Source organism: Aeromonas sp. R10-2 (assembly GCF_040908445.1).
GTDB lineage: Bacteria > Pseudomonadota > Gammaproteobacteria > Enterobacterales > Aeromonadaceae > Aeromonas > Aeromonas veronii.
In genome coordinates this window covers 1-56,984 of the sequence record NZ_JBFODS010000063.1, presented here as the reverse complement: position 1 = coordinate 56,984, position 56,984 = coordinate 1, and the positions used below count along the sequence as shown (strand labels likewise).

Below are 56,984 nucleotides of genomic sequence, written 5' to 3'. Positions count from 1 at the left end.
GTTGCCCCGGCTTGTCTGCCGCAGGCGGGATCACACTACGGAAAAGAGAGTCATACGGGTGTGATTTGAATCATAAATGTGCAGTTATTGTGCAAAGTAATTTAAACAGAGAAGAAGTGGGGCGCTGGCAGCAAAAGAGGAGGGGAGGAAACACCAATAAAGCAGAGAGGGGGAATCGGGGCGAGCGTCAGGCTCAGGCACCATACGATGCAAAGCAATCAGGCCCGCAAGGGGCCTGATTGATCACAAGGGGAGGGTGGTTGCCGATCAGCGGGCGCGTACCACCAGACCCTTGAGGTAGAAGCCTTCCGGATAGGCGGTACCGATGGGGTGATCGGAGGCCTGGGAGAGCAGCTCCAGGATCTGGGCATCGCGACCGGCATCGAGCGCCGCATCGGCGACGATCTTCTGGAACAGGCTCTGCTCCATCAGGCCGGAGCAGGAGTAGGTCAAGAGCACGCCACCCGGCGCCAGCAGCTGGAACGCCAGCATATTGATGTCCTTGTAGCCACGGCAGGCGCCAAGCAGCTGGGCCTTGCTCTCGGCGAACTTGGGCGGATCCAGCACGATGACATCGAACTTCTCGCCCTTCTCACGATATTCCCGCAGCAGCTTGAACACGTCGTGACGGACAAACTGGGTGTTGCTGGTATCCAGCCCGTTCAGCTCGGCATTCTGGCGGGCAATATCCAGCGCATTCTGGGAGAGATCGACGTTGACCACTTCCTTGGCGCCGCCCTTGAGGGCATAAACGCCAAAACCGCCGGTGTAGCAGAAGCAGTTGAGCACCCGCTTGCCTTCGGTGTACTTGGCGGCAGCCTGACGGTTGTCACGCTGATCCAGATAGAAACCGGTTTTGTGGCCGTTACGAATATCCACCAGGATCTTGACGCCACCGTTCTCTTCGATGACCACCGGCTCGCTCGGGGTCTCGCCATAGATGACGCCGGTGCGCTCTTTCAGTCCTTCCTTCTTGCGCACTGCCACATCTGAGCGCTCATAGATGCTGCACTCTGGGTAGAGGGTACGCAGTGCTTGCGTGATCAGCTCACGCTGGAACTCGGCACCGGCAGAGAGGATCTGGCACACCAGAAAATCGGCATAACGGTCGATGGTCAGACCCGGCATGCCGTCGGATTCGGCGGCGCACAGGCGATAGCCGGTGAGACCCTGACGCTTGATCAGCGGATCGCGAGACTCTTGCGCATATTTGAGGCGACGGATAAAGAAGTCGAGATCGACGGTTTCATCCTTGTCGAAGGTCCAGACCCGGGCACGGATTTGGGAGCTGCCTGACCAGGCGCCACGGGCGAGCCACTTGCCATCGTTGGCATAGATCTCGACGGTATCGCCGTCAATGGGGTTGCCCTGAACCCGCTCAATCCCCTTGGAGAAGATCCAGGGGTGGCGACGCAGCAGGGATTTTTCGCGGCCTTTGACGAGATAGATGGAAGCGCTCATGGATGTTTGCCGATGGTAGAAAGAAAAGGGGCCACATTCTATGTGGCCCGCAGGTAAAACTCAAACAACCCTGTGTAATGGATGGGGTTGCCCTGATCTGACACCTAATACGGTCAGAGCTTAATCCCCTTGAGTGCCTGGGTCAGTTCGCTGGCGGTGGCTTTAAGTCCCTGCGTACCGGCTACCGAGGCGCTGGCAGACTCTTCCACCTGGGCCGCTTCATGGCGTACCTGATCCAGATTGTGGGTGATCTCGGCGGCGACCGAGCTCTGCTCTTCGCTGGAGGTGGCGATCTGGGTACTCATCTCCAGTACCGCATCGCTGTGGTTGCTCAGCTTCTCGATATCGAGCCCCACCTCGCTGATGAGCTGCTGGCTGCTGGCGGCACGCCCCACGGTTTTCTCCATGATCTCGTTCAGCGCGCCAGTACCGGTCTGCAGCTCTTCGATCATCTGCTGGATCTCCACCGTCGCCTGCTGGGTACGGCTGGCGAGGGTACGCACCTCATCCGCTACCACCGCAAAGCCGCGACCCTGCTCACCGGCCCGGGCCGCTTCGATAGCGGCGTTGAGGGCCAGCAGGTTGGTCTGCTGGGAGATGGCGTTGATGACGTTGACCACCTCGTTGATCCGGTTGGCGTTGTGGGTGAGCCGCTCGACCGCGCCGGAGGCGTTGCCAATCTCGTCTGCCAGGGTGCGGATCGCTTCGATGGTGCGGGCTACCCGGTTGGCGCCATTGGCCGCCTCTTCGCTCGACTGGCGGGTTTGTTGCAGGGTGTCGTTGGCATTACGCGCCACTTCGCGGATCGCTGCCGACATCTGCTCCATGGCAGTGGCCAGTGAATCCATGTGCTGGCGCTGGGAACGCGCCATGGTCTCGCCTTCGCGGGCATGGTCACGAAACTCGTCGGCGGCCATGGTCAGCGCTTCGGCAGACTCCTCCACCAGTTTGACGATCTGGTGCTGGCGGTCGGTAAAGCGGTCGATGCTGCCCGCCAGGGTGGAGAACTCGTCCCGCACCGGGAAGAAGTTGAGGCGGAAGGTGAGATCCCCGTCCGCCACGGTTTGCAGCGCCTTGTTGGTGGAGTAGAGCGCACCGGAGACAAAGGTCATCATGTAGTGGATCACCAGCGCCATCAGGGCGGCCAGCGCGCCGATGAGGAGCAGGGTCGAGCCCTGACCCTCCCACATGGAGAGGTTGCCGGTATCGAGATCACCGGTGACGTAGCCCGCCTGACCCGCTGGCGCGGTAAAGAGGTAGTGATCTCCTTGCTGCTGCAACCCGCTGCTGCCTTGCCGGGTCAGACGCAGATCGGCAGGCAACACCAGAGTGGGCTGCTGGCTGACCAACTGTGCCGTGGTCTCGACCCGTTGCTGCAACTGCGCTACCCGCAGGGAGATCTCCTGCTGATGGCTGGCCGCCAGCATATACCAGCTGAGAAAGGCGATGATGAAGAGAGGTAACCAGAACGCGATATGGAATTTTTCACTGATGGTGAGGTGAATGAGATAGCGGTCAACCCACCGGAATTTAACTTCTTTCATAATGGAGCTGCATCCTGCAGAGATAGAGTGTCGGGCACATTATCGTCTCGGGAATTTTTTTCTTAAGCGGAAGGTGTGAGAAATGGGAGAGCAATCGTTTGTCATTCGGGTGTGGGGGCAGGTGCAGGGGGTGGGATTTCGCTATTTCACCCGTGAGCGGGCGCTGCAACTGGGTTTGCGGGGCCATGCCTACAACCTGGAGGATGGCTCGGTGGAGATCCTCATCAGCGGCCCCGCGCAGGGGGTGCAGATGATGCTGGGTTGGCTGGAGCATGGCCCGCGCACCGCCAGGGTGACCCGGATGGAGTATGAAGAGGCGCTGCCGCCCACCGGCCAGGGCTTTCACACCAACTGAAGGGGCGGGGACGAGATGGACGCTGACAAGGAAAGTCTGTTGCTGACTCAGGCAACAAGCTGGGTCGCCCGTTATCAGGAGGCGGCGCGAGCGGTGCGCGAAGAGGCCAGCGAACCGGCCGTGCATGGCTACCGTATCGCGGCGCGCCGCTTGCTGGCACTGCTCGCCCTGTGGCGACCACTCGCCTATCATCCCGAGCTGGAGCGGCGTCTGCTGCGCTCGGTCGGGCGGCTTTCGGCGCTGCGGGATGCTCAGGTCTACGCCGAGCGTTTTGGCAAGCCGCCTGCCAGCACGGGCAATACCCACAAATCGGCCTGTCGCGTGCCCCTGTTGTCGAGGCGACTGGCCCGCTGGCTTGCAGCAGTGGCGCAGGTGCCGGATGCGCGGGCATTGGCATCGCTCTATCAGCAGCATCTGGCCCTGCGCCTTGATGAGGCGCAGGGCGCTCTCGATGAACCTATTCCCTGCGTTGGAAAATCTGCCAGCTCCCGTCAGCAACAGTTGCGCCGCTGGCATCGGCTGCGCCTCGAGATCAAGCAGGCCCGTTATGGCGTGGAACTGTTGCTGGATCTGGGGAGTGGAGATCCCGGCTGGTTGAGCACCCTGACTCACTGGCAGGAGCGACTCGGCCAGTTGCAGGATTGGCGTCAATGGCGGCGGAGGTTGCGAGCAGAGCAGGGGAACACCTGCAAGCAGATGAAACTGCGACAGCAGTTGAAGGGGAAGATCACCACCCGATTGCGTCAACTGGACTGCCAGCAGGCGGAGCTGGTGGCGCTCAAACTGGCGATGCAGGCAGGCCACAACATGGATGACATGGCAAGTCGGGTGGTCAGGTATTCAGAACAAAATGTATCGCCCGCCAAGTCAAGCGGTGGATAGCCCCGAGACCGCAATCTGCGGACGTCATCCGCGACCAGCATCTACAAAAACTATCCAGGCCAAACAGGTGAGACAAAAAAGAGAGGCCGTTTGGCCTCTCTTCTCTATCTGGCTGTGGTCGCAGTCAGCGATACGCTTACTTGACGCGCATACCCGGCTGGGCGCCTTCCTGCGGCTCCAGGATCCAGAGATCCTTGCCGCCCGGGCCTGCGGCCAGCACCATGCCTTCGGACATGCCGAAACGCATCTTGCGTGGCGCCAGGTTGGCCACCATCACTGTCAGCTTGCCTTCCAGATCTTCCGGGTTATAGGCGGACTTGATACCGGCAAACACCTGACGGGTTTCGCCGCCGATATCCAGTTGCAGCTTGAGCAGCTTCTCGGCTTCCGGTACCGCTTCGGCCTTCTTGATCAGCGCGACGCGCAGGTCAATCTTGGCAAAATCGTCATAGGTGATGGTTTCGCTGATGGGGTCATCAGCCAGCGGGCCGGTCACTTTCGGTGCCTGCTCTTTGGCCAGGTCTTCCTTGGATGCCTCGATCATGGCTTCAATCTTCGCCGGCTCGATGCGGGAGAAGAGGGCCTTGAACGGCGCAACGGTGTGATTGACCAGCGGCATTTCGATGCCATCCCAGCTGAGGGTTTCAGCCAGGAAGGCTTCGGCACGCTCGGCCAGCAGCGGCATGACAGGCTTCAAGTAGGCCATCAGCACGCGGAACAGGTTGATGCCGACGGAGCAAACAGCTTGCAGCTCGGCATCAGCGCCTTCCTGCTTGGCGATGACCCAGGGCGCCTTGTCGTCCACATAGCGGTTGGCCTTGTCGGCCAGCGCCATGATTTCGCGGATGGCACGGCTGAACTCGCGGCTCTCATAGGCTTCCGCAATAGCGGTACGGGCGTTGGCGAATTCGGCGTAGAGTTCGGGTTCGGCGCAGGTTGCCGCTAGCTTGCCGCCAAAACGCTTGGCGATAAAGCCGGCGTTGCGGGAGGCGAGGTTGACCAGCTTGTTGACCACGTCAGCGTTGACGCGCTGCACGAAATCATCGAGGTTCAAGTCCAGATCATCGATGCGGCTGTTGAGCTTGGCGGCGTAGTAGTAACGCAGGCACTCCGGATCCAGGTGGTTCAGGTAGGTGGATGCCTTGATAAAGGTGCCCTTGGACTTGGACATCTTGGCGCCGTTGACGGTCACATAACCGTGCACGTTGACCTTGGTCGGCTTGCGGAAGTTGGCACCTTCCAGCATGGACGGCCAGAACAGGCAGTGGAAGTAGGCAATATCTTTACCGATGAAGTGGTAGAGCTCGGCGTCGGAGTCCGCTTTCCAGTAGCTGTCAAAGTCGATATCGCCACGCTTGTTGCACAGGTTCTTGAAGGAAGCCATGTAGCCGATGGGGGCATCCAGCCAGACGTAGAAGTACTTGCCCGGGGCGCCGGGAATTTCGAAACCGAAGTAGGGGGCGTCACGGGTGATGTCCCACTGCTGCAGGCCGCTCTCGAACCATTCCTGCATCTTGTTGGCCATCTCTTCCTGAATGGCGCCAGAGCCGCGTACCCACTCAGAGAGCCATTTTTCAAACTGCGGCAGGTCGAAGAAGAAGTGCTCGGAGTCCTTCATGACCGGAGTGGCGCCGGAGACGGCAGATTTCGGATCGATAAGCTCGGTCGGGCTGTAGGTGGCGCCGCAGCTGTCACAGTTGTCGCCATACTGCTCCGGGGACTTGCACTTGGGGCAGGTACCCTTGACGAAACGATCCGGCAGGAACATCGATTTTTCCGGATCGAACAGCTGGGAGATAGTGCGGCTCTTGATAAAACCACCATTTTTCAGGCGGCCATAGATCAACTCCGCCAGCTCGCGGTTTTCGTCGCTGTGGGTGGAGTGATAGTTGTCAAAGCTGATGTTGAACCCGGCGAAATCAGCCTGGTGCTCCTTGGAGACCGCAGCAATCATCTCTTCCGGGGTGATCCCCATCTGCTGTGCCTTGAGCATGATCGGGGTGCCGTGGGCATCATCGGCACAGATGAAGTGCACCTGATGACCGCGCATTCGCTGATAACGAACCCAGATATCGGCCTGGATATGTTCCAGCATGTGGCCAAGGTGAATGGAGCCATTGGCATAGGGGAGGGCGCAGGTTACCAGCATTTTACGAGGATCAGTTGCCATATTACGTTCTTGATGTGCTTGTTGGGATGATAGAGTGCCGTGCATGTTACCCGAATTGGGGGTAGCCTGCCTAGGGTTGTGGCTGTGCCAACCTTGGCAGCACCTGCTGTTACGATGGCAGGCAAGCCACTGATTTGTGTGCGGTAACCGTTCACCTCAAGATAATGACAAGATAATGAGGAGTTAATGGTGATTGATTCAGTAAAACAGATCCTCGCCGAATTTAAGCCAGCAGGCTGGCACAAGGATCTGGTGGATGCCGGATTCGTTCGCGAGATCATCAATCAGGGTCAGGGGCTTACTATCCGGCTGGTATTGCCGTTTGCCGGTCTCTCGCTGCTCGATCAGCTCAAAGAGAACTACGATGCCAGGCTGCGCAGCGCCACCGGCGCCGCCCGTATCGACTGGGCACTGGAGATTGACGTCGCCAGCATGCCGCGGGCGCAGGGCCTCAATGCCGTGCAGGGCATTCGCAACATCATCGTGGTCGCCTCCGGCAAGGGGGGGGTGGGCAAATCTACCACTGCGGTCAACCTGGCGCTGGCGCTGCAAAAAGAGGGTGCGCGGGTCGCTATTCTCGATGCCGATATCTATGGCCCTTCCATTCCCACCATGATGGGCACCCTCAAGGAGCGCCCGGTCAGCCATGACGGCAAGCTGATGGAGCCGGTGATGGCCTGCGGCCTCAAGAGCAACAGCATCGGCTATCTGGTCTCCGAGCAGGATGCCACCATCTGGCGCGGCCCGATGGCGAGCAAGGCGCTGGCGCAGATCCTCCATGAGACCCGCTGGGGCGAGGTGGATTATCTGGTGGTCGACATGCCGCCGGGCACTGGCGATATCCAGCTCACCATGGCCCAGCAGGTACCCACCTCGGCGGCGGTGATCGTCACCACCCCGCAAGATGTGGCGCTGGCCGATGCCCGCAAGGGGATCGCCATGTTCAACAAGGTCAATGTGCCAGTGCTCGGCATCATCGAGAACATGAGCTACCACGTCTGCAGCGCCTGTGGTCATCATGAGCCGCTGTTCGGTACCGGTGGCGGCCAGAAGATGGCAGAACAGTATCAAGTGGCGCTGCTTGGCCAGTTGCCGCTACACATCGACATCCGCCAACACATGGATGATGGCTGCCCGACGGTGTTCGGCGCACCGGAAGGGAGCCTGGCTCAGTCCTATTTGAAGCTGGCGCGCAGGGTAGGTGCTGAACTCTTTTTCAGCGCAAAACCGATTGCGACCCCCCTCTATGCCATGGCGCTGGATGAATAATCGGCGGTCGGTCACTTGAAAGGGAATTGAGGGTGGGCATGACCCACCCTTTTTTATATAATGGATCGGTTTAAACCATCCCCACTGCTCTTCTCTTTTAGGTATTTGTCATGTCTGATACTCAACATTCGTGTGTGATCATCGGTATTGCGGGCGCATCTGCGTCTGGCAAAAGTCTTATAGCCCAGACCATTTATGAAGAGCTGGTGGCCGAACTGGGCGCAGGTCAGATTGGTGTGATCACCGAAGATTGCTACTACCGTGATCAGACCCACCTGACCATGGAAGAGCGGGTCAAGACCAACTATGACCACCCCAACGCGCTGGATCACGACCTGCTGGTACAGCACCTGAGCCAGCTGGTCAAAGGTGACGCGGTTGCCATTCCCCAGTACTCCTACACCGAACACACCCGGATGAGCGAAGTGACCCCGTTTGCCCCGCGCCGGGTGATCATTCTGGAAGGGATCCTGCTGCTGACCGACAGCCGTCTGCGGGATCTGATGGACGCCTCCATCTTCATGGATACCCCGCTCGACATCTGCCTGCTGCGCCGTCTGGTGCGTGATGTGCAGGAGCGTGGCCGTACCATGGACTCCGTGCTCAAGCAGTATCAGAAGACAGTGCGTCCGATGTTCCTGCAGTTTATCGAGCCGTCCAAACAGTATGCCGATGTGATCGTGCCCCGTGGTGGCAAGAACCGCATCGCCATCGACATGCTCAAGGCGCGTATTCGCCACATGTTGATTGGTTAAGATGAAACAAGCCGGGTGATGCCCGGCTTTTTTAAAAGCACAATTTGTCAGGAGAGTCGCCCAATGCGTCTGTGTGATACCGATATTGAACGCCATCTGGATGAAGGCAAGATCGTCATTGAGCCACGGCCCGGGGTAGAGCGGATCAGTGGTGTCAGTGTCGATGTGCTGCTGGGTAACGAGTTTCGGGTGTTTCGCGATCATACCGCGCCCTATATCGACCTGAGCGGCCCGAGCAGCGAGATGGCCGATGCCATCGATCGGGTGATGAGTGACGAGATCCACATCCCCGATGGCGAAGCCTTCTACCTGCACCCGGGTCAGCTGGCGCTGGCGGTGACCTACGAATCCGTCACCCTGCCTGCCGATATCGTCGGCTGGCTGGATGGCCGCTCTTCACTGGCGCGCCTGGGTTTGATGGTGCACGTGACCGCGCACCGCATCGATCCGGGTTGGTCCGGTCGCATCGTGCTGGAGTTCTACAATGGCGGCAAACTGCCGCTGGCGTTGCGTCCGAAGATGAAGATCGGCGCCTTGAACTTCGAGATGCTCTCGGGCGTCGCGGCCCGTCCCTACAACAAGCGGGAAAATGCCAAGTACAAGAGCCAGCAGGGCGCCGTTGCCAGCCGCATCAATCAGGACTGATAACTGGCAACACGGCAATGATTCGAGGGAGCACAAGGTGCTCCCTTTTTGCATCTGGAATCAAACGGATATGGAGTTGATGGTGCTGGTCGGATGAGATTGGTGGGGCTGGGACGTTTTATCACCACTTCCGCCCGTTTTTCTGTCATAAAAACGTCATAAAAATGAAATTATTGGCTTAATTGTCAGCTATTTTTGCCCTTTCCCGCAATCATTGATGGCTTTAATTAATCGATGGCAAGCCGCATGAAGGCTGGCTCTAGGATATTTTTTTCCAAAAAGCTCTTTTTTTTTATGGCTGAAATATTTCAATGGTGGCTATGGTGTTGGCCGCCATCTGGCATAATCCGCCGCAACTCATAAACAGGCTTTTTTTTATGTTTGAAATGTTTAGTGGTTTGGGTTTGTGGTGGTCAATCGGTTTGGTATTGGCCGTTTTTTTTGTGCTTGCCTATGAATTTATCAACGGCTTTCACGATACCGCCAACGCGGTAGCAACGGTTATCTATACCAAGGCGATGCCAGCTCACCTGGCGGTCGTTGCATCGGGGATCTTCAACTTTTTTGGCGTCATGTTTGGTGGACTGGGTGTGGCCTATGCCATTGTCCATCTGCTGCCCATCGACTTGCTGCTTGGGATGGACTCCACCCAAGGGTTGATCATGGTCTTCTCCTTGCTGTTTTCCGCCATCGTGTGGAACCTGGGCACCTGGTTCTTCGGGATCCCGGCCTCCAGTTCACATACCTTGATCGGTTCCATTCTGGGGGTAGGCGGCGCCTATGCCTGGATCACCCATAAACCGGTGACAGAAGGGATCAACGTGGGCAAAGCGATCGACATCATGCTTTCCCTCATCATCTCTCCCACCATAGGTTTCATCATCGCGGCGCTGCTGCTGCTGGCGATGAAGCGCATCTGGACCAGCAACAAGATCCACAAAACGCCGGAAGAGCGTCAGCTGGTCGATGGCAAGAAGCACCCGCCGTTCTGGGCGCGTCTGACCCTGGTGGCCTCGGCCATGGGCGTTAGCTTCGTGCACGGCTCCAACGATGGCCAGAAGGGCATCGGTCTGGTGATGCTGGTGCTGATCTGTATGGCGCCAGCCTATTTCGCACTGGACATGAACAGCCGCGCCTATGATCTGGACCGGACCCAGGATGCCAACCAGCGCATCATGGAGATCTACCAGCGCAACCAGTCCGCCCTCTCGGACGTCATCAACTTCTCTGCACCGGCAACGGCTCAGGAAGAGCTGATGACCCACTGCTCCGCCGATGGCGTGCTGCAGGCGATGGCCACTCTGGATGCCCGTCTGGGTGCCGTGCGTACTTATGATCAGATGAGCCTGACCGACCGCCGCGAAGTGCGTCGTCTGCTGCTCTGTATCGATGACACCGCCCGCAAGGCTGCCAAGCTGCCGCTGCCAGCCAAGGAGCTGACTGATCTGGCCAAATGGCGCAAGGATCTGACCGCGACCGCTGAATACGCACCGACCTGGGTGATCGTCTCCATCGCGCTGGCGCTGGGTTGTGGCACCATGGTGGGCTGGCGTCGTATCGTTCATACCGTGGGCGAGAAGATCGGCACCACCGGCATGACCTACAGCCAGGGCATTGCGGCCCAGATCACGGCTGCTACCTCCATCGGGGTCGCCAGTCTGACCGGTATGCCGGTGTCCACCACCCACATCCTCTCTTCTGCGGTGGCGGGGACCATGATTGCAAACAAATCCGGCCTGCAGAGCCAGACCATCAAGACCATCCTGATGGCCTGGGTGCTGACCCTGCCGCTGACCATGTTGCTCTCCGGTGGCCTGTTTATCGTCAGCCACCATCTGTTTGGCGGATAACATCGTTACTTTTCTAAGGGCCTGCGGGCCCTTTTTTCATATCTACGATTGGATCACCTCTGGTTTTCTAAACACTCTTTTGCTGAAAAATAAACAGCTTTTCAATCTCTATCGGCGGCTGTAGTGGTCAACTAAATCCGGACACTTGGTTAGGCCAAACCTCGGCTTTTGCTGGCGGTATCCCGTTACTGGGAGCCACACTGACTTCAGGCTTCTGAACAATCGCTCCATCGAGGGGTTATCCCAACAGTTACCACGGCGGCTCATGCTCTGGGTCATGCGATAGTGACACAGTCGTTGCCGAAATGTCCGGCTACAATATTGTCTGCCCTGGTCAGAGTGAAACAGCACGCCTGACGGATAACCTCGTTGATAGGCAATCTCTAGTGCTTTGATGGCCAACTCTGCATCAGGCTTGTCATACATCGCCCAGCCCACGACCCGGCGGGTATGCAGGTCAAGCACCGCGGCCAGGTAATGCCAACGACCACTGGCCAAGACGTAAGTGATATCGCCACACCACACATGGTTAGGTTGTGGAACATCAAATTCGCGGGCCAGCAGATTGGGAATATCCGGCCGTTCAGACTGTGCACACCTTATAACGGTGTGCACTCGGCTGCCTGCCGAGCCACGGCTCCCTTTAAACAAACGACGCAACTCGCTGCGTTGCTGTATCCTCTCACGGTTAATCATCCGCTTGCGAGCCAGTTAATCGTAAGAACAGGAAGTGGGAACATCGAAAGCGCAGCAGAGCAGGGTGATAGGGGCTTGCTCTCTTAATTGGTTTGGTGGCGACTGTACCACCGAAAATGGTGCCCGGGATGATTATACCAAACAGCATTAACCACCAAGTCTGCCTCATGAATGGCTTCATTGAATTTAATCCTTAAAAAGGTTATCCGAACAATTTAATCATATGCCAACAAACAAGAGTCTGAACTAACAATATCAATTGGCATGATGGTGAACATAAGCGCTTTGAATAGGCACTCTCGGGGATATTCAAAGCGCAACCACGAGTGGGAGCTGGGAACAGCAAAAAACAAATAACAGAGGGAGGGCGTGAGTCTCGCCGAGGGGCTCGTTGGAGTTATAAGAGGATAGGGAAGAGAGAAATAAAAAAGCCACACCGGTTGGTGTGGCTTTTGTTTAGGAGGTCAACCAGGGTTGCTTAGGGGCGACCGGCCGGGCAGGTGGCCACGTTGACGGCGGCAGTGCTACCACCATGACGACCTGATGTGCTCACCTCGTTGCGTACCAGCGGCGGGTAGTTAACCGGCTCACGGGCAGGCAGGGCAGGAGCTTCGGCAGGGGTTGCCATCGGGGCGGATGCTTTGCGGGCACGAGCCAGCAGGCCAGCACCGTGAGCTACCTGTTTGGTCACGACCGGAGTCTCTTCCACCACAACCGCAGCGACAGGTGCCGGGGCAGCAACTGGCATTTCGACTGCAGCCGGTACAGCTTCCACGACAGGATTGCTGACAGCAGGGGTTTCTTCAACAACCGGAGCAGTTTCAACGACTTCAGCAGCCGCCACGTCGATAGCCGGAGCGGCGACAACTGCAACTTCCGGCTCTGCAGGCACCACGACCTCAGCGACAGCGTCAACAACCGGGCTCGCGATCACATCGGCTTGAGTTGCTTCGACCTGGGCAGCAGCCTGCTCGGCAGCTTCTTCAGCAACGGCTTCGACAACCACATGCTCGGTCAGTGCCGCAGAGGCTTGCAGGGCAGCGGCTACGGCTTCAGCGCTCGGGATGGTGACAACAGGCACTACCGGCTCTTCAACCTGCGCTTTGGCGATATCGGCCTGGGCGGCGGTAGTCAGAGTAGGCTCGGCTTGTTGCTCTTCATCACGCTGGCTACGTGCTTCTTCATTAATACGCTTGCGACGTTGGCCTTCGATGCGCTGGCTGCGCGGAGTACGGCGTGAACGGCGCTGGCCTTCACTCTGCTCTTCCTGCTCGTTACCCACGCTAGCATCGATCACTTCAGCTTGCGTTGGTACTTCGTCCACCGGCAGGGCAGGGGTGTCAGCAGCGGCGACATCGACGCGGATCTGCTTGCGCAGTTGGCGACGTTCGCGGCGCTCGGCCACTTTCTGCTCTTTTTCCTGACGTGGCTGGGCGGAAGTTGCATCGACGGTATCTACCGCTTCAACAACGACTTCGGCGCGCGGCTCACGGGGCGCACGAGGTTCACGGGCCGGACGTGGTGCACGTTCCTGGCGCGGTTCGCGAGGCTCGCGCTCCTGACGGGGTTCACGTTCCATGCGCTGTTCGCTGCGCACTTCGCCACGAGCTTCACGCTCCTGACGAGGCTCGCGCTCTTTGCGGGGACGGCGATTGCGGTTTTCACCGGCTTCGCGGTTGCCACCTTCACGCTTCTCGCCAGCTTCCGCATTGTTGCGGTTGCCACGATTGTCATCACGACGAGGACGCTGACCACGGCCACGGCCTTCTTCGCGCTGGTGACGTTGACCTTCATCCTTGCGTGCTTCACGAGCTGCTGGTTTCTCGGCGGGCGCTTTCACGTCGGCAGGGGCTGCATCGCTGCTGAACAGGCCGGTAATGCCTTTGATCAGCTTGCTGAAGAAGCCGACTTCGGCAGGGGCCGCAGCAACGGGAGTCGCCGGCTGTTGCGGTGCAACAGGGGCCGGTTGTGCCGGCTGGGCAAAGCCTTGCAGCAGCGGTTGTTCACGCTCGATCACCTGAGCTTGTTTCGGCTGGTAGACCGGCTTGGCAATCTCGGTTTTCAGCTCATAGCTGGCCGCTTCCGGGATCTCGTTCTGACGAATGCGAGTCACTTCGTAGTGCGGGGTTTCCAGATGCTGGTTCGGAATGATGTAAACACGCACATCATTGCGCTGTTCCAGACTGGCGATGGCGGCACGCTTCTCGTTAAGAAGATAGGCGGCAACATCCACCGGCACCTGGCCGTGAACCTGCTCGGTGTTGTCCTTCATGGCCTCTTCTTCGATGAGACGCAAGATGGACAGTGCGAGGGATTCGTTATCACGGATCACGCCCTGACCCTGGCAACGGGGGCAGATATGGCTACTGGACTCGTTGAGGGAGGGGCGCAGACGCTGGCGAGACATCTCCAGCAGACCGAAGCGGGAGATCCGGCCCAGCTGGATGCGGGCACGATCCTGATGCACCGCTTCACGCAGACGGTTTTCCACTTCGCGCTGATGGCGAACCGGCGTCATGTCGATGAAGTCGATTACGATCAGGCCACCCAGGTCGCGCAGACGCAATTGACGGGCAATTTCGTCGGCGGCTTCCAGGTTGGTTTGCAGCGCAGTCTCTTCGATATCGCCGCCCTTGGTGGCGCGGGAGGAGTTGATATCGATGGAGGTCAGTGCTTCGGTCGGATCGATAACGATGCTGCCGCCGGAGGGGAGGCGCACTTCACGCTGGAAGGCTGATTCAATCTGGCTCTCAATCTGGAAGTGGTTGAACAGGGCAACTTCACCCTTGTACAGCTTCACACGGTTGAGGAAATCGGGACGTACCAGCTCGATATGGGCCTTGGCGCGTTCGAAAATCACCGGATTGTCGATCAGGATCTCGCCCACATCGCGACGCAGATAGTCACGAATGGCACGCACGATGACGTTGCTTTCCTGGTGGATCAGCACCGGCGCAGCGCGCTCCTGAGAGGCCTTGTGGATGGAGTCCCAGTGGTTGAGCAGAACGTTCAGATCCCACTCCAGCTCTTCTGGCGACTTGCCCACACCTGCGGTACGTACGATCAGGCCCATGCCTTCCGGCACGGTCAATCCGCTCAGAGCTTCTTTCAGTTCGGTCCGCTCATCACCCTCGATGCGGCGGGAGATTCCACCTGCACGGGGGTTGTTGGGCATCAGTACCAGGTAGCTACCTGCCAGGCTGATAAAGGTGGTGAGGGCTGCACCCTTGGTGCCACGCTCTTCCTTGTCGATCTGGACGATAACTTCCTGACCTTCGCGGACCACTTCTTTGATGTTGGGACGACCCTGATAGGAGTAACCGGAGGGGAAGTAATTGCGGGCGATCTCCTTCAACGGCAGGAAACCGTGGCGCTCGGCGCCGTAGTCAACAAAAGCAGCTTCAAGGCTGGGTTCTACGCGGGTGATCTTACCCTTGTAAATGTTCGCTTTCTTCTGCTCGTGTCCCGGACTTTCAATATCCAAATCGTAGAGCTGTTGTCCGTCAACCAGCGCTACGCGCAACTCCTCTTCTTGAGTTGCGTTGATAAGCATTCTTTTCATTGAGTTCTCATTATTGTGTCATTTTGATTTCCTCCATCTGGGTCCTGCCAGCGCCGGCCTCGGGTCTTCAGCATACTGGGGCAACCTCCCGGTTGGGGTATGCATGAGGCGCAAACTAAGGGCGTTCTGGTCATCACTTCTCGAGAAGGAATGAATAAGGATGCCGAAATGGAGACAAATAAACGGTGATGTTTGTGTTCTCCATGCGTTGTACCTCGCACCCGGGAACCGTCATGTTCTTGTATACACGGTGTTTCGGGATTGGGTGGCATACTTTTTGGCCACTTAGTACAAGGCTTGAACACAATGACAAAACCTTGTTTATTATCCCATTTAAACCTCTTTTATAGCAAGGCGCCATTTTTCAACAAACCATGCAGCCAAGGGGCGCTGGCAGTGTTAAAATCCGCGCCATGACACAGATACAACAACAAGTGCAGCTGCTCACCATCGAAGCTGAGCATGACGGGCAGCGCATCGACAATTTTCTCAAGACTCAGCTAAAGGGCGTCCCCAAGAGCCTGATCTATCGCATCCTTCGCAAAGGTGAAGTGCGGGTAAACAAAAAGCGCATCAAACCGGAGTACAAACTCTGCGCAGGTGACGAGGTGCGGGTGCCCCCCGTGCGCGTTGCCGAGAAGAATGAGCTGCCTTCAGCCAACCTCGGGGTTATCCAGCGTCTGGAGAGCCAGATCCTGTTCGAAGACGATGCCATGATCGTGCTGAACAAGCCCTCCGGCATGGCCGTACACGGTGGCAGCGGCCTGAGCTTTGGCGTGATTGAAGGGCTGCGAGCCCTGCGTCCGGAAGCCCGTTTCCTCGAGCTGGTTCATCGGCTGGATCGCGATACCTCCGGCGTACTGCTGGTTGCTAAAAAGCGCAGCGCACTGCGCAGCCTACATGAGCAGTTGCGGGTCAAGACCATGCGCAAGCAGTATCTGGCGCTGGTTCGAGGTAAGTGGCAGGCTCACGTCAAGGTGGTCAACGCCCCGCTGCGCAAGAACGATCTGCAATCTGGTGAGCGGGTGGTGCGGGTCAGCGCCGATGGCAAGCCTTCCGAAACCCGGTTCCGCATCGTGCGTCAATTTGCCGAAGCGACCCTGGTCGAGTGCAGCCCCATCACAGGCCGAACTCACCAGATCCGCGTGCACACCCTGCATGCCGGTCACCCGATTGCGTGTGATGATAAATATGGTGAAGCGGCGTTTGACGAGAAAATGCGCAGCCAAGGTCTGAAACGGCTATTTTTGCATGCCTGGAAGCTCAGCTTCACCCATCCGGCCGATGGTCGCGAAATGCAGGTAGAAGCGCCGCTGGCACCTGAGCTCGACAACTTCCTCAACGGCTTGCCACGCTGATGCAGGATATCCGGCTCGCCATTTTCGATTGGGACGGCACCCTGATGGATTCGGTAGGCCGGATTGTTGCCTGTGTGCAAGGGGCCGCCAGAGATTGTGAGCTGGCGGTACCTGCACCAGCCCAGATCCGGCAGATCATCGGATTGAGCCTTGATGTCGCCATGCCCCGTCTGTTCCCTTTAAGTAGTGGCAGTGCCTTTGATGAGCGCCAGATTGCCGCACTCATCGATCGCTATCGTCATCACTATCTGCACGATGCCACCCCCAGCCCGTTGTTTTCCGGGGTAGGGGAGTTGCTGCATGATTGGCGGTCACGAGGGCTGCAACTGGCCGTCGCGACCGGCAAATCACGCCGTGGGCTGGATCGGGTATTGGATGAGACCGGACTGCGCCCGTTGTTTGTAACCAGTCGCGGGGCCGATGAGGCTCGCTCCAAGCCTGATCCGCTGATGCTTGAGCAGATCCTGGACGAGCTGGGGCTGTCACCCCGGCAGGCGGTAATGATCGGCGACTCTGTTCACGATATGGCGATGGCCGAGGCAATTGCCATGCCGCGCATCGGCGTTACTTGGGGTGTAGATAGCCGCGATGCCCTCAGTCGTCACGGACCTGTGGCGGTGGTGGACTCCATGACGGCTCTTCGCGCGCTGTTGTAGACGCCTCTTTTTAAGAGACATCAATCTGATTGATAACAGAAGCCCGGTGTATTGACCGGGCTTTTTATATCCTCGATCTAGCTTATCTATCCGTCCGCAATCAGGGCAGGGCAATACCGTGGCGCTCCAGCAGCTCGATCAGGCCGATCAGCGGCAGACCGATCAAGGCGTTAGGATCGCGCCCTTCCAGCCCCTTGAACAGCACGATCCCCATCCCTTCGCATTTGAAACTGCCCGCACAATCGAGGGGCAGTTCAGCCTCTACATAGCGGCGAATGGCGGATTCGTCGAGATCGCGAAAGTGGACCGTAAACGGTTCAATCAATTGATGAATCTCATTGGTTGCAGCGTTAAGTACGCACAGCCCGGTGTAAAAGGTGACGCTGCGACCTTGAGCCGCCATCAGCTGGGCGATGGCATTGTCGATGGTGCCCGGTTTGCCGAGGATGCGTCCATCGCAGACGCACACCTGATCAGAGCCGATGATCAAGCCGTGATCACGATATTGGGCGATGACATCCGCCTTGGCATGGGCCAGCCTGGCCACCAGCGCTTCGGCGGATTCGCCAGCCAGTGGTCGCTCATCCACATCGGGGGCAGCACATTCAAAGGGGAGGCCGAGCTTCTCCAGCAGGGCTTTGCGATAGCGAGAAGTTGAGGCGAGGATCAGATTCTGTGGCATAATCGAGTTACCGATGAAAGCGAGTACCGGCATTCTAGGGACTTGTGACGTTAAAATCATCGGCGGTAAGGACTTTTTCCTTTGACTATCAGTTGTTGGACCTATATTATTCGCGCCCTATGCAAAAGGTGAAGTTGCCCGTTAAGGTTGATCCAGTCCGTAGTGCCTTGAAGCTGCTCGATTACATCGGGATAGTGGAAAAGTCGCAGATGCCCAGGCTGGAGGAATCAACCGCTGGCTTGCAGAGTGATATCGATGTATCACTGCACTTTGGCAAAGATGTCCAGAAGTTGACCGTTATGAAAGGCACTGCCCATGCCAAGGTTGACCTGGTTTGCCAACGTTGCGGAGAGACATTCGAACACCTCTGTGAAGCTGAATTTATCTACACTCCGCTGTTCGAAAGAACAAACGAGGAAGAACTGCCGGAAGCTTATGAGCCCATTGAGTTGGACGAAAACGGCGAGATAGATCTTCATCAAATCCTGGAGGATGAACTCATCCTCTCGTTGCCTCAAGTCGCAATGCATTCTCTGGATGCATGCCCGAGAGGAAACATGGAGATGACCTGGGGTGAAATCGAACCTGCTGATGAGCGGCCGAATCCCTTTGCAGTTCTTGAAGAGCTTAAACGTAAGTGAATTTAGGAGTTAGCCTACAATGGCCGTACAACAGAACCGTAAAACCCGTGCCAAGCGTGGCATGCGTCGTTCCCACGATGCGCTGACCACCGCTGCCCTGACTGTTGATCAGACCAGTGGCGAAATTCATCGTCGTCACCACGTGACTGCCGATGGTTTCTACCGCGGTAAAAAGGTAATCGCTTAAGGATTGCCTTTGTCTACGCAAACTGTCGCGCTAGACATCATGGGGGGAGATATTGGCCCCTCGGAAACAGTGCCTGCCGCCGTGCAGGCACTGTCTCTTTTACCCCAGCTAAAACTGATCCTGGTCGGCGACCAGCACCAGACCTCTTCTCTGCTGCAGCAACATGGCTTGCTGAATCATCCCCGCGTTCGTTTCGTACATGCATCCCAGGTGGTTGGCATGGGCGATAAACCGATCGTGGCGCTGCGTACTCTGAAAGACTCCTCCATGCGGGTGGTGCTCAATCTGGTGAAAGCCGGTGAGGCCGATGCCTGCGTCAGTGCCGGCAATACCGGTGCGTTGATGGCGATGGCCAAGTGCGTGCTCAAATCCCTGCCCGGGGTCGATCGGCCGGCACTTATCAAGGCGCTGCCGACATTGAGCGGCAAACGCACCGTGATGCTGGATCTTGGCGCCAACGTCAGTTGCGATGCCGATACCTTGCTGCAGTTTGCGGTGATGGGCTCCGTCGTGGCCGAAAAGGTCGAAGGCATTGCATCACCCCGTGTTGCCTTGCTCAACATCGGCGAGGAGGAGATCAAGGGCAACGACTTGGTGCGCCATAGCGCCGAATTGTTGCGTCAGTGCCACGCGCTCAATTATGTCGGGTTTGTCGAAGGGGATCGCATCTTCAGCGGCGACAGCGACGTGATCGTCTGCGACGGTTTTGTCGGCAATGTCGCCCTCAAGACGGCAGAAGGGGTGGTGCGGATGATGGCCATGCTGGCCGGATATCCCCGCAAGAAACGCACTTTTCTTGGCCGGATCGCCGGATTTATGTTCAAACGGCGTTTTTCTTACCTGAACCCCGACCAGTATAACGGAGCAAGTCTGTTAGGATTGCGCGGCATTGTGGTAAAAAGTCATGGGCGGGCCGAACGGCGCGCCCTGTGTAATGCGATCCTGCTGGCCGCACAAGAGGCCAAACATCAACTTCCACTGCAAATAGCAGATCGCCTTGAAGCTGTCTTCTCTGACAGGGATCTATAAGAACTCTATGCATAGCAAAATTCTGGGTACTGGCAGCTACCTGCCGAGTTCAGTGCGTACCAACGCCGATCTCGAGCAGATGGTTGAGACCAGTGATGAGTGGATCGTGGAACGCACCGGTATCCGTGAGCGCCGTATTGCCGGGGCTGACGAGACCGTTGCCACCCTCTCTTACCAGGCCGCCCTGCGCGCCCTGGAGGCTGCCGGTCTGACCGCTGCCGATCTCGATATGATAGTGCTGGCCACCACCAGTGCTGAAAATGCCTTCCCGGCTGCCGCCTGCGAGCTGCAGGGGCTGCTCGGCGTACCGGGCATTCCTGCCTTTGACGTGGCTGCTGCTTGCGCAGGCTTCACCTACGCACTCTCTATTGCCGATCAGTTCGTCAAATCCGGCGCCGCCCGCCATGTGCTGGTCGTCGGAGCCGATGTGCTCTCCCGCATGTGCGATCCGCAAGATCGCGGCACCATCATCCTGTTTGGTGATGGGGCAGGGGCTGTGATTGTCGGTGCCAGCGAGACGCCGGGCATCCTCTCTACCCATCTTCATGCCGATGGCCGTTATGGCGAGCTGCTCAAGCTGCCGCACCCTCGCCGCGGCATGCCGGGTGCCGAGCTCGAAGCCTATATGTATATGAAGGGCAACGATGTCTTCAAGGTCGCTGTCACCCGTCTGAGCGAGATCGTCACCGAAACGTTGGCCGCTGCTGGCATCGAGCCGAGCGAGCTGGACTGGCTGGTGCCGCATCAAGCCAACTTCCGCATCATCAGTGCCACCGCCAAGAAGTTGGGTATGAGCCTCGATAAAGTGGTGCTGACCCTCGACAAGCACGGCAATACCTCTGCTGCGTCCGTCCCTGTCGCTTTCGACGAAGGGGTGCGGGATGGCCGGATCAAACCGGGTCAGCTGGTACTGCTGGAAGCTTTTGGCGGCGGTTTTGCCTGGGGCTCGGCGCTGGTTCGCCTCTGATCTTCGGCGGGATGGTGCGCCCATCATCCCGTCACCGATTTCATTTTTGTCTTATCTAAAAGGAATCAATGATGACCCAATTTGCCATTGCCTTCCCGGGACAAGGTTCCCAGTCCGTTGGCATGCTGGCCGAGCTGGCCGAACAACATGCCGTGATCAAGGAGACCTTCGCCGAGGCGAGTCAGGTGCTGGGTTATGACCTGTTTGCCCTGGTGATGGATGGTCCGGTTGAAGATCTGAACAAAACCTGGCGCACCCAGCCTGCGCTGCTGACTGCCTCTGTCGCCCTGTGGCGCCTGTGGCAACAGCAGGGTGGGGCAACGCCTGCCATGATGGCGGGTCACAGCCTGGGTGAGTACTCTGCGCTGGTTTGCAGCGGCGCACTCGATTTTGCCGATGCGGTCAAACTGGTCGAGTTGCGTGGTCTGGCTATGCAGGAAGCGGTACCGGAAGGCACCGGCGCCATGGCGGCCATCATCGGTCTGGATAACGAATCCATCGCCGCCAACTGCGAAAAAGCGGCACAAGGGCAGGTGGTCTCTCCGGTCAACTTCAACTCCCCGGGCCAGGTGGTTATCGCCGGTCACAAAGAGGCCGTTGAGCGCGCCAACGTGCTGATGAAAGAGTCGGGCGCCAAGCGTGCGCTGCCGCTGCCGGTCTCCGTGCCGTCTCACTGCGCGCTGATGAAACCTGCCGCAGAAAAACTGGCAGCTGCGCTGGACGGGATCGAGATCAAGGTTCCAACCATCGCGGTCATCAATAATGTCGACGTATCCTGTGAACAGGATCCGGCCGCCATCAAGCAAGCGCTGGTACGTCAGCTGTTCAGCCCGGTTCGTTGGACCGAGACTGTCGAGCGGATGGCCAATGAGGGCGTTACCCTCGAGATCGAGATGGGACCGGGCAAAGTGTTGACCGGGCTCGCCAAGCGCATCGACAAGCGCGTGGAAGGTATTCACGCCAACGATGCCGCCTCTTTCGAGCAGGCGCTGGCCCAGATCAAGTAAACAGGAGCAAGTGATGAGCTTTACCGATAAGGTTGTGTTGGTGACCGGTGCCAGTCGTGGCATCGGCCGTGCGATTGCCGAAACATTCGTGGCCCGTGGCGCGAAAGTGGTCGGTACGGCGACCAGCGAGAGCGGTGCCGAGGCGATCAGCGCCTATCTGGGCGACAATGGTTGCGGCATGGCACTGAACGTGACCAGCCAGGAATCCATCGAAGCCGTCTTCGCCGCCATCAAGGCGCGCTTTGGCGACATCGACATCCTGATCAACAACGCGGGGATCACCCGTGACAACCTGTTAATGCGGATGAAAGATGACGAGTGGAACGAGATCATCGATACCAATCTGACCTCGCTTTACCGTCTGAGCAAACCGGTGTTGCGTGCCATGATGAAGAAACGTCACGGTCGCATCATCAGCATTGGCTCCGTGGTGGGAACCATGGGCAATGCCGGTCAGGTCAACTATGCTGCCGCCAAGGCCGGTCTGGTTGGTTTTACCAAATCGTTGGCGCGGGAAGTGGCATCCCGTGGTATCACAGTGAACGCGGTTGCCCCCGGTTTCATCGAAACCGACATGACCCGTGCCCTGAATGACGATCAACGTGCCGGCATCATGAGTCAGGTGCCTGCCGCCCGTTTGGGTGATCCAAAAGAAATTGCCGCAGCTGTGGTATTCTTGGCTTCTGATGAAGCAGCCTATATCACCGGCGAAACCCTGCATGTTAATGGCGGGATGTACATGGTGTAATCAATTTGTCGTAAGTTCTGTTCAAATTTGCGATAGTACGCCGAAGTTTGGCACATTTCGTGGTTTGACCAGCGGCAAGCTACTTGCAAACTCACGTCAATTGAATAAACTACCCCAACCAGACGCAAATAGCGTATTTTTAAAGGAAAATTCAGGTCATGAGCAACATCGAAGAACGCGTAAAGAAAATCATCATCGAACAACTGGGTGTTAAAGAGGAAGACGTTAAGAACGCTGCCTCCTTCGTCGACGACCTGGGCGCTGACTCTTTGGATACCGTTGAACTGGTAATGGCGCTGGAAGAAGAATTCGATACCGAAATTCCTGATGAAGAAGCCGAGAAGATCACCACTGTTCAAGCGGCTATCGACTACATCACCGCTAATCAGGAATAAGTTCCTGTTCTAAGAGAAGCGGCCCAAGGGCCGCTTCTTTTGTATTTGTTCCTTTTCAAAACACCTCTCGGAGACTACCTCAGTGTCAAAACGCAGAGTCGTGGTGACCGGCTTGGGGATGCTTTCCCCGGTGGGTAACACTGCCGAATCCAGCTGGCAAGCACTGCTCAACGGGCAGAGCGGCATTTCCCTTATCGAACACTTTGATGCCAGCGAGTTTGCAACCCGCTTCGCAGGTCTGGTGAAGGATTTTGATCCCGAGCAGTACGGTATCAACCGTAAAGACGCTCGCAAGATGGATCTCTTCATTCAATACGGCATCGCGGCCGGTATCCAGGCGCTGGATGATTCCGGCCTGACCATCAATGAAGAGAATGCCGAACGTGTCGGCGTGGCGATTGGCTCCGGTATCGGCGGTCTGGGTCTGATTGAACAGAACCACGAAAGCTTGGTCAATGGCGGCCCGCGCAAGATCAGTCCCTTCTTCGTTCCGTCCACCATCATCAATATGGTGTCCGGTCATCTTTCCATCATGAAAGGTCTGCAAGGGCCGAACATCGCCGTGACGACCGCCTGTACCACTGGTACCCATGCCATCGGTATGGCGGGTCGGATGATCGCTTACGGTGATGCCGACGTGATGGTCGCCGGCGGTGCCGAGAAAGCCTCCACCGCGATGGGGATGGGTGGCTTCGCTGCCGCCAAGGCACTCTCCAACCGCAACGACGAGCCGCAAAAAGCGAGCCGTCCGTGGGATAAAGATCGCGATGGTTTCGTGCTGGGTGACGGTGCCGGTGTACTGGTGCTGGAAGAGTACGAACACGCCAAGGCCCGTGGCGCCAAGCTCTACGCCGAGCTGGTCGGTTTTGGCATGAGCGGTGACGCGTACCACATGACTGCGCCTCCTGCAGATGGCAACGGTGGTGCTCGCGCCATGAAAAATGCCATCAAGGATGCTGGCATTGCCCCCGAGCAGATTGGTTACATCAACGCGCACGGTACCTCCACCCCGTTGGGTGATGTGGCTGAACTGCGTGGCATGAAGTCGGTGTTTGGTGAGCACGCCAAATCCCTGATGGTGAGCTCCACCAAGTCCATGACCGGTCACCTGTTGGGCGCCGCCGGTGCCATCGAGGCGATCATCACTGTGTTGGCCCTGCGTGATCAGGTGGCTCCGCCCACTATCAACCTGGATAACCCGGATGATGAGTGCGATCTGGATCTGGTACCCCATGTGGCCAAACCTGGCAGCTTCGAGTACGCCCTTTCCAACTCATTTGGTTTTGGCGGCACCAATGGCTCACTGATCTTCAAACGCGTATAATTTGCCGCAGGGCAAAGACACAGGCCCGATACTGCCGGTATCGGGCCTTTTTTATCGGAGGGATCCCTTTGCTTATCAATGGCATGAAGCTTGATACCATCTCGGCCCATGATCGGGGGCTGGCCTATGGTGACGGTCATTTCACCACCATGGCGGTCAGGGAGGGTCGCGTGTTGCAGTGGCCTGCCCATCTGGCACGGTTGCAGCTGGCCAACAACCGGCTGGGATTGGTTGAACCGGACTGGGATCTCTTGACCCGGGAGGTTGAAGAGATTGTGGCCGACCAGCCACAATGCGTGGCCAAGGTGATCCTGACCCGCGGCGAGGGGGGGCGGGGCTATGACGGCAGCGGATGTCAGCACACAACCCGGATTGTCACTCTGGCACCATTTCCCACTCACTATGGCCAGTGGCAACAGGAGGGGATCGAGATAGTGGTGTGCCGCCAGAGGATCGGTGATGCGCCTATGCTGGCCGGGCTTAAAACCTTGAATCGTCTGGAGCAGGTATTGCTGAAAAGCGAACTTGTCAGCCGAAATGCAGTCGAAGGGATAGTGCTTAACAGTCGTGGTTTTCTGATTGAAGGGGTCAGTGCCAATCTGTTTTGGCGTCGGGGCAAGACGGTGTTTACACCCGATCTCGCCCGCGGTGGTGTCGATGGCATCATGCGCCGCCAGGTGATGGCGATGTTGAAACAGATGAGTATTGAGTTGCGTGTGGTAGAGGATCCGCTGGAGTCACTATGGCAGGCGGAAGAGGTGTGGCTCACCAATACCCTGATGGGGGTCGTGCCGGTCAATGGCATCGAGGATATTCACTATCCCACAGCGGTATTGAGTCGCCGTTTACAGGAGCGTTTGGTCATTGAAGTTTAATCGGCTTTACACCCTGCTCGCGGGGGCGGCACTGACGGTAGCCGCTGCCGGGGGCTATGTACATTACAAATGGCAACAGGTAGAGACGCTCACCAACAAGGGGCCGACCCGGCTCTTTACGGTGGAGAAGGGCGCCCATGCGGCGCGCCTCATCGCCGAACTAGGTGAGGGGGAAACCAGCCCCTGGGCGGTGCGGCTCTGGCTGCGCAGCCATCCCGAACTGGTGGCCATCAAATCGGGCACCTATGAAATCAAGGAAGGGGCCCCTCTCAAGGAGACCCTCTCTCTGTTCGCATCGGGCAAGGAGTTTCACTTCAGCCTCACCTTCGTCGAAGGTTCCCGTTTCGAGGATTGGCAGAAGCAGCTCTCCAGCGCCCCATACCTTGAGCGATTGACCGTCGAGCAATCCGAAGCCGACTTGGCGCAGGAGCTCGGCATCGAGAATGGCAAGCTGGAGGGTTGGTTCCTGCCGGAAACCTATGCCTATACCACCCATGCCAGCGATCTCTCGATCTTGCGTCGCGCCCATCAGGATATGGAGACTTTCCTGCAGCAGAGCTGGGAGAAACGTCAGGCCAACCTGCCGTACAAAACGCCCTATGAGGCGCTGATCATGGCCTCCATCATCGAGAAGGAGACCGGCCAGCCGGACGAGCGGGCACAGATCGCCTCGGTGTTTGTCAATCGTCTGCGTCTGGGCATGAAGTTGCAAACCGATCCCACCGTCATTTACGGGGTGAAAGATCGCTACGATGGCAACATTCGCCGCAGCGATCTGACCGACAAGAATCCCTACAACACCTATGTGATCGACGGTTTGCCGCCCACGCCTATTGCCATGCCGGGCAAGGCCTCCATCGAAGCTGCGCTTAACCCCAAATCGACCGATTATCTCTACTTTGTCGCCAAGGGGGGCGGTGCTCACTATTTCTCCAAGACCCTCGATGAACACAATCGGGCGGTTCGCGAATACATATTGAAGAAACCCTAATGTCTAAATTTATTGTGATCGAAGGATTGGAAGGGGCAGGGAAGAGCTCGGCCGTTCGTTATGTGACCGACTATCTGCAGCGCCACGGCATCAACCGGATCGAGTGCACCCGCGAGCCGGGTGGTACGCCACTGGCCGAGCGGATGCGGGCTATCGTCAAAGAGGTGCACGACGAGCGCCTCACCATCGAGGCGGAATTGCTGCTGATGTATGCCTCCCGGGTACAACTGGTGGAGACCCGCATCAAACCCGCACTGGCCGACGGTGTCTGGGTGGTGGGGGATCGCCACGATCTCTCTTCCCAGGCCTATCAGGGTGGCGGCCGTGGTATCGATGCTCAGCTTATCGGTGCCATCAAGCAGGCGGTGCTCGGCAACTTCAAGCCGGATCTCACCCTCTATCTCGATATCGATCCCGCCCTTGGCTTGCAGCGCGCGCGCCATCGCGGCGAGCTGGATCGCATCGAACTGGAGCAACTGAGCTTCTTCGAGCGTACCCGAACTCGTTATCTCGAACTGGCCGCCAAGGATGATTCCATTGTGGTGATCGATGCGGCGCAAACGCCGGAACAGGTCAAAGCTGCCATCGAGTGTGCATTGGATCACTATCTGTCGAACGAGCCGCTATGTATCCCTGGCTGATCCCTGACTGGCATGCTCTGAGCCAGACGGCCCAGTCCGGTCGTCTCGGCCACGCCTGGTTGTTGCTGGGCGATCCCGGGCTTGGCAAGGAGCAACTGGCCGAGCGACTGGCGCGTTTGCACCTTTGCCAGCAACCGGATCGCGGAGAGCCGTGCGGCCACTGCCACTCTTGCCAGCTGTTTGACAAGGGCAACCACCCGGATCTCGGCACCATAACTCGCGACAGCAAGACCATCGGGGTTGAGGCCATTCGCGAGATCTGCTCCCGGCTGCAGGGCTCTGCCCAGCTCGGCCGTGGCAAGGTGGTGATCATTCCTGAGGCGGAGCGGATGACCGAATCGGCAGCCAATGCCCTGCTGAAAACCCTGGAAGAACCAGCCGGCGACAGCTTGCTGTTGCTGATTGCCTCCCAGGTTTCCCGGTTGCTTCCCACCATTCTCAGTCGCTGTCACAAACATGTCTGTCAATTGCCTGCGGAAGGGGAAACAGTACGCTGGTTGGCCGAGCAGGGTCATCAGGCCACTCTGGCTCAGGTGCGGATCTGTCAGGGGGCCCCGCTGCGGGTACTCGACTATATCGAGCAGCAACAGGACGGGACTCGCCGCGAACTGCTGGAACAGTTTGTCGCCCTGAGTCAAAGTCCGGTCAAGGCAACGGCTTTGTGCAGCCAGCTTGGTCAGGAGACGCAGGTCAGGTTGCACTGGTTGCAGCTCTTCTTGTGTGATGCCCTGAAAACCCAGGCTGGATGCGGTCACCATCAGCTGGCGATGCCGGACTTGGCAATCTTGAGCCAGCGGTTGGCGGAGCAGAGCTCCAGCGAAAAACTGCTGGAGGCAGAACAAGATCTGGTAGCCCTGAAAGCGGCATGCCAGCCGGGCCAGCTCTCCAATCCCACCATCCATCTGATGAACTGGCTCAGTCGCTGGTTATAAGTACCGACAAGCAGAAAGGTTTTATATGTTACTCGTTGATTCCCACTGTCATCTCGATCGCCTCAGCTATGGCAGCAAGCAGACCAGCATGGCTGATGTACTTGCCAAGGCCGCGAAACTGGACGTGGGATATTTTCTCTGTGTCAGTGTGACTCAGGCACAGTTCCCGACCATGCTCGAGGCGATTGCCCCCTATCCCCAGGTGTTTGCCTCCTGCGGGGTACACCCGCTCAATCAGGAACCCGGTGTCGATGCAGCCTTGTTGCTGACACAGGCTGCTGACGAAAGAGTGATCGCCATCGGCGAAACCGGACTCGACTACTTCTACTCCCCCGAGAACAAGGAAGTGCAGCAAGCTTCTTTCCGCGAACATATCCGGGTTGCTCGCGCGCTGAACAAGCCGCTGATCATCCACACTCGCGATGCCCAGCAAGATACCTTGCAGATCATGCGTGAAGAGGGGGCGGATCAGGTTGGCGGTGTGTTGCACTGCTTCACCGAATCCCTCGAAATGGCACAAGCGGCGATGAAGATGGGGTTCTATATATCCATCTCCGGGATCGCCACCTTCAAAAATGCGTCTGCATTGCAAGAGGTGGTCAAGGCTCTGCCCCTCGACAGATTGCTGGTCGAAACCGACTCGCCCTATCTTGCACCCGTGCCGCATCGGGGGAGGGAGAACGAACCCGCCTTTGTACGAGACGTTGCGCAGTTTATTGCTGATCTGCGCCAGATGGCGCTGGCTGAATTGGCAGAAGCGACCAGCCGAAATTTCTTTGAACTATTCAAACTGGCGAAAAAATAACACAGAAGCCCCTTTGCTCGGGGCTTTTTATATTTCAAATGCCAAGCTGATTACCCACCTAAATATCAACACCGAGCCGTGTTATCTCTCACATTCATCCAGTCTATGTAACCTGTTCATCCATACAAACCGAGTCGAATCATATTCCGATGTTTCGTTTATCTAATGTGGCCAAAGGGTACAAAAACAACAAGCTATAAGTATCGATAATATTCATTATCGATACTTGATGTATGGGAAGGATCCTGTAAGATCCTATCAAACTTCATATGAATCATAGAGTTCCGTGGCATATCCAACCTTGTCCAATCCGGCTCATCAGTCACTGCAGACTGTTTTCGATGCGCAGTTAAATAGTCGGGCACGCCGCTTTTTGCGCAGTGCAAAAGCGGATTCCACCCTCAATGCCTATCAGGCGGATACCCGTATTTTTGTCTTCTGGTGCCAATTACACGGGCTTGATCCGCTGCAAACGACCCATCACGACATCATGAACTTTCTCGCTGATCAGGCTGACGGCGTATTGGCTGACTGGGTATGGCTGGATAAAGAAGAGGGAAAAGGGAAGCTGCGCAATGGTGAACCTCGTAAACCGGCAACCTTGGTGAGAAGGCTTGCCGGGATCCGTTATGCCTTCAAGCAGAAAGGCATTCACCCCATGCCCACCGAACATCCCGAAATCAAGGAGATGATGCGCGGTATTGTCAGGTTGGGGGATAACCGCAAGCGCAAAACCGGTGCCCTGACGCTGCAACCTTTGACCCAGGTTCTGGATGGCATCGACACCAATGACCTCGCGGGTTTGCGTGATCACACCCTGATACTGCTGATGTTCAGTGGCGCCTTGCGCCGTTCGGAAGCGGCCCGAATTGAGGTTAGCGATCTCGATTTTATGGGGCAGGGGATCCGCCTTCGCCTCAAACCTAGCAAACATCAGCTGCATGAAACCGAGATCGCCCTGATCCCGGGCAAGCATTACTGTCCCGTCTCGGCACTACAAAAGTGGCTACACAAAAGCCGGATCAGCGAGGGGCCGCTGTTTCGGCGCATGAACCGCTGGGGTCAACTGATGGCTGAACCACTCGGCCCCCAGGGCATCAATCTGATGATCAAGCGGCGAACCGGCCAAACCATCGACGATCTCTACGTCAGTGGCCACAGCCTGCGCCGTGGATTTATCACCTCGGCGGTGACTGCCGGCAAGCCGATGAACAAGATCATAGAAATCACTCGCCACAAGGATATGCGAACCCTGCAGGAGTACTTCGATGACGCCCACAAATTCTCCGATCATGCCCTTGATGGCTTGCTTTGACACAACTGCGTCACTTCACTTTTTATGTTAAATGATATCTTGTTGATCTGATGATATATTTGCCGTGCAGCCAGCAGCCCAAAGGGGAAGGGTATCTTCCAATGGATAATGGCATGTGATGAGAGATAACAAACTCGGAAACGTAATATCGCAAGGACATATGAGCCAAGAAATAACAGTGCGTGAAGAGCAAGAGGTGGGGCCCCAAAACAATGCCGAGCGGCAGCGCCAACATGTAAAACGCAAGCAGGAGACCCATACCCGGCTGCAATGCTGGATCAGCAATCGCCACGCCGAACGATTGGCCGCACTGGGTCTTCATCTCGAAGACAGTCAGGCATCACTCATCGAGCAGGCGATCGATCTGCTCTACCAACATGAGCTGGGTAGAGAACCTCCGTTTGAAAACAGAGTCGCCACACAGGTCGAAGAGACCGTTGAATAGACACAAGAGTGAAGTAACAGCGATACGTGAAGAGATAAAAAAAGCCAGGTACGAATTCCTTGTACCTGGCATAGGGGAATTGGCTCCTTGCAGAGCCGTGCGCTAACTGGTGTTCGGATTGCCTTAAGCTTAGACAAGGCTCAAGGCTTTTCAAGATCCGAAGAAAAGTTCAACCAGAGTGTGGGTATTTCAGACTCGTTCAAGTGCTTATGCACCGAACGGCCCACTACGCATTGAACAGATTGTTGTCACGCACCAGCTCGCGGGGGAGGGCATTCTTGACCCGACTACCCACCCATTTCCCCATGCCCAGGGTATGTCCCTGATAGCGGACGATCACCTCGCCAGTGCCCGCATCCTGTTCTGGCCAGACGTCCCGCCCCATCATGAATTCCCGCGCATTGGCGCTATCAAGCTCAACCACGCCCTTGCTCGCTTTATCGCCATAGGCCAGTGCCCACTCATGAGTGAGGCGATAACCTTTCTTGAAGGTCTCGGCCAACTTGATGCCGATGCGATCGAAGCGCAGCTTGCCCTGCACCTGATCAAACAGCTGGGGGAAGAGCCAGATCTCGTCATTGCGGCCAAACAGTTGACCCTGCGGTGCCACCCCGAAGTTGGCTTCGATCTCGCGCAACATGGGTTCCGCCTCTTTGGCAGGAAGCGGCGCAAAAGGGAATTTACCCAGCTTGCCAGGCTTGAACATGGTGTTGGGCACCGAGTGATGCTTGCGCAATCTGGCGACGAAAAAGCCTTCACTGTCGAAGATCTGGGGCCAAACGTGCAGGTATCCTTCGGGTGTGCAGGCTTGCTCTGCATGGGGGAACAGGTCTGCCAGCGAGTCAAAACTCAAGGCATCGCCAAACTTGTCCAGCAGGGATTGGCAGACCGCCTGATTCTCCTGCTCACTCAAGGTACAGGTGGAGTAGACCAGCACACCACCCGGTTTCAGGGCATGGAAGGCGCTCTCCAGTAACCCTTGCTGCACCGCCGCAATCTCGTCGATGCTCTCGATACTCCAGTTTCGCAGGGCATCTTCATCCTTGCGCACCGTCCCTTCACCGGAGCAGGGGGCATCGAGCAGGATGGCATCGAAGGTCTCCGGCAACCACTGGCCAAATACCTTGGCATCAAAATGGGTCATCCCCACATTGGTCACGCCGCAGCGCTGGATATTGGCGCTAAGCACTTTCAACCGGCTGCTGGAAAACTCGTTGGCAACCAGCATTCCCTGATTGTTCATCAGAGCCGCGATCTGGGTGGTCTTGGAGCCGGGGGCCGCTGCAGCATCCAGCAACATGCCATCCGCTTTGATCTTGTCGCTGGCAAAGAGTGCCGTCACCGGCAGCATGGAGCTCGCTTCCTGAATGTAGAAGAGCCCGCTCAAGTGCTCGGCGGTATTGCCAAGGGGGACGGTTTCATCGCTGCGGGTCAGCCAGAAGCCGGTATCACACCATGGCACAGGGTCGAGCTGCCAACCCAGTGGCTCCATCAGGGCGACGAAATCCGAAACGGCGATCTTCAAGGTATTGACCCGAATGCTGCGGCGCAGCGGACGTCGACAACTGGCCACAAACTCATCCATCGAGAGATGGGCCGGCATGATGGCCGCAATGTGGCGTAAAAAGTAATCGGGAAGGAAGGTGTTGTCGTGCACTGTGCCGTCTCGTTGACCGAAAAAGAGGGGCGATATCCTACCACAAGGCTAAGAATATTCTGAATCTGAACCCTATCAACAGGCACAGGAATATAAAAAAGCCCGGCACTGTGCCGGGCTTGGATGAGATACAAAGGGAAGAGATCAGGGCTGGATACGCGGACTCCACTCCAGCCACTCTTTCTCGGCTTTGCCGTAGAGCGGATAGCTGTGGCCCGCTTTGACGGTTGGCCCCATCTCTTTCTCCGGCGTATTGAAAGCAATGCCGCCGGCCAGCAGGCTCTGCACCGTCTCCACTTCGATAGTGCCGCCGGTCAAACCGATATCCGCCTTGACCCCGGAGACATTCCAGAAACGGGAGTTGGCCCGCACCAGATGGGCATACTCCTGATCGACGTTAACGTCGATCACCACCTCGCTGCCATCCCGAGCCAGCGCCACCTTGGTGACACTGCCCACCACCATCTTGCGAAACAGCAGCGGACTGCCGACGCTCAGGCCATTGACGGAGGGGCTCTTGAGGGTCAGGGCCAGACCCAGAGGACCGGTCTGACTCAAAGGGAAACGATCTTTGCCAGCGCCTTTACCGGGTTGTGCTTCTACAAACGCCCCCTTGATCAGGGTATCGAGGTGAGCGACACCGCCCAGCCCCAGCTTGGCCTGCACCAGAGTAAAGCGGGCACCGGACTGCAGGAAACGCTCGGCGTAGTGGCCATCGAGTTCCGCCTTGAAGATTACCTGACCCAGTGACGGCTCCAGCTCGATCTCTTCAATTTTGCCGATATCGACACCGCGATAGCGGATCGGGCTGCCAATCCCGAGCCCCGGATTGCTCTCTGCCACCAGTGACAGCTGGCGCACCTTGGCCTTGGCTTGCTCCCTGGAATCGAACAGTTGATGACTGCTGCGGCCATTGGCCAACCGATCGAACTCGATGGCACCGCGCAGCAAGGTACCGAGGTTGCCCACCTTGACCTGCACCCCATCGACCCGCACCTTGGTGTCGATGGCCGGTTTTTTCCAGAACTGAGGTTGCTGGGCGAGGAGGGGAGCATAGACCCCATCAATCTCGAGTTCGATCTCGACCCCCTCTTTGGCGGCGCGTAGCTGTTTGACCTTGCCCGCTTCCAATCCCAGATAGAGCACAGGCGAACCAATGCCGATGCCATCGGCCTGATCTGCTTTGAGCAACCAGCGCTTCGGCTTGGCATCACGGGTACCGAGCAGTGCCAGCTCCTGACTCGGGTAGAGACGGTTAATCCGCTCTCCACTACTGGCTTGTATCAGCTTGATCCCGCCTCCCAACCAGGCACTGGCCGGACTGGTTTCTACTTTGATGCCGCTCAGATCGGCATCGATCTGCAACGGGGCGGCGCGATAGAAGCGGGCACGATTGAGCAGATGGCCATAGTTCGGCGCCATCATCAGCTCAACGCTGGCATTGCCGCGCGCATCCAGGGTGAGCTGGCTGATGCGGCCCACCTGCAATCCCTTGTACCAGACAGGTGCATCCTGATTGAGCCCCGCCAGATCGTCAGCCTGCAGCACCACCTTGGTGCCGCTCTGGGGGGCGCGATCGGTCAGGGTCATCTTCTGTACCGGTTTGCCCGCCACATAGTCGAGGCGAATGGCCGGGCCGGAGAGCAGGCGATCTGCATGCTGCACGCCGGTCGCGGAGAGGGAGACGCTCTCCCACACCAGTTGACTCTTGTCGGTAATGCGGTAAGCCTGCTCCGGGTTGATCAACGCTGTGACCATCCGGCCTTTATCGGTAAGCCGAATGGGGTCGATACGACCAATCTCGATCCCCTCATAGAGGATGGGCATCCCCTCCTTGACCGGAAGATCGCCAGCCGCAATGTCGATACGCGCACCACGCGCTGCTTCCGCCAGCCCTTTGTAGAGGACGAAAGTCTGTCCCTTCTCCGGTTCCGGTGAATCTTTGGGCGAGTCAAAGGCAATGCCGCCGCTCAGAATGGAGGTGAGGCTGCCGGCCTCCACGCTGACGCCAGCCAGACTGAAGGAGCCCTTGATGCCACTGATGTTCCAGAAGCGGGTATCAGCTTTGACCAGATGTTCGAAACGCGGCTCGATCACCAGATCCAGAATGACGTTCTGGTTGTCTTGACCCAGGCGCGTATTGATGACGCTGCCAACCTCGATACCGCGGAAATAGAGCTTGGCGCCAATCCCCACCGAACCCAGCGAATCGGCGGTCAGGTGCAGCATGCGCCCCTGAGCCTGATAGCCGGGGGGAGGGCCCTCCAGTGCATCAAAGGTCTCCTCCAGCGGATTGCTTTCACGCCCCGGTTGCAGGTTGATGTAGTTGCCGGAGACTAGGGTATCGAGGCCGGAGATCTCGGTGAGCGACGCCTTGGGGCTCACCAGCCAGAAGTCGGATCCCTTGCGGATCAGCGGTCTGGCACGGCTGTCAATCTTGGCCATCACCGCAATCTTGCGGCCATCTTCAGCTAGCTCCAGCTCTTGCACCACGCCGATGGCCACCCCCTGATAACGAACCTGGGTTTTACCCGGCAAGATGCCGTTGCCCTGGGCGAAGTTGATCTGGATAAGCTGGCCACGGCTCAATACCTGCTGATAGAGAAAGCCACCTGCCAGCAGCAGGGCTATCAGGGGTAACAGCCAGACCGGCGATAACCAGCGGCGCTTTTCGATGACGGGTTCAGCCCCGATCATAGTGACTCCTTATTGGCTGGATTAAACAGCACATCAGACAAAAACAGAGAAATCATTAACGGGCCGCCTTGTCCCACAGTAAACGGGTATCGAGCATGCGGGCCGACATCATTGTCAGCACTACCACACCGGCAAAGGCGGTGGCCCCCGGGCCTGCGCGGACACTCAGCAGCACCCCCCGATCGACCAGTGCCACCATCAGCGAAATCACGAACAAGTCCAGCATCGACCAGCGACCGATAAAATCGATCACCCGATACATCACCAGTTGGCGCTTGCGCCGCACCGGTTTGGCTCGCTGCAACTGCCAGCAGATCCAGCCCAACCCCAATATCTTGCCCACGGGTACCAGTATGCTGGCGGTGAGAACTATGGTGGCAATCCCGCTCATTTTGCTGCGATATAGCATCATGATACCGCTGAAGATGGTATCTGACTGCAGTAACCCCTTGTTGTAGAAATGGGTAATTGGCAACAGATTGGCAGGCAGCAACATGAAGGTGGCGAGCGCCAGCAAGCCCCACGACCAGGCGAGGGAACGGGGAATGCGCACCTGCAATTTGCTGTTGCAACGGGGGCAGACTGCCCCGGCTTGATAGCGCACCAGCAAACCACAGGTATGGCAGCGGCAGAGTCCCATCTCACGGGCGCTGGTCATGTTCCGGCTCCTTTAACGGGATCCGCGCCCAGTAGGGGGCGGGGTCAAACAGGATCAGCAGGGTCATGTTGAGCAGCATCAGAATACCGAGACTGAGCAAGCCGCCACCGAGGCGCACATCGGCGATGTCGATCAGTTTGAACAGGGCAACCAGCAGGCTGACGATATAGACCTCCAGCATGGCCCAGTGGCGAAACACCTCGACCAGCTTCAAGGTGACGGGAAGAATGTGCCAACGTTTGGCCAGACCCGAAGCCAGCACAAAGATCCCCGCCAACAACCCCACTGGCGCCAACACGGCGCACCAGAGCACCAGGCTGGCCACCCACCATTCGCCCTCGCCAAACAGTACCAGAATACCGCGCAGCAGGTCGGCGTCGGTATTGACCCCAGCCAGCCGCAGATAGATCAGCGGTTCAAAAAAGGCGGAGGGCAGCAGCAGAAATCCGGTGATGGTCAGGGCCATCAACTGGGAGGGACGAAAGGCATAACGGCCATAGAGATGTTGGTGACAACGCGGGCAGTGGGCATGGCGACGCAGCGGCAGCGCCTTGCGCTGGATCAGCAAGTCGCACGCCGGACAGACAATTACGGAACCGGGCTCCATCATACAATTCAACCTGTTGAAGGAATTGGTGAAATTTACCCTAAAACCGGTTTCCTGTCTTGCCTGCGGCCGGAATGTTACGAAAGTATAATTGACGTTAACGTAAACGTGATATTAGATAGCCAGACTAGACAGGTGAAAGGAGTCATGATGTCCAGTTTGCCCCCTTCGGCAGGCCTGCGCTTTCGCACCGCCCTTGCCAATGAACATCCCCTGCAGATCGTCGGCACCATCAATGCCTATATGGCGCTGATGGCCGAACGCAGCGGCTTTCAAGCTCTTTATCTCTCCGGCGCCGGAGTGGCCAATGCCTCCTACGGCTTGCCGGATCTCGGCATGACCTCCCTCAACGACGTGCTGATCGATGCCGAGCGGATCACCGCCGCAACCCGTGTGCCGCTGTTGGTCGATATCGATACCGGCTGGGGGGGGGCGTTTAATATCGCCCGCACCATTCGCGCGTTCGAGCGCGCCGGAGTGGCAGCCGTGCACATGGAAGATCAGGTGGCTCAGAAGCGTTGTGGTCATCGCCCCAACAAGGCGGTGGTCACGCTGGAGGAGATGTGCGATCGCATCAAGGCAGCGGTGGATGCCCGCGAGAATAGCGAGTTCGTCATCATGGCCCGCACCGATGCACTGGCGGTGGAAGGGATGGAGTCTGCTCTTGAACGCACCGCTGCCTATGTGGCCGCCGGTGCCGACATGATCTTCGCCGAGGCGGTGACCGAGCTTGCCCAGTACGACCAGTTCAAGCTGGCGGCCAAAGTGCCGATCCTCGCCAACATGACCGAGTTCGGCAAAACCGCGCTGTTTGACAAAGAGCAACTGGCCGCCCACGGGGTCGACATGGTGCTCTACCCGTTAAGTGCCAACCGAGCCGCCAATCAGGCCGCCCTCAACGTCTATCAACATATTCGCCAGGATGGTCATCAGCGCGCTGTCGTGGAGACCATGCAGACCCGGGAGTCACTCTACGACTTCCTCGGATATCACCACTACGAACAGACACTGGATCGTCTGTTTTCAGCCAAGGAATAGGAGGCAGCTTATGGGACAGCAAAAACCGTTGGGCGGAGCCGGTCTGCGCGGCCAAAGCGCAGGGGAGACCAGTATCTGCACCGTGGGCAAGAGTGGCACCGGTCTTACCTATCGCGGTTACGACATCAAGGAGCTGGCCGACAGCGCCCAGTTCGAGGAGGTCGCCTATCTGCTGCTCAAGGGTGAGTTGCCCGGTGAGCAGCAGCTTGACGCCTACAAGCGCGAGCTGCGTCGCTTGCGCACCTTGCCCCAGCCGCTGCTGGAGGTACTGGAGCGCATTCCCGCCGATGCCCATCCCATGGATGTGCTGCGCACTGGCTGCTCCATGCTCGGTGATCTGGAGCCGGAAGATGGTTTCGAGCATGAGCATGAAGTGGCGGATCGGCTGCTGGCCGCCTTCCCGGGCATTCTGATCTACTGGTACAAGTTCAGCCACGAGGGCACACGCATCGCCCTCGATACCGACGAGGAGTGTATCGGTGGCCACTTTCTGGCGCTGCTGCACCAGAAAGCGCCGAGCGAGCTGGAGCGCCGGGTGATGCATGTCTCCCTCATCCTCTACGCCGAGCATGAGTTCAACGCCTCTACCTTTGCGGCGCGAGTTTGCGCCTCAACCCTTTCCGATATGTTCTCCTGTATCACTGCCGCCATCGGTACCCTGCGCGGCCCACTCCACGGCGGAGCCAACGAGGCAGCCATGGCGATGATCGAACACTGGCAGGATGAAACGCAGGCAAGGCGCGAACTGCTGGCCAAGCTGGCGGCCAAGGAGAAGATCATGGGCTTTGGCCACGCCATCTACCGCACCTCGGATCCGCGCAACGTCATCATCAAGGAGTGGTCGGCCAAGCTCGCCGAGGCGGTGGGGGATGATCGCCTCTATCGCGTCTCCTGCGAGGCGGAGAAGGTGATGTGGGAAGAGAAAGAGCTCTTTCCCAACGCCGACTTCTTCCATGCCAGCGCCTATCACTACATGGGGATCCCGACCAAGCTGTTCACGCCTATCTTCGTCTGCTCGCGGGTCACCGGCTGGTGCGCCCACGTGATGGAGCAGCGCGAGCACAACCGGATCATCCGCCCGAGCGCCGATTATGTCGGCCCGGCCCCCCGTCACTTTGTCTCTCTACAACAACGATAAGGAAATCACGATGTCCGCCAACGTCGACGTCAACCACAGACCCGAGCCCGATCAGGTACTGGTCGATATTGCCGATTATGTCTGCAACCACCCCGTAACCAGCGAGGCGGCTCTCGACACCGCCCGTTACTGCCTGATGGATACGCTCGGCTGTGGCCTCTTAGCCCTGCGCTTCCCCGAGTGTACCAAGCACCTTGGCCCCATCGTACCCGGTACTGTCGTGCCCCACGGTGCCCGGGTGCCCGGTACCCAGCTCTGCCTCGACCCCGTCAAGGCAGCCTGGGATATCGGTGCCATCATCCGCTGGCTTGATTACAACGACACCTGGCTGGCCGCCGAGTGGGGTCACCCCTCCGACAATCTGGGCGGTATTCTCGCCACCGCCGACTGGCTCTCCCGTACTCGCGTGGCCGAGGGCAAGGTGCCGCTCACCATGACCGATGTGCTGGTGGCCATGGTCAAAGCCCACGAAATTCAGGGGGTGCTGGCGCTGGAGAACTCCTTCAACCGGGTCGGTCTCGATCACGTGGTACTGGTCAAGGTCGCCAGTACCGCCGTGGTGACTCATATGCTTGGCGGAACCCGCGATCAGGTGATCGATGCGGTCTCCCAAGCCTGGGTCGATGGCCAGAGCCTGCGGACCTACCGTCATGCCCCCAATGCGGGGTCGCGCAAAAGCTGGGCGGCGGGGGATGCCACCTCCCGCGCAGTGCGCCTCGCCCTTATCACCATGAGCGGCGAGATGGGCTATCCAGGCGTACTGAGCGCCCCCAAGTGGGGATTCTACGATGTGCTGTTCAAGGGCAACCAGTTCGCCCTGCATCAGGAGTACGGCAGCTATGTGATGGAGAACGTGCTGTTCAAGATCTCCTATCCCGCCGAGTTCCACGCCCAGACTGCTGTGGAGTGCGCCATGAAGCTGCATGGGCAGGTGAAGGGACGGCTGGAGGAGATCGACCGTATCGAGCTCAACACCCATGAGTCGGCCATTCGTATCATCAGCAAGGTCGGCGCCCTCAATAACCCAGCCGATCGGGATCACTGCCTGCAGTACATGGTGGCGGTGCCTCTCATCTTCGGTCGCCTGATCGCCGAGGATTATGAGGACGATGTTGCCGCCGATCCCCGCATCGACGCGCTGCGTAGCAAGATGGTGGTGCAGGAGGACAAGCGTTACAGCCGCGAGTATCTGGAGGCAGACAAGCGTTCCATCGCCAACGCCATCCAGATCTTCTTCAAGGACGGCACTCACACCGCCAAGGTGGAAGTGGAGTATCCGGTCGGCCATCGTCGCCGTCGGGAGGAGGGGATCCCGCTGCTGGTGGAGAAATTCCAGCGCAATCTGGCCACCCGCTTCCCGGCCAAACGGGTCAACGATATTCTGGCCCTCTGTCAGGATGGGCCGCGCCTTGCCGCCACCCCGGTACACGCCTTTATGGATCTGCTGGTGATCTGACCGGTCTTGTATTGGGCTACATATCGGCAAACAGTGATAAACGAAAAGCGGGCTCATCGGCCCGCTTTGTTATTCCGGCGGCTGATCCCTCGATAAGCCTTACTCAAGCGCACTGCTGTCGCCGTTAAAGAGCGCCATCATGATGGCCGTCTCGCGACTGGCGATGGTCTCGAGAAACTCGTTGGCACGCCCCATCTGATGACACACCTGATAGCCGCGCTCGACAAAGGAGAAGAGCTCGCCAAGCCCCGCCAGATGGGCGGGCCCTGACACCAGCTTGAGGGTCGCCCCCAGCAGCGGCTTTCTCGCCAGTCTGTCCAGCGTCATGCCAAGCTCGCTCACCAACGCAATCTGATGTTCCCGGCGCGCCTGTTCACCCACGGCACGATAGGCGATGGTGTAATGGTCCGGCGTGATGGGATCAATGCCATCAATGCGTCGCAGCGCCACCACCATCAGGTAGTCCAGCTCTTCGGAGAGAGCGTCGAGCTCGATCGCCTGCGCCAGCACCTTGAGGCCGGACTCCGGCAACAGCCGCTCGGCAGTCGGCATCACCCGCATCACATCCGCATCGCGGCGGGCGCAATCCCCGGGGCCATAGAGATCGGTCAGAAAAAACTCGGCGGCGGGGCCGTAGCGGTCACTCTCCAGCAGATCTCGATGGGTTCGCCCCAACCGGTCGGCCTGCCACTGGCGTAGCCGATCCCGATCCTGCTGATCTTCCGGGTGGGCACGCATCTGCTCGCGCAAGGCTGCAACCCGCTTGAGCTGGCGGTAGAGCCGACCCAGGGTGCTATCGTCGTCGTGGGCATGTTCTTGATGCGTCATCTACATCTCTCTGGCCTTGGGCCCATTGATGGGGATTCAGTGATACGAAGATACAAGTGAATGAAAAACAAGCAGCTTTTGCTGACCGTTCCGTGACAAGTGTAGCGCGCACGGGGGAGGGAATAAATGCCATGCCCCGCTGATGGCCTTCATCCCTCTCGACTCTGTTAAGTGAGTCCCATTTATGTGAACCATCCTTTCATTTGTTGTGAACATGTGTTTAATATCAATAACTAACTTATGACCCAGAGTAACGACCATGTTCTTCAACTCGCTCGCTGGCAGCAGCGCACTCTCTACCATCCAGATCAGCCGTCAGCATCCGCTGGGACTGGCCGCCGCCCGGCTCGCGGCCGAAGCCATCGCTGCGGACATGAGCGAGAGCTATCAACTCGATTGCGAATGGGCAGATGAAGAAGAGACCGAGCTACACTTTCGCGGCTCAGGGGTACATGGCACTCTCACCCTGGACGATGAGAACCTGGAACTGGAAGTGCATCTTGGTTTGATGCTGTTACCGGTACGCAGCGTACTGGAGCAAGAGATCCTCGATTATGTCGACAATCGCTTACCTTGCCCCAAACGTGTTTGAAACTTTTCGTTGTACTGGCTTTAAATAAACCAGCTGTAAACGATGGCTGTTTGAAATAAGTTGGCAAGCCATATGGTTTGTCAGATTTATTATTCGGCGAGGTCTCGATTCTATTTTGTAAGTAATCTTTCATCTTTATTTCATATTTCGAGTCGGCACTTATTAATGTCATTCTGATTGCATCAAGCCTTCATCCGGATATGAGGGAAGGAGCAATTTGCCGCCTCGGTAAATTCATTTTGTAGGGAAACAACCATGCCACTGAGTGAATTTATCTCCTGCGTCGATACCGCCTGGTTACGCATGGACAGACCCAACAACCTGATGCAGATCATCGGTGTCCTGATGTTTGAAGGAGAGCTTGATGAAACGCGTCTGCGGGCCGGATTGCGCCACACCATTTCGGTGCAACCCCGCTTCCACCAGCGGGCCGTGCTGGAGGGGGGCTCCTACTACTGGCGTCATGATCCCGATTTCGATCTCGATCAGCACCTCAAGCGAGTGATCCTGCCGGGTGAAGCGGGCAAGCTGGAGCTGGAGAAGCTGGTGGCCGATCTCGCCTCGACGCCGCTCAACCACCAGCGCCCCCTGTGGGATATGCACCTCACCGACACTTCGCTGGGTGGGCAAGCGCTGGTGGTGCGCATTCACCACGCCATGGGCGACGGCTTCTCGCTGGTGCGGGCCATGCTGACCATGATGGATAACACCCCGGAAGGGGCGCCGCGACCACCGTCACCGGAGCCACTGGATGACAGCGATGACGAAGATGAGGAGGATTGCCACCAGGGCAGCCGTCTGGTGCGGGCCGGTCTCAAGCTGACCGGTAGCCTCTGGTCCAAATATGTCGAAGTGGTCACCCATCCCACCAAGGCGGTGGATTACCTCAAGACCGGGCGGGATGTGGCGAGCGAGCTGTGCAATATCGCCACCCTCGGTGATGATTCACCCTGCCGCCTGCGTGGCAAGACCACCAGCACCAAGCGGGTGGCCTGGTCGGAGCAAATTGATCTGCCGGATATCAAGGCTGTGGGCAAGGTACTGGGCTGCTCGGTCAACGATCTGCTGATCGCCGCCACCGCAGGGGCGTTTCGCCACTACCTGCAGGAGAAGGGGGATGATGCCAACAAGGTCAAGATCCGCGCCCTGGTGCCAGTCAATATGCGAGCACCGGATGATGAGGGAGCACTTGGCAACCGCTTCGGGCTGGTGGCCCTGGACTTGCCACTGGATGTTGAACACCCGTTACAGCGGCTCTATACCGTACGTGACCGGATGCAGGCGCTGCGCACTTCTCTACAACCCGTGGTGGTGCTCAACCTGTTACATGCCCTTGGCATGGCCCCCAATGCGGTGCAACAGCAGGCCGTCGAGCTGCTCACGGCCAAGGCCAGTGCAGTGATCACCAACGTGCCCGGCCCGCAGCAGACCCTCTATCTGGCTGGAGCAAAATTGCGTCAGCCGCTGTTTTGGGTGCCGCAATCGGGGGATATCGGCGTCGGCGTCTCCATCCTCTCTTACGATCACAAGGTGCAACTGGGCCTAATCACCGACAAGAGGCTGGTACCGGATCCGGATCGGGTGGTCGAGCGGTTTGCAGTGGAATTCGAGCAACTGCTGTTGCTGGTGCTGATGGAGCCGGAGCTGTTGTTTGACCCCAACGGGCTGGATGCGCTGCTCGGTTGAGCGTGCACTTAAGCGACCGGTGACGGCGTAGCCAACCGGTCAGCATCCATCATAAAAGAGGCCAACCCGCTGGTTGGCCTCTTGTTTTGTTGTCTATCCGTGGCAAGAGTGGCGGTTAATCCTCCAACTCTTCCCGCGCCGCCTCCACATCGAGGCGTTCCATCGCATCCATCGGTTCGCATTCGACCGCTTCGGCATAGAGGGCTTCGGCGGCTTTCAGGCGGCTCTTGCCGTGCAGCATCACCTGAGCGTTGGCGTACTCCATGCGGGCGATAGCCGAGCCGGGGATCAGCGCCAGCGCCTCCTTGAAGTGACGCTCGGACTCCTCCTTCTTGGCGCCATAGGTGAGGCCGCCGATCATGGCCCCCAACTTGTCGACGATCTCCGCGTGCCAGGCGCCAAAGGCAATATGGGCCTCGGCGTGATCTGGCGCCAGCTCCAGAGTCTTCTCAAGGCTTGCCTTGATCTTGTCGCCAATCCCTTGCGAGAGGGCCTTGGAGATGGAAATGACCTGACTGTAGCGACCGAGTGCCAGAGCGTGGAAATACCAGGCGTTGGCGTTCTTGGGCTGACGCTTTTGCAGCTTCTCGGCATTGCTGGCCGCCCGCTCGAAAGCGGCGCGCTTGGCATATTTGTCTTCCAGCAGATAGCTGGCATGGATCACCAGCGCTTTGTTCGCCACATTGAGGCCCGCCTCACCGGCCGCTTCGCCAAGGGCGACGGCCCGGGCAAAATCCCCGGCATGATAGGCCCGCCAGGCATCCTGTACCTGTTCATCCTCGGGCCAGGGTTCGGCATCCCCCTGATGGAGTCGCTCCCAGTTGTCCGCCAGCTTCTGGCCGGCATAGTCATAGGCCGCATCCGCGTAGGGGAAGGGGACAAATTCGAGTTGTGAAGTGGTCATGCTTGTTCTCCCTGTAGCATGTGAATCAAACCTTGTCGGTGTAGTGGTGGGCGAGGGCGCCCAGATGAGCGCGGGCATCGGCCCGCAAATAGGGTGCGACCAGCTGCATCACCTGAAAGACGCCGAGGGCGATATCGGCATCCGCCTTGGGGTGCAGTGCCCGCTGGTAAGAGATCCAGAATGTGCCAACCAGCGCCACATTGGCCGCCAGCGTGCGCATCTGTTGCGTCGTGCCCTCCATCAGCCCGACCGTTTGCAGATGGTTGCAAATGGCGATGGCGGTCTGCTCCTTGCGGCGCAGCAGGGCGGAAAAGCGCTGTTCCACCTGATGATAACCACTCATCAGGGTCGCGATATCGTAGTAAAGGAAACGGTACTGCCAGATGGCTTCAAACATCAGGTGGAGAAAGAGCCAGATATCTTCGGGCTCATCGGACGGGGTGCTGACCGCCTCCAGCAGGCGATCCATCTGCTGTTCAAATTCGCAGAACAGGGCGTTGACGATCTCCTCCTTGTTGTGGAAGTGGTAGTAGAGATTGCCCTGGCTGATCTCCATCTCGGCCGCAATGGCCGAGGTGGTGACGCTGGGTTCCCCTTGTCGATTGAAGCAGGCGAGGGCAGTGGTCAGGATCCGCTCCCGGGTACGGCGTTTGGGTTTGCGATCCATGCTACTCCTTTGGTGATGAACGGCGCACGCCGTGGCGATAGCGTTTGGCAAGCCAGTGCTGCAACTGCTCCAGCGACTTGTCGAGGGCGGCGACCGAGCCAATGCCGGGGGCCAACAGGGTGCGATCTTCATCGGCCAGTGCGGCCAGATTGAGCTCGAGGCCATGCTTGGCCAGCAGCGGCGCCAGCTCGTCACGACGCTGCCAGAGATCGCAGCGGGTATGCTGGTAAGCGTGCTCGCAGAGGCGACGACGATCCCGGTAACTGAACACATTGGTGAAGAACATCTCGCCATCGGCAGAAGAGGGCTCAAACAGCAGGGCATCGGCGTCAGGATATTGGTGTTTGTAGCGATCCATCCCCACATGCATGCGGGAGTGAATGATGGCGCGAAAAGTCTGGGCCAGCACCACCGGCAGACCGCTGTCCACCAGATTGGTCGGGGTGCCGGCGGCCATGTCCGCATCATAGGGCACCAGCGGATTGATGCAGAACACCAGATCCGCCCCCTCTTCCAGCGCTACCGAAGCGTGCAGGGTCTTGATCAGCGCCCCGTCCACATAGTAACGCCCGTTAATCAATGAAGGGGGGAAGAGGCCGGGCAGGGCGGCGGATGCCTGTACCGCCGCAGAGATGGGCACGTCATCGAGCCCCGGGCTACCGAAGGCGACCGGATGGCCGGTGTCGAGTTCGGTGGCAACCACAAACAGTCGACTGCGCAGCTGGCGGAAATCGTTGCTGCGGCCAGGGCGAGAAAAAAACTGGGTCAGGGTGCGATCCACCCCGCGGTTGTCGAACAGTCCGGTCGGAATGGCCTTGGAGAGTCCCTGCAGCGATTCAAACAGGCTGCGTTTCCAGGGCGCCGCCAGATAGTAGGTCAGGCTCTGCCACGCCAGCGGCGGGATCGAGGTCAGGCGGTCGGCATATTCACGAAAGGCGGGTCGCAGCAAGGTAGCCGGGTCAAACATCTCCCCCGAATCATCGCTGAGCAGGATCCGCACCAGCTTAGCCGGCGAGATGCCATTGGCCAGCGCCGATGCCACCACGGCCCCCGAACTGACGCCAACATAGATATCGGCATGGTCAAGGCGCAGGCCGTTGATGCTGTCAGAGAGGGCTGCGCAGGCACCGATCTCGTAGATGCCGCCGAGCGGCCCGCCGCCAGCAAGGGCAATTGCGATGGTACTCATAGCGTCGCCTCTCTATCCATGACATTCACCATGACAAGACCGGCCCAGCGCAGGGCATGGGCCGGTATCAATCACCTTCCGTCACCACAAGGGATCAGGGCAGGACGCTCTCTGCTTTGGCCTTCACCTCTTTCACCGCATCTTCCGCAGCGGAGAGGAGATCGGCGGCCTGCTCAACTACGGCCTCTTTGGCCTTGGCTACCGGCGCCTTCTTTACCGGAGGCTTGCGGGCAGCGGGCTTTTTGGCGGCAGCCGGTTTGGCTTCTGCGGCCGGGGCTTCCTCTTCCTGTGCATCCAGCAGTTGCTGGACCACATCGGTCAGCTCGGCCATGCGCTTGGAGAGCTTGTCGATATCCTTGCGGGTCGGGATGCCGAGGCTGGCCACAGCGCGGGCCACGCGATCTTCGAACACCTGCTCCAGACGGCCCCAGGTATTGGCGGTCTTGTCGGTCACAGCGGCAATCTTCTCATCTGCGCTCTGACGGGTTTTTGCTTGCAGCGCTTCACCTTCCTGCACCAGGGCTTCAAAGATCTTGCCACCCTCTTCCTGCGCTTTGGCATAGGCACCCAGACCTGCCAACCAGATCTGCTGGGTGGACTCCTTGATGGTGGAGGTGAGTTGGTTGTCGGTCACTGACCCTGCCAGCGCTTTCAATTTCTTAGCCATGATCTTCTCCTTGAATAACGACAGTTAAATGTAATGGCGACAACGAAACTGCAATCGGGTTGTGGCATTACTGATTTTTCAACTTCAGTCTAGGGACAAAAAATAGAGGGTTCTACCTAATAACGGAACAGGCACACCACCGAAATTAGGGTTTGCTCACGAACCGACAATCAAATTGCGGATTCCCATATGAATCGTGATATATCTAACAACCTAGTAACACCCTAATCAGTAGCAGGATTCTCTTTATGAACTATTTCATTACTGGCGGTAGTGGTTTTATCGGGCGTAGATTGATCAAAAAGTTATTCCAACAGCATCCCGACTGTATCGTCTATTTTCTGATGCGCGCCTCTCATCAGGATAAATTGCCGGAGTTATTTGCATTCTGGAATGTGGATGAATCGCGCGCAGTCCCGGTTTTTGGCGACATGACGCAACCGCTGCTGGGGGTATCAGTCGAGATACAGGAGCAGTTGATCGGCAAGATAGATCACTTCTTCCATCTGGCTGCCATCTATGATCTGAACGCCAAGGCCGGGATCCAGCAGCAGGTCAACACCGAAGGGACCCGTCAAGCCGTTCAACTTGCCGAGCGGCTGGGGACGAGGCAGTTCCATCACTGCAGCTCCATCGCTGCAGCGGGCCTGTTCGACGGTCTGTTTCGCGAGGACATGTTCGATGAGGCCGAACACCTCGACATGCCTTACTTCCAGACCAAGCACGAAGCGGAAGGGATTGTGCGCAATGAGTGCACCATTCCGTGGCGAGTCTATCGACCGGGGATCGTTGTCGGTGACTCCAATACCGGCGAGATGGACAAGATCGACGGCCCTTACTACTTCTTCAAGACCATTCAGAAGCTGCGCCGTCTGCTGCCGCCCTGGATGCCAGCCATCGGGGTTGAGGGCGGGCGCATCAATATCGTGCCGGTCAACTTCGTGGTCGATGCCATGGTGCATATCGCCCATCAAGAGGGCGAGGAGAACAAGACCTTCCACCTGACCGACCCCAACCCGATGCGGGTCGGCGACATGCTGAGCACCTTCTCCCGCGCCGCCCATGCGCCGGAGCCTGCGATCCGCATCAATGCCTCTCTCTTTAATTTCATTCCCCGCCACCTGACCGCCATGCTGATGACCATGGCGCCGGTGCGCCGCATCCGCGATGCCGCCATCGCCGATCTGGGTCTGCCCAAGGATGTGTTCCGCCTTATCAGTTATCCCACCCGTTTCGACAGTCGCGAAACCCAGCGAGTACTGAAAGGGACCGGTATCGAAGTGCCACCACTGCACAGCTACGCCTGGCGGCTGTGGGATTACTGGGAGCGTCACCTCGACCCGGAGCTCTTCATCGATCGCTCCTTGCGTGGTCGGGTAGAGGGCAAGGTGGTGCTGGTGACCGGGGCCACCTCCGGCATTGGCCGAGCAACCGCACGCAAGCTGGCGGGGGCAGGGGCCAACGTCGTTACCATCGCGCGCGACGAGCAGAAGATTGCCGAGACTAAAGCTGAGTTTGCCGAGCTGGGGCTGACCATCGAGATCTATCAGGGGGATCTCGCCAATCTGGCGCAAGCCGAGGAGATCACCGCTCGCATCGTGGCCGATCACGGCGGCGTCGATATTCTGGTCAACAATGCCGGCCGCTCCATCCGCCGCTCCATCGAGGACTCCTTCGATCGCTTCCACGATCTGGAGCGCACCATGCAGCTCAACTACTTCGGCGCACTCAAGGTGATCATGGGGGTGCTGCCCACCATGATTGAGAAGAAAAAAGGGCACATCATCAACATCTCCTCCATCGGGGTGTTGACCAATGCGCCGCGCTTCTCCGCCTATGTTGCCTCCAAGTCGGCCCTCGATGCCTGGGTGCGTACCGCCGCCTCCGAGTTTGCCGATAAGGGGGTCAGCTTCTCCATCATCAATATGCCGCTGGTGAAAACGCCGATGGTAGCGCCGACCAAGGTCTATGAGCAGGTACCTATGATGACGCCGGAAGAGGCGGCCGATCTGGTGTGCGATACCATCATCAACAAGCATGTGCGACTGGCCACTCGCCTCGGGGTGTTTGGTCAGGTGGTGCATGCCCTGGCACCACGTGTCGCCCAGGTGATCATGAACACCAGCTTCCGCACCTTTGCCGATCCCAAGGATGGCGACAAATCCAAAGCCACCGCCGATCAGGTTGCCGTCTCGACCCTGATCAAGGGGATACACTTCTAACCGAATGATGGGATAAAGAGATCAACAGGGGCCTGAGCAATCAGGCCCCTGTTTTATTTGGAATAACAGTTGAAGGACGAATAAGGAGGGTCAGACTCGGGACAGCAGATCAAGCAACAGACCTGTCGTGCGACGGGAGTAGAGCAGAGAGAGATGGCCAATGGCAGGCAACTCAATATCTTCCATTCCCGCCAATCGTTGCCGCTCCTGCGGCATCACCACATTGTCGTGACTGGTGCGCACCGAGATGCCGGGCACGCAAAGCGGCACAGAGGCAAAACGCTGTAACCAACCGGAACCGGGCTCCATCTCGCGGGCATTGGCCCCAAGCCCAAGGGCGGCCAGCTGACTGCCCTGATGAGGCGTAGCCAGCGTGATCAGGCGTGCGACCTTGTCACCCCCATGGAGAGCCAGATAGTCGCGGCAGACCAGTCCGCCCATGCTGTGACCGACCAGCACCAGCTTGTCAGCCCCGGTTTGCGCCAGCACATCGTCAATCCGGGTAGCCAGCAGCGGCACCATCTCATCGATATGACCAAATGGTGGCATCAAGGTAATGGTGGCAACCACATGGCCTGCGACTTCCAATCGGGCCCGCTGGGTGCGCCAGATCCCGCGACTGCAACCGTAACCATGCACCAGCAATACGGGGCGCTGGCATGGACGCAGCCGATCGGGTGCCATCAACAAAGGCTCGAACGGCAGCAACAAGGTGAAGGTGTAGAGGTAGGCAAGCATCTCCTGCGTCATCATCTTCACCCTGCGCCAGGGGCCGATAGCCGGGGAGGGGTAGAAACGGGTAAACAGCCAGCTGCCGAGCACCACCAGACAGCGCAACCCAAGCAGGGTAAACACCACAAATAGCAGGGTCAGCAGCCAAGGGAGTCCCACGACCAAGTGGGCGATACTCCCGAGGAGCAGCACCTCTACCATCAGCAGGATAAACAGGTGTCGTACGATCGTCATAAGGCCATGATCCGACCAGTCAGGCGTGGAAGTCAAATGGCACTTTGAGACAGCTTGATCCAGCGCGGCTTTTGTCGCTAAACCCCGGCGAGCTCTTTTCCGGTGAGGTTATTTGCAATACTGTATATCCATACATATACTCTATCCATCATCACCAAGAGGAGGCCATCATGGCTGTCGAGATCAAATATGTGGTTGTTCGTGGGGGAGTGGAAAAAATGACCTTTGCCAGCAAAAAAGAGGCCGATGCCTATGACAAGCTGCTGGATACGGCAGACGAGTTGATGACCCTGTTGGCTGGCGCCCCGATCGAGTTGGCGCCAGAGCAGCAAGAGAGTCTGGCATTCTACCTGGCAGAGCAGCGCGATGTGCTGCAAACCCTGCTGCGCGGCGGCAAGGTTCAGGCAGGCACGAAAGAGGAAGAGGCCCCAGCAGCCAAGCGCAAGGAGAAGCCACTAAAGCAGGTGGCCTGATTGCACAGACCTGCTATTTCTCGGGATAAACAGCTCTGTGCATTCACTTTATTTGCATTTAAAACCATTTTTACGGCTATTTACCCCGAGAATTTTTTAACCATGCTGCATATCCCATGCATAACTGAATAGCGTGCACCACTGAGCGACACCAACCAGAACTATGAGGAAATAATGAGCAAACAGTGGAGAGAACGTTATCCAGATCGCTCCCGGTTACCTTAATCAGTAACAACAAGAGGCAGTACCAATCCCAATAGAAGCCGCATTCATCTATCACGAGCCCTTTTCTAGCAACTCGGCTCACAGGCTCATATCGATTCATCTCAGCATCAACAAGCAACACCATGACTCAACAACTATTATCCTTGCCGCCAGCCATGCCGCTGTTTGACAGCCTTATCTATCTGGAGGCCGGTAACCCGCAGGTCAATCAGTACCTTGCCAACCTCAGCCTCAACGATGTGCCCGATGCAGGGCTGGTTTACGAGCTGGCGGTCGATTGGCTGCTGGAGCAGCGCAACAGCGAAAACAACTACAAAACTTATCGCAGCGAACTGACCACTTTTTTGCACTGGTGCTTTCGCGAGGCGGCCATCAGCCCGAAAGATCTCACTCGCCGCATCATGATCCGCTATCTCGACTACTGTCAGTCCCCCCCTGACGAGTTGATCGCCTATCGCAACGTGGCGCAGTTTGTCCTCGACAAGGAGTGGGGAGAGCGGTTGCCCAATCCACAATGGCGACCGTTTCTCGGTAAGCGGGAGCTGGGCCGCACCTTGCCCTATCGTCTTAGCGAGCAGGCGATGAAGACCAAACTGGCCATCCTGTCGGCCTTCTTCCAGTTCCTGATCCAGGAGGAGTACATGGACAGGAATCCCGCTCTGCTACTGCAGCGGGTCAGACGGCCGCAACAGCAGGAGGCCGATGATCAGGTGCAGGCCTTCAGCGAGTTGCAGTGGTCATACGTGATGCAAGCTGCCGATACCCTTGCCAACGACCATCCGGAGCAGCATGAGCGCAGCCGTTTTCTCACCATTCTGATGTACGCCTGCTATCTGCGGATCTCTGAGGTTGCTGCCCGGCCGGGCTTTACACCTGTGATGGGGCAGTTCAGGCGGGATCGCAAAACCGGCGTCTGGGGCTACTTTATTCCGCAAAGCAAAGGGGGAAAACGGCGTACCGTGGCGGTATCCCAAGCGCTGTTGGCGGCACTCGAACGCTACCGCCGTTTCCTCGGTCTCTCTCCCTTGCCGACACCGGATGAACAGACGCCACTGTTCGTTCGCCATAAAGCGGCAGCACATGGTCGCGATCAGGGGGAACTCAACGCCAACCTTGGAATTCGCCAGTTACGGGATTTGATCATGGTGATCATCGGTAAAGGCGCAGAATTGGCAGAGCAGGATGGATTTGTCCAGGATGCGGCCGAAATGCGGCAACTCTCTCCCCATGCGATCCGCCATACCGGGATCACCCATGACATCAATCTGCACGGGCGGCCGCTCTCCCACGTACAGGCCGATGCAGGACATGACAGCATCGACACCACTTCGAAATACCTGCACACCAGCAACAGTGAACGACATGAGAGCGCCCAGCAAAAGCCGCTGGACCGACTGAACCAACAAGTGAGAGATAACGTTCACAAAAGCTAACGAACAACGTGACATGACCCTGATTTGTATTGACTGCTCTTAGAAAACAGAATGGCTTGTTTGGGGTGTCATAGAAGTTGGCTCGGCAATGTTGTCTTCTCTGGATGACAATCGGTTCAGGAAATATTTTTGGCTCACATGGATGATTCAGAACAGGCTCCTTGCCATCTGCGGCATACATATTTATCCCCTAGCAGAGAAGCAAAAAACGAAATTGCTTGCTGAAACACCGAGAACACTCGATGCCGAAAGCTAAGTAACATGCCGGAAGCAGTCATATTCGGTTGAACAGCGCCTTGTTATCACACTTGCATATCCAGTCATCATTGGTGATATTGATATCAATATTAACAAAATACCAAGGAGCGGGTATGCAAGTGGCAGTGGTGGAAAAGACCTTCAGGATCGTTGGCAAAGGGTCCCTCATAGCCCAGTTCACCTTTATCTCTTCAGGCACGCTGCATATCTGGTTTCCGGATGTGGGCCTGCAGATGGAGGCCCACTGCAAAGAGTTGCGTATCGAAGATTGCACCATTATCTATACCAATGGCCTCCATCACGGCCAGCCCAGAGCACTCTGGTCCTTAACCCTCCATCCCGATGATATGAACGAGCTCAAACGCATATTGCAGCAGTTCAACAGCAACCTCTACTTGACCAGCCAGCCACCCACATTGGCCATCGCCAAACGTGCCTTGAATATGAATTGACCCGACTTCCAAAAGAGTCGCAATCATGCCAGCCACAACAATAAGCCGTGAGGATTAAGGGGAGGGGAATCTACCGCGATAGTCGGCATTTTTATGGCTGTTTTACAAAAAGGAGTATCAATATTTCCAGAGAGAGACCTCTCAAGTAGGGGACAAATACTTCTAAGAATATTCACGGTAATGACGTTGGTTATAACGGTGCAAATCAATCTTAACGTTCCATTGGTGAGGGGTATCCAGCGCGACGTACTGATTTAATAGTGGACTCTTGTATCAAAATGGGACATTTCGGTGATGTGGGGCAGGGCGGTTGACTCTGTTATTCTGTTGTCGCTGCAAGAGCATCTGCAGGGGGAATAAACCAGATATCGTCCTCCTGCTTTGGGCAGTCAGATCGCTGGAGGTCTGTATGTAGCCTCGATCCTGATCGATTTCCGAACCTTTAAGCTAAGGAAAAGCTGCGGGCTGCTGCTTTCAATAAGCCCTGTTATCTCTCACAATGATGCCGATAACCCTATTTATCGGCATCGGCTGAAAAGGTCAGGCATGTCCGAACATCAAAAAGATCCATTGATTCAGCGGCTGGAATTGTCCATGGCAGATATAGAACAGGGGCTCACTTACAGCCTGTCTGAAGCACGGTCAGCTCTTGCTCAGCGCAGTTCTAGATCAGAGCCGTCAAATTCACGTGACTTGAATGGTTTTTTTGATACCGAACTGGCATCCCTAGATTTCCAGACTGATCGCGAGGATGTCATCACAGTGCGTGGGCCAGACCAGGAGGAACATCCGTCAGAAGCTGCTCCTGATGAGTAATTCTTTATTGTTCAGTTGATTTCGGTGACTTGTTGGATGCATCCCAATCCCAACCGATTTCGTCAGGATCGACCTTGGCCAGTAGCTCCGGCGATAATCCTGGCGCTCTAAACCCACATCGGTCTAAACCCGCATCGGTCCCCAATCTGTTTCACCTGGTGACGTGGCATTGGGGTCACACTGAGCCAACAGTTCTTCCAGCGTGTAGCACGGCTGACCATTCAGTTTTACGCGAGCACGTTCTACATCATCCAACGCAGCTTTCAGCAGCGCCGGATCACCATCTTCAAGAGCTGCCAGCAGATAGGCAACCATGTCGGCCTTTGTTCAGTTCTCTTCATTCCGTCCTCCCGCACCCGCCATTGCGCATAATTAATGGTTACGTTAAAAAGACCCCCATTTCCGCGACTGGCAATATTGCCAGATTCAAGCGGTAAAAATGGAATGGAACGTAATATTACAAAAAACTTTATCTTTAGGTGGTTTGAGTGCGGTTTGAGTCCAGAAGAAACGGCAAAATTATGTTTTGTTTCTGTGACAGAGGTCACGCTATGGGACGAAGGGAAAAAGATCCCAGACGTGTGTAAAAGGGTTATGCGGATGGCAACAGGACGGGAGTTGCCTACCGTCTTCACCCGATATTGGGACGGGTGGAGGATGTCCGGTCATCATTTAATCACCCCTGCTGGCACCTATTTGTCAAGGCAGCGGCTAGAAATCATCGAATCATTCGGGGCTGAAGACCTGAAGGCGCTGAAAGTGAGTGCGGCGCTGAGGCGTTTGCCTACCTCAGAACGCTGACAGAGTGAAAAGAAGGTTTATTAAGGGATTGGGGGCGAAGTGATCCCCCCAATCCCCTGCTCAAGGGTATATTTCGTGGGGTAGTCAATCACTAAATCGGAACCCCACGAGTGGGGCCCCCGCGATTTAGCGTTTGACTAGGCCAAGCCGGATAAGGCTATTTAACATAAAAAAGCCATTACGCAGTGTTAGAAAACCCCGCCTGTTTGGAAATTGAAGAACTGGCAGAGGTATGTGCAGGAACGCACACGGTACGATGTCCGGTTATCACAATGCAAGCTTTGGGCGGGGGCGCGGCAGTGTCTCGCAAGCGCCCGCAGTTACCCACCGCTCGGCCCCCCTTCTCCACAGGCGAGCCCCCCTTGCCCCCGCAGTCAGGGCCACAGTCCGCAGGTTAAATCAGCTCTCTTTGTTTTTTGTTTTTCAGGGCGTAGGGCCTCCCCATGCCCACTCGTGGCGATTGTTTCTTGCCTTCGCTTCGCTCAGGGCGGCCTACGGCCGCAGGGCGGAAACTTAGACTCCGGTGGTTATCGGGAGGCTATACGCGCCTTGTTCCAAGGCGAAGGCCCCCAACAGCGGGGACATCTCCCCGTTGGGGAGACCGGGGGACTGCCTGATGGATAAGGGGTTCCGAGCCGTGGATAACTGCAAAAGAAAAAGGCGCTCACTCGACCCAACCGCGCCCCCTACAGCTTGCATCTGGAGGGGGAGGGGGTGAGGCGCGCGCGCCCATCACATACTTTATCAGGGGTCAAACAGAGTGGATCAGAGTGTAGCCCTGATGGTATTGGAGAGATCGGGTAAGGGTTAGCTGCCCGTAGTAGTTGAGACGGGCTTTAAGGCCATACTTGCGCAGCCAGTAGTTACGGCGGACGACCTTGCCGAACTCGGGATGGCGCATAGCTGTAGCATGGTTGACGATGCCCCAGCGGAGCAAAACAAGGATCATGGGGATGTTTTGGCGGCGGGCAACGTGGTCGGCAAACCGCATGATGGCCCAGCGGGGGATCTGCAAGGGATTGGTGATCGGGAATCGGAATTGATAGACGGGCGGGGTTGACCTGGATGATGCAACAGCGCCGGATGACTTGGCTTTTTGCACGGGTTTATCTCCATACCACTGATGGATGTATTTTGCTGGCAGAATGCTGTAGCAGGCCCGCATATCGACAAAGCGGGGCTCTGTATAGCGTTCACAGTCGGGCGTTGCGTCTATGGCGTCAGGGTGGAGATAAGCGTCTTTGTAGTCGCCATTGCTGAGCTTGATCCGGCACTTGATAAGCCCCTTTGAATCACGTATCGGGAAATCAAACAGTTCTTTGCCGTCATCGAACTCTTGGGCGGTGTCATAGGCCTTGTAGAGCCAACGGCCCCATGTGTACTTTGTGCCGCAGGGGCTACCCGTGGCTTTGCTCTTGCCCTTGAAATAGGAGGCCACATGGACGCGGGGAACGCGCAGGCCGAACTTGATAACGAGGCGGGCAATCCAGATAAGGGGATAGACGAGAAAGCCCTTGGCCCCCATGGACGAGCTGAACATGGTATCGGAGCTGTAGCACCAGCAGATGGTACGGCACAGGGCGTTCACGATCTGCTTGTCGATTGACTCGATATCCTGCACACCAAGGAAGGCATTCCAGCCCCGTTTACGGACGAGACGGAGCCATTTAATCAACTGGGCGCGGTCTGGGTTGTTCCACTCACGAGTGTTCATAAAGAACGCCGTTTCATCGAGCGCCAAACAGCCATTTTTGGATTCATCATAGATCTGCTCTTGGTCTGACCGGAGCGCGGTTTTCTTGGGGCGCTCATACGCATAGCCAAGGTTCTCAAGGTCGGAAGAACGGGGCTCTTCAGGCAATCTGATGATCGGGGTTGCTTTACCCTTCTCGTTGAGAGGCATGTGCTCGGGATAGACATCAATGTTTGTCGCAACTGGCCGCCCCTCATTGAGGTAGCCGACCATGATGGAGACCATTGTTACAGACTTACCAGCCCCAACGGGGCCAGTGACGAAATACGGCGCTTTCATGAAACCTCCCGAATTACAGTAACTGTTACGTTATTTCGCATCATAAGCAGCACGAGCAACAGACATCTGCCAGATAAAGAGCCATTGAGCCGTTCTGGCAGTGGCAATTAACGCCATGACATGAGGGGTATTAGATGGCAAAAGAGAAAGGCCAAACAATACAAGCGGCTGATTCATGCCAGTGGTTAACGTTGCAAGAATGCCGGATAGGGCAGCAGTAAATGTAACAACCATCACCGACATGGCAGCAATAAGGGCAATAAGAGCGGCTTTCTTTGACATGAGGCCGACAATTTTGGCAAAAAATGAGCCAAAGCGTTCTATAAGCAAACCGATAAGTATTTTCATAATCAACGACTCCCGAGGACTTGAACCATTGTTTTATTCCAAAGAACAAACAAATAAAGGCCAAATAACATATAGAGGAACCAATATATTAACGGGTGATATGTCTCATTGTAATTCTGACAAAAAAGGCCGTAATCATTAGCCTTTGAGGTCAAGCCAGATATGGTGAATGTAAAAGGGAATGGCTTACAATTACCAACAGGCCAAACCCATTGGGGGAATATTGGCGTTGAAGATGGCGGCGCATTATTAGCAGCATCAGTAATTTGCTGCTCAAGCCATGTTTTATCCTCGGCGAGCTTTTCAAGAGCGCTTTCAGCAGGTTTCAAAGCCTCTTGCGCTTTGGTGGCTGCCTCTTGATCTGCTTTGGCCTCTGCTTCTTTCTCTTTATTGAGGGTCTCTTCGAGCTGAGCTTGTGTAAGAGGCTCTTTGAGCTTGTCGTTAGCAGAACCTACAATGCCCTCTGGGGTAATACCCTGTTGAAGCTGTGACAAGAGCTGCTGAAGCTGTTGAAGCTTCTCCGCGAATTCAACTTCGAAGTGCGACACTCGCCTATGCCGCCTGACGGTACTCTTCGAATACCTTGACAGGCTGCCTGAATCCGAGACATTTCCGAGGTCGTAGGTTGAGCCACTGCTCCGCTCTCCTGACATCCTCGTCCGTGACCTCTCTCAGGTCTGTTCCCTTTGGGATAAACTGCCTCAACAGCCCATTGCTGTTCTCGTTCAGACCGCGCTCCCACGAAGAGTAAGGGTGCGCAAAGTAAGTCTCGGCACCCAGCGCTTCCTCTATCGCCTTGTGTTCGGCAAACTCGCCGCCGTTGTCAAAGGTGATGGTATGCACCTGCTCGATGTAGGGCGTTAACATCTCGATTATCGCATCCCGCACCACCCCAGCCTGTTTGCTCGCGACCCGCTTGACCAGATAGAGCCGGCTCTTGCGCTCCACCAGGGTGACCAGTGCACCTGTGCCTTGCTTGCCCAGCAC

The 56,984-nt window shown here is 57.3% G+C and carries 53 protein-coding genes and 2 pseudogenes; 34 read left to right on the top strand and 21 right to left on the bottom strand.

From position 1 onward, the window contains the following. Positions 1 to 267: 267 nt before the first annotated feature. Positions 268 to 1,461 carry a class I SAM-dependent methyltransferase gene (locus AB5Y97_RS13110; RefSeq protein ID WP_101530589.1) on the bottom strand — a complete coding sequence of 398 codons (1,194 nt, stop codon included), beginning with the start codon at positions 1,459 to 1,461 and terminating at the stop codon, positions 268 to 270. Between the two features lie 113 nt (positions 1,462 to 1,574). Continuing rightward, the gene (locus AB5Y97_RS13105; protein ID WP_101530588.1) at positions 1,575 to 3,005 is read right to left on the bottom strand and encodes a methyl-accepting chemotaxis protein; all 1,431 of its coding nucleotides are present in this window, start codon (positions 3,003 to 3,005) and stop codon (positions 1,575 to 1,577) included. A gap of 82 nt (positions 3,006 to 3,087) precedes the next feature. Between AB5Y97_RS13105 and AB5Y97_RS13100 the strand changes: the two genes are divergently transcribed. Both AB5Y97_RS13100 and AB5Y97_RS13095 read left to right on the top strand, forming a co-directional pair. Then, a complete protein-coding gene (locus AB5Y97_RS13100; protein ID WP_005345583.1) occupies positions 3,088 to 3,360 on the top strand; it encodes an acylphosphatase in 273 nt (90 codons plus the stop codon). Positions 3,361 to 3,375: 15 nt separating this feature from the next. Further along, positions 3,376 to 4,242, top strand: coding sequence for a CHAD domain-containing protein (locus AB5Y97_RS13095; protein WP_368158126.1), 867 nt, complete (start codon positions 3,376 to 3,378; stop codon positions 4,240 to 4,242). A 136-nt stretch (positions 4,243 to 4,378) separates the two neighbouring features. On the opposite strand, the gene metG is transcribed toward AB5Y97_RS13095, so the two are convergent. After that, positions 4,379 to 6,412 (bottom strand): methionine--tRNA ligase, encoded by a 2,034-nt coding sequence (metG, locus tag AB5Y97_RS13090; RefSeq protein ID WP_201946480.1) that lies wholly within the window; start codon positions 6,410 to 6,412, stop codon positions 4,379 to 4,381. A 186-nt stretch (positions 6,413 to 6,598) separates the two neighbouring features. Here metG and apbC point away from each other — a divergent pair, with 186 nt between their 5' ends. The 4 genes from apbC to AB5Y97_RS13070 all read left to right on the top strand — a co-directional run bounded on the left by apbC (position 6,599) and on the right by AB5Y97_RS13070 (position 10,931). Then, complete coding sequence (gene apbC, locus AB5Y97_RS13085) at positions 6,599 to 7,681, top strand: iron-sulfur cluster carrier protein ApbC (RefSeq protein WP_129504018.1); 1,083 nt, start codon at positions 6,599 to 6,601, stop codon at positions 7,679 to 7,681. 110 nt (positions 7,682 to 7,791) lie between these two features. After that, complete coding sequence (udk, locus tag AB5Y97_RS13080) at positions 7,792 to 8,436, top strand: uridine kinase (RefSeq protein WP_005345570.1); 645 nt, start codon at positions 7,792 to 7,794, stop codon at positions 8,434 to 8,436. A 63-nt stretch (positions 8,437 to 8,499) separates the two neighbouring features. Next, complete coding sequence (dcd, locus tag AB5Y97_RS13075) at positions 8,500 to 9,081, top strand: dCTP deaminase (RefSeq protein WP_005336719.1); 582 nt, start codon at positions 8,500 to 8,502, stop codon at positions 9,079 to 9,081. Between the two features lie 377 nt (positions 9,082 to 9,458). Further along, a complete protein-coding gene (locus AB5Y97_RS13070) occupies positions 9,459 to 10,931 on the top strand; it encodes an inorganic phosphate transporter (RefSeq protein WP_167572736.1) in 1,473 nt (490 codons plus the stop codon). A gap of 127 nt (positions 10,932 to 11,058) precedes the next feature. Here the strand turns inward: AB5Y97_RS13070 and AB5Y97_RS13065 are convergent. After that, a pseudogene (locus AB5Y97_RS13065) lies at positions 11,059 to 11,744 on the bottom strand (IS3 family transposase); the annotation flags it as partial. A 361-nt stretch (positions 11,745 to 12,105) separates the two neighbouring features. Next, complete coding sequence (gene rne, locus AB5Y97_RS13060; protein WP_167572737.1) at positions 12,106 to 15,189, bottom strand: ribonuclease E; 3,084 nt, start codon at positions 15,187 to 15,189, stop codon at positions 12,106 to 12,108. Between the two features lie 413 nt (positions 15,190 to 15,602). Here rne and rluC point away from each other — a divergent pair, with 413 nt between their 5' ends. Then, positions 15,603 to 16,547 carry a 23S rRNA pseudouridine(955/2504/2580) synthase RluC gene (rluC, locus tag AB5Y97_RS13055; protein WP_005351815.1) on the top strand — a complete coding sequence of 315 codons (945 nt, stop codon included), beginning with the start codon at positions 15,603 to 15,605 and terminating at the stop codon, positions 16,545 to 16,547. Continuing rightward, complete coding sequence (locus AB5Y97_RS13050) at positions 16,547 to 17,203, top strand: HAD-IA family hydrolase (RefSeq protein WP_201946482.1); 657 nt, start codon at positions 16,547 to 16,549, stop codon at positions 17,201 to 17,203. Before rluC ends, AB5Y97_RS13050 begins: the two co-directional genes overlap by 1 nt. 100 nt (positions 17,204 to 17,303) lie before the next feature. Here the strand turns inward: AB5Y97_RS13050 and AB5Y97_RS13045 are convergent, their stop codons facing one another. After that, positions 17,304 to 17,885, bottom strand: a complete 582-nt coding sequence (locus tag AB5Y97_RS13045; RefSeq protein WP_201946484.1) for a nucleoside triphosphate pyrophosphatase — start codon at positions 17,883 to 17,885, stop codon at positions 17,304 to 17,306. A 119-nt stretch (positions 17,886 to 18,004) separates the two neighbouring features. Between AB5Y97_RS13045 and yceD the strand changes: the two genes are divergently transcribed. From yceD to AB5Y97_RS12970, 15 genes are all read left to right on the top strand, one after another. Beyond that, entirely contained in the window at positions 18,005 to 18,526 is a 522-nt protein-coding gene (yceD, locus tag AB5Y97_RS13040) for a 23S rRNA accumulation protein YceD (RefSeq protein WP_013723766.1), read from the top strand. A 19-nt stretch (positions 18,527 to 18,545) separates the two neighbouring features. Next, positions 18,546 to 18,713, top strand: coding sequence for a 50S ribosomal protein L32 (gene rpmF / locus AB5Y97_RS13035; RefSeq protein WP_005300935.1), 168 nt, complete (start codon positions 18,546 to 18,548; stop codon positions 18,711 to 18,713). 9 nt (positions 18,714 to 18,722) lie between these two features. Further along, the gene (plsX, locus tag AB5Y97_RS13030; protein ID WP_201946486.1) at positions 18,723 to 19,742 is read left to right on the top strand and encodes a phosphate acyltransferase PlsX; all 1,020 of its coding nucleotides are present in this window, start codon (positions 18,723 to 18,725) and stop codon (positions 19,740 to 19,742) included. Between the two features lie 7 nt (positions 19,743 to 19,749). Beyond that, the gene (locus AB5Y97_RS13025; RefSeq protein ID WP_042655782.1) at positions 19,750 to 20,709 is read left to right on the top strand and encodes a beta-ketoacyl-ACP synthase III; all 960 of its coding nucleotides are present in this window, start codon (positions 19,750 to 19,752) and stop codon (positions 20,707 to 20,709) included. A 71-nt stretch (positions 20,710 to 20,780) separates the two neighbouring features. Further along, positions 20,781 to 21,716, top strand: coding sequence for an ACP S-malonyltransferase (gene fabD / locus AB5Y97_RS13020; RefSeq protein ID WP_005333161.1), 936 nt, complete (start codon positions 20,781 to 20,783; stop codon positions 21,714 to 21,716). A 13-nt stretch (positions 21,717 to 21,729) separates the two neighbouring features. After that, positions 21,730 to 22,464, top strand: a complete 735-nt coding sequence (gene fabG, locus AB5Y97_RS13015) for a 3-oxoacyl-ACP reductase FabG (protein WP_005351850.1) — start codon at positions 21,730 to 21,732, stop codon at positions 22,462 to 22,464. 158 nt (positions 22,465 to 22,622) lie between these two features. Further along, a complete protein-coding gene (gene acpP, locus AB5Y97_RS13010; protein WP_005300909.1) occupies positions 22,623 to 22,859 on the top strand; it encodes an acyl carrier protein in 237 nt (78 codons plus the stop codon). Positions 22,860 to 22,941: 82 nt separating this feature from the next. Then, positions 22,942 to 24,183: a beta-ketoacyl-ACP synthase II gene (gene fabF, locus AB5Y97_RS13005; protein ID WP_368158121.1), complete on the top strand. Its 1,242-nt coding sequence runs from the start codon at positions 22,942 to 22,944 to the stop codon at positions 24,181 to 24,183. 68 nt (positions 24,184 to 24,251) lie between these two features. Then, a complete protein-coding gene (pabC, locus tag AB5Y97_RS13000) occupies positions 24,252 to 25,058 on the top strand; it encodes an aminodeoxychorismate lyase (protein WP_201946490.1) in 807 nt (268 codons plus the stop codon). Next, positions 25,048 to 26,049: an endolytic transglycosylase MltG gene (mltG, locus tag AB5Y97_RS12995; RefSeq protein WP_005333156.1), complete on the top strand. Its 1,002-nt coding sequence runs from the start codon at positions 25,048 to 25,050 to the stop codon at positions 26,047 to 26,049. Before pabC ends, mltG begins: the two co-directional genes overlap by 11 nt. Further along, the gene (tmk, locus tag AB5Y97_RS12990; protein WP_144713191.1) at positions 26,049 to 26,690 is read left to right on the top strand and encodes a dTMP kinase; all 642 of its coding nucleotides are present in this window, start codon (positions 26,049 to 26,051) and stop codon (positions 26,688 to 26,690) included. Before mltG ends, tmk begins: the two co-directional genes overlap by 1 nt. Next, on the top strand, positions 26,675 to 27,622 hold the full coding sequence (gene holB, locus AB5Y97_RS12985) for a DNA polymerase III subunit delta' (protein ID WP_201946492.1): 948 nt from the start codon (positions 26,675 to 26,677) through the stop codon (positions 27,620 to 27,622). The genes tmk and holB overlap by 16 nt, the downstream gene beginning before the upstream one ends. 25 nt (positions 27,623 to 27,647) lie before the next feature. After that, positions 27,648 to 28,427 (top strand): TatD family hydrolase, encoded by a 780-nt coding sequence (locus AB5Y97_RS12980; RefSeq protein ID WP_167572743.1) that lies wholly within the window; start codon positions 27,648 to 27,650, stop codon positions 28,425 to 28,427. Between the two features lie 286 nt (positions 28,428 to 28,713). Next, positions 28,714 to 29,742, top strand: coding sequence for a site-specific integrase (locus AB5Y97_RS12975; protein ID WP_320643250.1), 1,029 nt, complete (start codon positions 28,714 to 28,716; stop codon positions 29,740 to 29,742). A gap of 160 nt (positions 29,743 to 29,902) precedes the next feature. Then, positions 29,903 to 30,187: a RepB family protein gene (locus AB5Y97_RS12970; protein WP_042083054.1), complete on the top strand. Its 285-nt coding sequence runs from the start codon at positions 29,903 to 29,905 to the stop codon at positions 30,185 to 30,187. Between the two features lie 226 nt (positions 30,188 to 30,413). On the opposite strand, the gene rsmF is transcribed toward AB5Y97_RS12970, so the two are convergent. The 4 genes from rsmF to AB5Y97_RS12950 all read right to left on the bottom strand — a co-directional run bounded on the left by rsmF (position 30,414) and on the right by AB5Y97_RS12950 (position 35,809). After that, positions 30,414 to 31,844: a 16S rRNA (cytosine(1407)-C(5))-methyltransferase RsmF gene (gene rsmF, locus AB5Y97_RS12965; RefSeq protein WP_201946493.1), complete on the bottom strand. Its 1,431-nt coding sequence runs from the start codon at positions 31,842 to 31,844 to the stop codon at positions 30,414 to 30,416. A 144-nt stretch (positions 31,845 to 31,988) separates the two neighbouring features. After that, complete coding sequence (locus AB5Y97_RS12960) at positions 31,989 to 34,541, bottom strand: MlaD family protein (protein WP_201946495.1); 2,553 nt, start codon at positions 34,539 to 34,541, stop codon at positions 31,989 to 31,991. Between the two features lie 55 nt (positions 34,542 to 34,596). Further along, complete coding sequence (locus tag AB5Y97_RS12955) at positions 34,597 to 35,199, bottom strand: paraquat-inducible protein A (RefSeq protein WP_100653768.1); 603 nt, start codon at positions 35,197 to 35,199, stop codon at positions 34,597 to 34,599. Further along, positions 35,183 to 35,809, bottom strand: coding sequence for a paraquat-inducible protein A (locus AB5Y97_RS12950; protein WP_005345516.1), 627 nt, complete (start codon positions 35,807 to 35,809; stop codon positions 35,183 to 35,185). Before AB5Y97_RS12950 ends, AB5Y97_RS12955 begins: the two co-directional genes overlap by 17 nt. A 147-nt stretch (positions 35,810 to 35,956) precedes the next feature. Between AB5Y97_RS12950 and prpB the strand changes: the two genes are divergently transcribed. Genes prpB through AB5Y97_RS12935 form a run of 3 tightly spaced genes read left to right on the top strand, consistent with a single transcriptional unit; the run spans position 35,957 to position 39,438 of the window. Continuing rightward, positions 35,957 to 36,844: a methylisocitrate lyase gene (gene prpB, locus AB5Y97_RS12945; protein ID WP_201946588.1), complete on the top strand. Its 888-nt coding sequence runs from the start codon at positions 35,957 to 35,959 to the stop codon at positions 36,842 to 36,844. Between the two features lie 10 nt (positions 36,845 to 36,854). Continuing rightward, complete coding sequence (prpC, locus tag AB5Y97_RS12940) at positions 36,855 to 37,982, top strand: 2-methylcitrate synthase (RefSeq protein ID WP_219594252.1); 1,128 nt, start codon at positions 36,855 to 36,857, stop codon at positions 37,980 to 37,982. Positions 37,983 to 37,992: 10 nt separating this feature from the next. Further along, positions 37,993 to 39,438 (top strand): bifunctional 2-methylcitrate dehydratase/aconitate hydratase, encoded by a 1,446-nt coding sequence (locus AB5Y97_RS12935; protein ID WP_201946499.1) that lies wholly within the window; start codon positions 37,993 to 37,995, stop codon positions 39,436 to 39,438. 99 nt (positions 39,439 to 39,537) lie between these two features. On the opposite strand, the gene AB5Y97_RS12930 is transcribed toward AB5Y97_RS12935, so the two are convergent. Further along, positions 39,538 to 40,266: a hypothetical protein gene (locus tag AB5Y97_RS12930; protein WP_201946501.1), complete on the bottom strand. Its 729-nt coding sequence runs from the start codon at positions 40,264 to 40,266 to the stop codon at positions 39,538 to 39,540. Between the two features lie 259 nt (positions 40,267 to 40,525). Here AB5Y97_RS12930 and AB5Y97_RS12925 point away from each other — a divergent pair, with 259 nt between their 5' ends. Both AB5Y97_RS12925 and AB5Y97_RS12920 read left to right on the top strand, forming a co-directional pair. Beyond that, the gene (locus AB5Y97_RS12925) at positions 40,526 to 40,858 is read left to right on the top strand and encodes a polyhydroxyalkanoic acid system family protein (RefSeq protein WP_120414265.1); all 333 of its coding nucleotides are present in this window, start codon (positions 40,526 to 40,528) and stop codon (positions 40,856 to 40,858) included. Positions 40,859 to 41,113: 255 nt separating this feature from the next. Then, positions 41,114 to 42,544: a wax ester/triacylglycerol synthase family O-acyltransferase gene (locus AB5Y97_RS12920; RefSeq protein WP_201946503.1), complete on the top strand. Its 1,431-nt coding sequence runs from the start codon at positions 41,114 to 41,116 to the stop codon at positions 42,542 to 42,544. 115 nt (positions 42,545 to 42,659) lie between these two features. On the opposite strand, the gene AB5Y97_RS12915 is transcribed toward AB5Y97_RS12920, so the two are convergent. From AB5Y97_RS12915 to AB5Y97_RS12900, 4 genes are all read right to left on the bottom strand, one after another. Beyond that, positions 42,660 to 43,448 (bottom strand): hypothetical protein, encoded by a 789-nt coding sequence (locus AB5Y97_RS12915; protein ID WP_201946505.1) that lies wholly within the window; start codon positions 43,446 to 43,448, stop codon positions 42,660 to 42,662. A 25-nt stretch (positions 43,449 to 43,473) separates the two neighbouring features. Next, complete coding sequence (locus AB5Y97_RS12910; protein ID WP_021230121.1) at positions 43,474 to 44,115, bottom strand: TetR/AcrR family transcriptional regulator; 642 nt, start codon at positions 44,113 to 44,115, stop codon at positions 43,474 to 43,476. A 1-nt stretch (position 44,116) separates the two neighbouring features. Next, complete coding sequence (locus tag AB5Y97_RS12905; RefSeq protein WP_106843705.1) at positions 44,117 to 45,304, bottom strand: patatin-like phospholipase family protein; 1,188 nt, start codon at positions 45,302 to 45,304, stop codon at positions 44,117 to 44,119. A gap of 94 nt (positions 45,305 to 45,398) precedes the next feature. Then, positions 45,399 to 45,971, bottom strand: coding sequence for a phasin family protein (locus AB5Y97_RS12900; protein WP_005333118.1), 573 nt, complete (start codon positions 45,969 to 45,971; stop codon positions 45,399 to 45,401). 248 nt (positions 45,972 to 46,219) lie between these two features. On the opposite strand from AB5Y97_RS12900, the gene AB5Y97_RS12895 reads away from it, so the two are divergent. Further along, a complete protein-coding gene (locus AB5Y97_RS12895) occupies positions 46,220 to 48,193 on the top strand; it encodes an SDR family oxidoreductase (protein WP_201946507.1) in 1,974 nt (657 codons plus the stop codon). Positions 48,194 to 48,283: 90 nt separating this feature from the next. On the opposite strand, the gene AB5Y97_RS12890 is transcribed toward AB5Y97_RS12895, so the two are convergent. Continuing rightward, entirely contained in the window at positions 48,284 to 49,159 is an 876-nt protein-coding gene (locus AB5Y97_RS12890) for a triacylglycerol lipase (RefSeq protein ID WP_139741230.1), read from the bottom strand. Positions 49,160 to 49,329: 170 nt separating this feature from the next. Between AB5Y97_RS12890 and AB5Y97_RS12885 the strand changes: the two genes are divergently transcribed. From AB5Y97_RS12885 to AB5Y97_RS12870, 4 genes are all read left to right on the top strand, one after another. Beyond that, complete coding sequence (locus tag AB5Y97_RS12885) at positions 49,330 to 49,632, top strand: YebG family protein (protein WP_005333111.1); 303 nt, start codon at positions 49,330 to 49,332, stop codon at positions 49,630 to 49,632. 380 nt (positions 49,633 to 50,012) lie between these two features. Next, positions 50,013 to 51,290 (top strand): tyrosine-type recombinase/integrase, encoded by a 1,278-nt coding sequence (locus AB5Y97_RS12880; RefSeq protein ID WP_368158135.1) that lies wholly within the window; start codon positions 50,013 to 50,015, stop codon positions 51,288 to 51,290. 371 nt (positions 51,291 to 51,661) lie between these two features. Beyond that, a complete protein-coding gene (locus AB5Y97_RS12875) occupies positions 51,662 to 52,000 on the top strand; it encodes a hypothetical protein (protein WP_129504062.1) in 339 nt (112 codons plus the stop codon). A 546-nt stretch (positions 52,001 to 52,546) separates the two neighbouring features. Beyond that, the gene (locus tag AB5Y97_RS12870; RefSeq protein WP_129504061.1) at positions 52,547 to 52,816 is read left to right on the top strand and encodes a hypothetical protein; all 270 of its coding nucleotides are present in this window, start codon (positions 52,547 to 52,549) and stop codon (positions 52,814 to 52,816) included. Between the two features lie 123 nt (positions 52,817 to 52,939). On the opposite strand, the gene AB5Y97_RS12865 is transcribed toward AB5Y97_RS12870, so the two are convergent. Further along, on the bottom strand, positions 52,940 to 53,131 hold the full coding sequence (locus AB5Y97_RS12865) for a hypothetical protein (RefSeq protein WP_234920538.1): 192 nt from the start codon (positions 53,129 to 53,131) through the stop codon (positions 52,940 to 52,942). Positions 53,132 to 53,260: 129 nt separating this feature from the next. Between AB5Y97_RS12865 and AB5Y97_RS12860 the strand changes: the two genes are divergently transcribed. Next, complete coding sequence (locus tag AB5Y97_RS12860) at positions 53,261 to 53,617, top strand: DUF3653 domain-containing protein (protein WP_368158113.1); 357 nt, start codon at positions 53,261 to 53,263, stop codon at positions 53,615 to 53,617. 751 nt (positions 53,618 to 54,368) lie between these two features. On the opposite strand, the gene AB5Y97_RS12855 is transcribed toward AB5Y97_RS12860, so the two are convergent. The 4 genes and pseudogenes from AB5Y97_RS12855 to AB5Y97_RS12840 form a co-directional block, all read right to left on the bottom strand. Continuing rightward, positions 54,369 to 55,649, bottom strand: a complete 1,281-nt coding sequence (locus AB5Y97_RS12855) for a zonular occludens toxin domain-containing protein (protein WP_368158111.1) — start codon at positions 55,647 to 55,649, stop codon at positions 54,369 to 54,371. Positions 55,650 to 55,679: 30 nt separating this feature from the next. Then, positions 55,680 to 55,997, bottom strand: a complete 318-nt coding sequence (locus tag AB5Y97_RS12850; RefSeq protein WP_368158109.1) for a hypothetical protein — start codon at positions 55,995 to 55,997, stop codon at positions 55,680 to 55,682. Between the two features lie 2 nt (positions 55,998 to 55,999). Continuing rightward, positions 56,000 to 56,545 (bottom strand): hypothetical protein, encoded by a 546-nt coding sequence (locus tag AB5Y97_RS12845; RefSeq protein WP_368158107.1) that lies wholly within the window; start codon positions 56,543 to 56,545, stop codon positions 56,000 to 56,002. A gap of 4 nt (positions 56,546 to 56,549) precedes the next feature. Further along, positions 56,550 to 56,984: pseudogene (locus AB5Y97_RS12840) on the bottom strand (IS30-like element ISAs2 family transposase); the annotation flags it as partial.

Excerpts from the sequence above, each read along its gene's own strand:
- AB5Y97_RS12915 (WP_201946505.1), bottom strand. The coding sequence starts at position 43,448 with ATGACCACTTCACAACTCGAATTTGTCCCCTTCCCCTACGCGGATGCG.
- dcd (WP_005336719.1), top strand. The coding sequence starts at position 8,500 with ATGCGTCTGTGTGATACCGATATTGAACGCCATCTGGATGAAGGCAAG.
- AB5Y97_RS12885 (WP_005333111.1), top strand. The coding sequence starts at position 49,330 with ATGGCTGTCGAGATCAAATATGTGGTTGTTCGTGGGGGAGTGGAAAAA.
- AB5Y97_RS12910 (WP_021230121.1), bottom strand. The coding sequence starts at position 44,115 with ATGGATCGCAAACCCAAACGCCGTACCCGGGAGCGGATCCTGACCACT.
- AB5Y97_RS13025 (WP_042655782.1), top strand. The coding sequence starts at position 19,750 with ATGCATAGCAAAATTCTGGGTACTGGCAGCTACCTGCCGAGTTCAGTG.
- AB5Y97_RS12880 (WP_368158135.1), top strand. The coding sequence starts at position 50,013 with ATGCCGCTGTTTGACAGCCTTATCTATCTGGAGGCCGGTAACCCGCAG.
- AB5Y97_RS12950 (WP_005345516.1), bottom strand. The coding sequence starts at position 35,809 with ATGATGGAGCCCGGTTCCGTAATTGTCTGTCCGGCGTGCGACTTGCTG.
- fabG (WP_005351850.1), top strand. The coding sequence starts at position 21,730 with ATGAGCTTTACCGATAAGGTTGTGTTGGTGACCGGTGCCAGTCGTGGC.
- AB5Y97_RS12970 (WP_042083054.1), top strand. The coding sequence starts at position 29,903 with ATGAGCCAAGAAATAACAGTGCGTGAAGAGCAAGAGGTGGGGCCCCAA.
- yceD (WP_013723766.1), top strand. The coding sequence starts at position 18,005 with ATGCAAAAGGTGAAGTTGCCCGTTAAGGTTGATCCAGTCCGTAGTGCC.
- AB5Y97_RS12925 (WP_120414265.1), top strand. The coding sequence starts at position 40,526 with ATGTTCTTCAACTCGCTCGCTGGCAGCAGCGCACTCTCTACCATCCAG.
- fabD (WP_005333161.1), top strand. The coding sequence starts at position 20,781 with ATGACCCAATTTGCCATTGCCTTCCCGGGACAAGGTTCCCAGTCCGTT.
- AB5Y97_RS12920 (WP_201946503.1), top strand. The coding sequence starts at position 41,114 with ATGCCACTGAGTGAATTTATCTCCTGCGTCGATACCGCCTGGTTACGC.
- AB5Y97_RS12860 (WP_368158113.1), top strand. The coding sequence starts at position 53,261 with ATGGAACGTAATATTACAAAAAACTTTATCTTTAGGTGGTTTGAGTGC.
- AB5Y97_RS12935 (WP_201946499.1), top strand. The coding sequence starts at position 37,993 with ATGTCCGCCAACGTCGACGTCAACCACAGACCCGAGCCCGATCAGGTA.
- rne (WP_167572737.1), bottom strand. The coding sequence starts at position 15,189 with ATGAAAAGAATGCTTATCAACGCAACTCAAGAAGAGGAGTTGCGCGTA.
- metG (WP_201946480.1), bottom strand. The coding sequence starts at position 6,412 with ATGGCAACTGATCCTCGTAAAATGCTGGTAACCTGCGCCCTCCCCTAT.
- udk (WP_005345570.1), top strand. The coding sequence starts at position 7,792 with ATGTCTGATACTCAACATTCGTGTGTGATCATCGGTATTGCGGGCGCA.
- AB5Y97_RS12895 (WP_201946507.1), top strand. The coding sequence starts at position 46,220 with ATGAACTATTTCATTACTGGCGGTAGTGGTTTTATCGGGCGTAGATTG.
- AB5Y97_RS12930 (WP_201946501.1), bottom strand. The coding sequence starts at position 40,266 with ATGACGCATCAAGAACATGCCCACGACGACGATAGCACCCTGGGTCGG.
- AB5Y97_RS13095 (WP_368158126.1), top strand. The coding sequence starts at position 3,376 with ATGGACGCTGACAAGGAAAGTCTGTTGCTGACTCAGGCAACAAGCTGG.
- acpP (WP_005300909.1), top strand. The coding sequence starts at position 22,623 with ATGAGCAACATCGAAGAACGCGTAAAGAAAATCATCATCGAACAACTG.
- AB5Y97_RS12900 (WP_005333118.1), bottom strand. The coding sequence starts at position 45,971 with ATGGCTAAGAAATTGAAAGCGCTGGCAGGGTCAGTGACCGACAACCAA.
- AB5Y97_RS12850 (WP_368158109.1), bottom strand. The coding sequence starts at position 55,997 with ATGAAAATACTTATCGGTTTGCTTATAGAACGCTTTGGCTCATTTTTT.
- AB5Y97_RS12960 (WP_201946495.1), bottom strand. The coding sequence starts at position 34,541 with ATGATCGGGGCTGAACCCGTCATCGAAAAGCGCCGCTGGTTATCGCCG.
- AB5Y97_RS13100 (WP_005345583.1), top strand. The coding sequence starts at position 3,088 with ATGGGAGAGCAATCGTTTGTCATTCGGGTGTGGGGGCAGGTGCAGGGG.
- AB5Y97_RS13110 (WP_101530589.1), bottom strand. The coding sequence starts at position 1,461 with ATGAGCGCTTCCATCTATCTCGTCAAAGGCCGCGAAAAATCCCTGCTG.
- rluC (WP_005351815.1), top strand. The coding sequence starts at position 15,603 with ATGACACAGATACAACAACAAGTGCAGCTGCTCACCATCGAAGCTGAG.
- apbC (WP_129504018.1), top strand. The coding sequence starts at position 6,599 with ATGGTGATTGATTCAGTAAAACAGATCCTCGCCGAATTTAAGCCAGCA.
- AB5Y97_RS13045 (WP_201946484.1), bottom strand. The coding sequence starts at position 17,885 with ATGCCACAGAATCTGATCCTCGCCTCAACTTCTCGCTATCGCAAAGCC.
- AB5Y97_RS13070 (WP_167572736.1), top strand. The coding sequence starts at position 9,459 with ATGTTTGAAATGTTTAGTGGTTTGGGTTTGTGGTGGTCAATCGGTTTG.
- AB5Y97_RS12855 (WP_368158111.1), bottom strand. The coding sequence starts at position 55,649 with ATGAAAGCGCCGTATTTCGTCACTGGCCCCGTTGGGGCTGGTAAGTCT.
- AB5Y97_RS12980 (WP_167572743.1), top strand. The coding sequence starts at position 27,648 with ATGTTACTCGTTGATTCCCACTGTCATCTCGATCGCCTCAGCTATGGC.
- prpB (WP_201946588.1), top strand. The coding sequence starts at position 35,957 with ATGTCCAGTTTGCCCCCTTCGGCAGGCCTGCGCTTTCGCACCGCCCTT.
- AB5Y97_RS12890 (WP_139741230.1), bottom strand. The coding sequence starts at position 49,159 with ATGACGATCGTACGACACCTGTTTATCCTGCTGATGGTAGAGGTGCTG.
- AB5Y97_RS12955 (WP_100653768.1), bottom strand. The coding sequence starts at position 35,199 with ATGACCAGCGCCCGTGAGATGGGACTCTGCCGCTGCCATACCTGTGGT.
- AB5Y97_RS12875 (WP_129504062.1), top strand. The coding sequence starts at position 51,662 with ATGCAAGTGGCAGTGGTGGAAAAGACCTTCAGGATCGTTGGCAAAGGG.
- AB5Y97_RS12905 (WP_106843705.1), bottom strand. The coding sequence starts at position 45,304 with ATGAGTACCATCGCAATTGCCCTTGCTGGCGGCGGGCCGCTCGGCGGC.
- holB (WP_201946492.1), top strand. The coding sequence starts at position 26,675 with ATGTATCCCTGGCTGATCCCTGACTGGCATGCTCTGAGCCAGACGGCC.
- prpC (WP_219594252.1), top strand. The coding sequence starts at position 36,855 with ATGGGACAGCAAAAACCGTTGGGCGGAGCCGGTCTGCGCGGCCAAAGC.
- AB5Y97_RS13050 (WP_201946482.1), top strand. The coding sequence starts at position 16,547 with ATGCAGGATATCCGGCTCGCCATTTTCGATTGGGACGGCACCCTGATG.
- AB5Y97_RS12865 (WP_234920538.1), bottom strand. The coding sequence starts at position 53,131 with ATGGTTGCCTATCTGCTGGCAGCTCTTGAAGATGGTGATCCGGCGCTG.
- AB5Y97_RS12870 (WP_129504061.1), top strand. The coding sequence starts at position 52,547 with ATGTCCGAACATCAAAAAGATCCATTGATTCAGCGGCTGGAATTGTCC.
- AB5Y97_RS13105 (WP_101530588.1), bottom strand. The coding sequence starts at position 3,005 with ATGAAAGAAGTTAAATTCCGGTGGGTTGACCGCTATCTCATTCACCTC.
- rpmF (WP_005300935.1), top strand. The coding sequence starts at position 18,546 with ATGGCCGTACAACAGAACCGTAAAACCCGTGCCAAGCGTGGCATGCGT.
- tmk (WP_144713191.1), top strand. The coding sequence starts at position 26,049 with ATGTCTAAATTTATTGTGATCGAAGGATTGGAAGGGGCAGGGAAGAGC.